General features: G+C 46.8%; 41 protein-coding genes (1 of these 41 only partly in view). 34 read left to right on the top strand and 7 right to left on the bottom strand.

The features are described 5' to 3' along the window. Positions 1-22: 22 nt before the first annotated feature. Positions 23-1,195, bottom strand: a complete 1,173-nt coding sequence (locus V8Q34_RS23700; protein ID WP_335836448.1) for a GGDEF domain-containing protein — start codon at positions 1,193-1,195, stop codon at positions 23-25. A 312-nt stretch (positions 1,196-1,507) separates the two neighbouring features. On the opposite strand from V8Q34_RS23700, the gene V8Q34_RS23695 reads away from it, so the two are divergent. From V8Q34_RS23695 to V8Q34_RS23610, 18 genes are all read left to right on the top strand, one after another. After that, positions 1,508-2,644, top strand: coding sequence for a tyrosine-type recombinase/integrase (locus V8Q34_RS23695; protein ID WP_148393037.1), 1,137 nt, complete (start codon positions 1,508-1,510; stop codon positions 2,642-2,644). Positions 2,645-2,789: 145 nt separating this feature from the next. Next, positions 2,790-4,424, top strand: coding sequence for an amidohydrolase (locus V8Q34_RS23690; RefSeq protein WP_335836447.1), 1,635 nt, complete (start codon positions 2,790-2,792; stop codon positions 4,422-4,424). 34 nt (positions 4,425-4,458) lie between these two features. Then, positions 4,459-5,835: a GntP family permease gene (locus tag V8Q34_RS23685; protein WP_033143618.1), complete on the top strand. Its 1,377-nt coding sequence runs from the start codon at positions 4,459-4,461 to the stop codon at positions 5,833-5,835. A gap of 136 nt (positions 5,836-5,971) precedes the next feature. Beyond that, on the top strand, positions 5,972-6,850 hold the full coding sequence (locus V8Q34_RS23680) for a DMT family transporter (protein WP_335836446.1): 879 nt from the start codon (positions 5,972-5,974) through the stop codon (positions 6,848-6,850). A 240-nt stretch (positions 6,851-7,090) separates the two neighbouring features. Next, entirely contained in the window at positions 7,091-7,882 is a 792-nt protein-coding gene (locus V8Q34_RS23675) for an aldolase/citrate lyase family protein (RefSeq protein ID WP_335836445.1), read from the top strand. A gap of 26 nt (positions 7,883-7,908) precedes the next feature. Next, positions 7,909-8,874, top strand: a complete 966-nt coding sequence (locus tag V8Q34_RS23670) for a D-2-hydroxyacid dehydrogenase (RefSeq protein ID WP_335836444.1) — start codon at positions 7,909-7,911, stop codon at positions 8,872-8,874. Positions 8,875-8,911: 37 nt separating this feature from the next. Beyond that, positions 8,912-9,613, top strand: coding sequence for a hypothetical protein (locus tag V8Q34_RS23665; RefSeq protein ID WP_335836443.1), 702 nt, complete (start codon positions 8,912-8,914; stop codon positions 9,611-9,613). A gap of 558 nt (positions 9,614-10,171) precedes the next feature. Continuing rightward, entirely contained in the window at positions 10,172-11,224 is a 1,053-nt protein-coding gene (locus V8Q34_RS23660; RefSeq protein ID WP_033143622.1) for a DctP family TRAP transporter solute-binding subunit, read from the top strand. 38 nt (positions 11,225-11,262) lie between these two features. Further along, positions 11,263-11,829: a TRAP transporter small permease gene (locus tag V8Q34_RS23655; protein ID WP_033143623.1), complete on the top strand. Its 567-nt coding sequence runs from the start codon at positions 11,263-11,265 to the stop codon at positions 11,827-11,829. Beyond that, positions 11,826-13,097, top strand: coding sequence for a TRAP transporter large permease (locus V8Q34_RS23650; protein ID WP_033143624.1), 1,272 nt, complete (start codon positions 11,826-11,828; stop codon positions 13,095-13,097). Before V8Q34_RS23655 ends, V8Q34_RS23650 begins: the two co-directional genes overlap by 4 nt. A 153-nt stretch (positions 13,098-13,250) precedes the next feature. Beyond that, positions 13,251-14,219: an NAD(P)-dependent oxidoreductase gene (locus V8Q34_RS23645; RefSeq protein WP_335836442.1), complete on the top strand. Its 969-nt coding sequence runs from the start codon at positions 13,251-13,253 to the stop codon at positions 14,217-14,219. A gap of 13 nt (positions 14,220-14,232) precedes the next feature. Then, on the top strand, positions 14,233-15,747 hold the full coding sequence (locus V8Q34_RS23640) for a xylulokinase (protein WP_335836441.1): 1,515 nt from the start codon (positions 14,233-14,235) through the stop codon (positions 15,745-15,747). Between the two features lie 30 nt (positions 15,748-15,777). After that, complete coding sequence (locus V8Q34_RS23635; protein WP_148393030.1) at positions 15,778-16,242, top strand: flavin reductase family protein; 465 nt, start codon at positions 15,778-15,780, stop codon at positions 16,240-16,242. 13 nt (positions 16,243-16,255) lie between these two features. Beyond that, on the top strand, positions 16,256-16,588 hold the full coding sequence (locus tag V8Q34_RS23630) for a cupin domain-containing protein (protein ID WP_033143628.1): 333 nt from the start codon (positions 16,256-16,258) through the stop codon (positions 16,586-16,588). Between the two features lie 12 nt (positions 16,589-16,600). Further along, positions 16,601-17,938 carry a hypothetical protein gene (locus V8Q34_RS23625; RefSeq protein ID WP_335836440.1) on the top strand — a complete coding sequence of 446 codons (1,338 nt, stop codon included), beginning with the start codon at positions 16,601-16,603 and terminating at the stop codon, positions 17,936-17,938. Positions 17,939-18,279: 341 nt separating this feature from the next. Then, entirely contained in the window at positions 18,280-19,236 is a 957-nt protein-coding gene (locus V8Q34_RS23620; RefSeq protein WP_335836439.1) for a hypothetical protein, read from the top strand. A 290-nt stretch (positions 19,237-19,526) separates the two neighbouring features. Next, positions 19,527-20,597: an Ldh family oxidoreductase gene (locus V8Q34_RS23615; protein WP_158587235.1), complete on the top strand. Its 1,071-nt coding sequence runs from the start codon at positions 19,527-19,529 to the stop codon at positions 20,595-20,597. A gap of 59 nt (positions 20,598-20,656) precedes the next feature. Beyond that, positions 20,657-21,490: an HAD-IIB family hydrolase gene (locus V8Q34_RS23610; protein ID WP_335836438.1), complete on the top strand. Its 834-nt coding sequence runs from the start codon at positions 20,657-20,659 to the stop codon at positions 21,488-21,490. A gap of 53 nt (positions 21,491-21,543) precedes the next feature. Here V8Q34_RS23610 and V8Q34_RS23605 read toward each other — a convergent pair whose 3' ends face one another. Beyond that, a complete protein-coding gene (locus V8Q34_RS23605; RefSeq protein WP_335836437.1) occupies positions 21,544-22,401 on the bottom strand; it encodes an AraC family transcriptional regulator in 858 nt (285 codons plus the stop codon). A gap of 153 nt (positions 22,402-22,554) precedes the next feature. On the opposite strand from V8Q34_RS23605, the gene V8Q34_RS23600 reads away from it, so the two are divergent. From V8Q34_RS23600 to idi, 9 genes are all read left to right on the top strand, one after another. After that, on the top strand, positions 22,555-22,788 hold the full coding sequence (locus V8Q34_RS23600; RefSeq protein ID WP_054350965.1) for an HPr family phosphocarrier protein: 234 nt from the start codon (positions 22,555-22,557) through the stop codon (positions 22,786-22,788). Further along, entirely contained in the window at positions 22,785-23,417 is a 633-nt protein-coding gene (locus V8Q34_RS23595) for a sugar O-acetyltransferase (protein ID WP_335836436.1), read from the top strand. The genes V8Q34_RS23600 and V8Q34_RS23595 overlap by 4 nt, the downstream gene beginning before the upstream one ends. A 371-nt stretch (positions 23,418-23,788) precedes the next feature. Next, the gene (locus tag V8Q34_RS23590; protein WP_335836435.1) at positions 23,789-24,487 is read left to right on the top strand and encodes an ABC transporter ATP-binding protein; all 699 of its coding nucleotides are present in this window, start codon (positions 23,789-23,791) and stop codon (positions 24,485-24,487) included. Next, entirely contained in the window at positions 24,484-26,271 is a 1,788-nt protein-coding gene (locus V8Q34_RS23585; protein WP_335836434.1) for a hypothetical protein, read from the top strand. Before V8Q34_RS23590 ends, V8Q34_RS23585 begins: the two co-directional genes overlap by 4 nt. After that, positions 26,271-27,656 carry an ABC transporter permease gene (locus V8Q34_RS23580; protein ID WP_335836433.1) on the top strand — a complete coding sequence of 462 codons (1,386 nt, stop codon included), beginning with the start codon at positions 26,271-26,273 and terminating at the stop codon, positions 27,654-27,656. Before V8Q34_RS23585 ends, V8Q34_RS23580 begins: the two co-directional genes overlap by 1 nt. A gap of 89 nt (positions 27,657-27,745) precedes the next feature. Beyond that, positions 27,746-28,444, top strand: a complete 699-nt coding sequence (locus V8Q34_RS23575; RefSeq protein WP_227246406.1) for a response regulator transcription factor — start codon at positions 27,746-27,748, stop codon at positions 28,442-28,444. Next, positions 28,437-29,786 (top strand): HAMP domain-containing sensor histidine kinase, encoded by a 1,350-nt coding sequence (locus V8Q34_RS23570; protein WP_156120907.1) that lies wholly within the window; start codon positions 28,437-28,439, stop codon positions 29,784-29,786. Before V8Q34_RS23575 ends, V8Q34_RS23570 begins: the two co-directional genes overlap by 8 nt. Positions 29,787-30,019: 233 nt before the next feature. After that, positions 30,020-30,565 (top strand): nitroreductase family protein, encoded by a 546-nt coding sequence (locus V8Q34_RS23565; protein ID WP_033143784.1) that lies wholly within the window; start codon positions 30,020-30,022, stop codon positions 30,563-30,565. A 277-nt stretch (positions 30,566-30,842) separates the two neighbouring features. Further along, positions 30,843-31,352, top strand: a complete 510-nt coding sequence (idi, locus tag V8Q34_RS23555; RefSeq protein ID WP_033143785.1) for an isopentenyl-diphosphate Delta-isomerase — start codon at positions 30,843-30,845, stop codon at positions 31,350-31,352. A 33-nt stretch (positions 31,353-31,385) separates the two neighbouring features. On the opposite strand, the gene V8Q34_RS23550 is transcribed toward idi, so the two are convergent. Continuing rightward, positions 31,386-32,297: a LysR family transcriptional regulator gene (locus tag V8Q34_RS23550; RefSeq protein WP_052099727.1), complete on the bottom strand. Its 912-nt coding sequence runs from the start codon at positions 32,295-32,297 to the stop codon at positions 31,386-31,388. 276 nt (positions 32,298-32,573) lie between these two features. Here V8Q34_RS23550 and V8Q34_RS23545 point away from each other — a divergent pair, with 276 nt between their 5' ends. The 5 genes from V8Q34_RS23545 (at position 32,574) to V8Q34_RS23525 (ending at position 36,709) form a co-directional block, all read left to right on the top strand. Further along, a complete protein-coding gene (locus V8Q34_RS23545) occupies positions 32,574-34,004 on the top strand; it encodes a non-oxidative hydroxyarylic acid decarboxylases subunit C (protein WP_081960556.1) in 1,431 nt (476 codons plus the stop codon). Between the two features lie 23 nt (positions 34,005-34,027). Continuing rightward, entirely contained in the window at positions 34,028-34,234 is a 207-nt protein-coding gene (locus V8Q34_RS23540; RefSeq protein ID WP_054350977.1) for a non-oxidative hydroxyarylic acid decarboxylases subunit D, read from the top strand. A 113-nt stretch (positions 34,235-34,347) separates the two neighbouring features. Further along, positions 34,348-35,724 (top strand): SLC13 family permease, encoded by a 1,377-nt coding sequence (locus tag V8Q34_RS23535; protein ID WP_033143787.1) that lies wholly within the window; start codon positions 34,348-34,350, stop codon positions 35,722-35,724. Positions 35,725-35,753: 29 nt separating this feature from the next. After that, entirely contained in the window at positions 35,754-36,320 is a 567-nt protein-coding gene (locus tag V8Q34_RS23530; RefSeq protein WP_033143788.1) for a UbiX family flavin prenyltransferase, read from the top strand. After that, positions 36,317-36,709 carry a prenylated flavin chaperone LpdD gene (locus V8Q34_RS23525; protein WP_054350978.1) on the top strand — a complete coding sequence of 131 codons (393 nt, stop codon included), beginning with the start codon at positions 36,317-36,319 and terminating at the stop codon, positions 36,707-36,709. The genes V8Q34_RS23530 and V8Q34_RS23525 overlap by 4 nt, the downstream gene beginning before the upstream one ends. Positions 36,710-36,871: 162 nt before the next feature. Here the strand turns inward: V8Q34_RS23525 and V8Q34_RS23520 are convergent, their stop codons facing one another. Continuing rightward, positions 36,872-37,729: a MurR/RpiR family transcriptional regulator gene (locus V8Q34_RS23520; RefSeq protein ID WP_033143790.1), complete on the bottom strand. Its 858-nt coding sequence runs from the start codon at positions 37,727-37,729 to the stop codon at positions 36,872-36,874. A 435-nt stretch (positions 37,730-38,164) separates the two neighbouring features. On the opposite strand from V8Q34_RS23520, the gene ald reads away from it, so the two are divergent. Beyond that, positions 38,165-39,277 (top strand): alanine dehydrogenase, encoded by a 1,113-nt coding sequence (ald, locus tag V8Q34_RS23515; protein ID WP_033143791.1) that lies wholly within the window; start codon positions 38,165-38,167, stop codon positions 39,275-39,277. 258 nt (positions 39,278-39,535) lie between these two features. Then, the gene (locus tag V8Q34_RS23510) at positions 39,536-40,930 is read left to right on the top strand and encodes an alanine/glycine:cation symporter family protein (RefSeq protein ID WP_054350979.1); all 1,395 of its coding nucleotides are present in this window, start codon (positions 39,536-39,538) and stop codon (positions 40,928-40,930) included. Positions 40,931-40,994: 64 nt separating this feature from the next. Here V8Q34_RS23510 and V8Q34_RS23505 read toward each other — a convergent pair whose 3' ends face one another. The 3 genes from V8Q34_RS23505 to V8Q34_RS23495 form a co-directional block, all read right to left on the bottom strand. After that, positions 40,995-41,648 carry an acetyltransferase gene (locus V8Q34_RS23505; RefSeq protein ID WP_033144064.1) on the bottom strand — a complete coding sequence of 218 codons (654 nt, stop codon included), beginning with the start codon at positions 41,646-41,648 and terminating at the stop codon, positions 40,995-40,997. A gap of 248 nt (positions 41,649-41,896) precedes the next feature. Further along, entirely contained in the window at positions 41,897-42,709 is an 813-nt protein-coding gene (locus V8Q34_RS23500; RefSeq protein ID WP_033144065.1) for an SDR family NAD(P)-dependent oxidoreductase, read from the bottom strand. A gap of 69 nt (positions 42,710-42,778) precedes the next feature. Next, positions 42,779-42,875, bottom strand: the 3' portion of a protein-coding gene (locus V8Q34_RS23495) for a TetR/AcrR family transcriptional regulator (protein ID WP_033144066.1). The gene runs 482 nt beyond the window's last position; the window shows 97 of its 579 coding nt (coding positions 483-579); its start codon lies beyond the right edge, outside the window — the gene reads right to left on this strand; it ends in the stop codon at positions 42,779-42,781.

Raw genomic sequence — 42,875 nt, 5'->3', positions numbered from 1 at the left:
TCCGCAGATGAGTCTTTTATGCTTATTTGCTGAACAGAACCGTCTGGTTACGGCCGTTTTGTTTTGCCTGATACAGCGCTCGGTCTGCCTCGGAGATGGCAGTTTCCAAAAGGCCCGGTTCCCATGATTCGTGAAAAGAGACGCCCACACTTACTGTAACGGAAGTTCCGGCTTTGATGGGACCGGGAATTTGAACAGAGGCGACCGATTTACGAATCTGTTCTGTTTTTTCCATTATAACGTCAGAGGAAAGCCCGGTTATCACAAGAACAAACTCTTCACCACCGTATCTGACAGCATGGAAATTATCATCTTCTGCGCAGGAGGATAAGACAGAGGCAACTGCCTGCAGGCACAAATCTCCCTGCTGATGGCCGTAACGGTCATTATACTGTTTAAAAAAGTCAATGTCCAGCAGTAAAACAGCCAGGGAGCCCATGTGGATACCATATTTCTCCAGGGGTGATCTCACGGATTCCTCCAGATAGCGCCGGTTGCCGAGGCCGGTCAGAGTGTCCGTCATGGACAGCAGGTCCAGTTTTTCATTGGCAGCTTCCAACTGCCGGTTTTTCTGGTCAATGATGATCTTGTCGTAAATACCGGTCAAACGTGCGTGGTACATACGATAAGCATAGACAATGGATAACACACAGATAAAAATGCTGTTTACCAATGTGCTGAATACATTTTCCTGCCCGTAAGGAGTCCCGAGCACCAGGCAGTTGGTCAGGATGCATGTGAAAATAAGCAGGATGCTTAAAATAAAAGGCGGCACTATAAGAAAAGCAGCCATCATAGGAAGAAAGGAGCAATATACAATAATGCTCACATCCCCCAGTGCATCCAGATAGGAAATGCATCCAATCCACAGAGAAAGCAGTACGCCGAAAGATATACAGAGTCTGGAATGCAGCCGCCAGTTATCTTTGGCGCATCTGTGGAGAGAAAGAAGCACAAGCAGTCCTGCACACAATACCGTATAGGCTATGACATAGCGAAGCCTGCGAAAGCTGTAAAAAATACTGCCGGGACGAAAAGTAAAGACTAGAATCATAAAGATCTGCGTAACCAGCATGACCCAGGCAATTACCCGCTCGGATTTATAATTTAGAGAAACCATTCCCAGTTCCAACTGGTCCCGGTATTTTTCTTCATAAGGAAAGTAAATGAGAGAATGTAACTTGTCTTTTAACATATTTAATCCTTTATGCAGACGTATGATGATGGATACTTCCATATTATATAATAAATTGTAATGAAAAGCAAAATAAAAAAATATCTGCAGCCGGCATATATGCCTGTCCTGCCATTATGAAAGTCATTGCCAACAGAGATTGAGGTGATGACTTTTTTTGGTGGATTTCAATTATATTATAATATGGAGGAGTTTCGCAGCCGTATACTTTTTATTTCACCGCAAAAGTGATTTGTTAACAATGAGTGGTAAAAAGTGGTCTGAATCCGTAAATCACAGCCACGGAAGACTCAGAAGGTCAAGGAGGTCAAAATGCCCAGAAAAGGTGAAAACATCAGGAAAAGAAAAGACGGTCGTTGGGAAGCGCGTTATATGAAAGGGCGTGATATGGACGGTAAAATCAGGTATGGATATCTGTATGGCAAGTCGTATAAAGAGGTTAAAGATAAGAAAATAAAAATCATATCAGAGTTCCCGCCCTTTTTTTCATACGGCGGCCAGCCATCCGCACTGCCGGAAGATGACAGAATCCGTACAGTCAGTATACATTGGAAGAACCATATCCGTTATACCGTAAAAGAAAGCACGTATTCCAATTACGGAGAAATACTGAATAATCATATACTGCCTGTATTAGGGGATATGCAGATTAGGAAATTTACAAACCGCACCCTGTTAAATTTTGTCCAGCAGGAACTGGAAAGAGGGATGTCCTATGGAAGTATACATGTGATTATGGGAGTGCTGAAGAATATACTGCGTTATGGGCAGGAACAGGGGTGCCTTCCTGCCGAACTCCTGAAATTTCCCCGGATTCCCGCCGGTGGTAAAGAAATACGGATCATGAGTAAAGAGGATTTCAGGAAACTGGATGCCTGCTTGAGTGAAGGTACGGATCCGTTTACTTTCGGTATCTTTTTATGTATGTATACAGGCATACGTGTGGGTGAGCTCTGTGGGCTGAAATGGGAGGACATAGACTTTGAAGACTGCAAAATATACATCCGCCGGACAGTTACACGTGTAAAGAATCTGGATATGACCATAGAAGAGGGAAAAAGGGAGTGTCCGCGGACACGGCTTAACATCGGCACGCCGAAAACTTCAACCTCCATACGGGAGATCCCTCTTCCCGACCGCCTGCAGTCTATGGGAAAAGCGTTGAAGAAGAACGGAAGTTTCTTTCTTCTGACAGGAACGGAGAACTGTGCGGAGCCGCGCACAGTGCAGCGAAGATATGCAGCTCTTTTGAAAAAATGTCAGATACCACACATAAAAATACATTCCCTTCGCCATCAGTTCTCCTGCCGCTGGATAGAACAGGGCTTTGATACGAAATCCCTGTCAGAGATTTTGGGACATACTTCCGTAAAGACAACGCTGGATCTTTATGTTCATATACAGGCTGATATAAAGAGGGAATATATGAACCGGCTCACAACACCCTGAGATAAAAGAATAATGGTTGATTGTCAGGAGCATTTTTCGACAAAATTCTGCAAGATAAAACATCTGCATGACAAAATAAAGGATTCTGACTTTACAGATTACATGCTAAAATACATAAAAATACAACAAGGGAAAGGAGAAAAGTATGTACAAACAACAAGATAAATCTGCAGATGTCATATATTATAATGGTAAAATCTACACCATGGATCAGAATATGACAATTGTTCAGTCATTTGCTGTAAAGGGACAATATCTCATAGATACCGGAACCTTTGATGAAATGAAGCAGTATGGAAATTCTGATACAAAATATGTGAATCTGGACAGAGCCTGTGTGATACCGGGACTGATAGAGGGGCATACCCATCTGCTGAAATTCGGTGAAGTATCTATGCAGATTGATTGTTTTTGGAAGCAAAAAGAAGAAATTTTTCAGCAGCTCCGCGAAAAAGCAGATACGCTGTGTCCGGGGGAATGGATTCAAAGTGATTTCGGTTGGAACAACGAGGTATGGGAGGAAAAAAGTTATCCCACAAAGGAAGAGCTTGACGCAGTGGTACCGGACAATCCGGTATCGCTGGGAAGATGTGACGGACATATGCTCTGGCTGAACTCAAAAGCTTTGGAACTGGCAGGAATCACAAAGGATACGCCAAATCCCCAGGGCGGGGAAATCCTGAAAAGAGAGGATGGGGAACTGTTGGGATGTGTCAGCGATAACGCCTGTAAATTGGTAGTTGATAAAATCCCGCCGCTCACAGAGAAGCAAATGGAGGAGGCACTGCTCTGTGCCCAGAATGAATCCTTTAAGCTGGGATTTACTTCGGTTATGGCCATGAATGTGATATCCAGCCATATCCGCTGTATGAAAAAGCTTTTTGAAGAGGACAGTCTGCAGCTGCGGATCAGCGGAGCTCTGGGGGCACTGCCGGGTGAAGCGGATGATCTGTCGTGGAAGAGTTATTACAAGACAGGCCCGGAGATTGGACTGTATGAGAAACATCTTTCAATCCGTGCGGTGAAATATTTTGCAGACGGTTCTTTTGGGTCACAGAGTGCTGCATTGTATGAAGATTATACGGACAGGCCCGGATACAGGGGAAAATTAAATCATTCAGATGAAGAGTTATATGCCCTGGTCAAGGAAGCATACAGCCATGGGTTCCAGGTCATCACTCATGCCATTGGGGACAGAGCAAACAGACAGGTCATAGATACTTATGAGAAAGTGCTGGGTGAAAATTCCGGTGCGGACCACAGATTCAGGATTGAACATTTCCAGTTGGTGACAGAGGAGGATGTGGACCGAATCAGAAAACTGGGTATTCTTCCGGGGATGCAGGCCATCCATGCCCCGAGAAGCGCTCCCATGGCAGAACGCCGTATCGGAAAAGAGAGGGCAGCACGTTCATATGCCAGCGGAATGCCATGGAAAAAAGGAGTGAAGGTCATAGGCGGATCTGACTCGCCGTCCTCCCCGGCCAATCCTTTCTGGGGAATTTATGCAGCGGTGACAAGGAAAGACCAGGATGGAAATCCGGAGGGCGGATGGTTTCCCGAAAACTGTATCTCCAGGGAGGCAGCCCTTAGGACTTATACTGACTGGGCCGCTTTTGGACAGTTCGAGGAGAATATAAAAGGCACCATTGAAAAAGGAAAGCTGGCTGACTTTGTAATATTGGACAGGGATATTATGGAGTGTCCTGTGGATGAAATAAAGGACATTTGTGTTTTAAAAACAGTTTTGGGTGGTAAATGTGTTTATGAACACATTTAAATAACAGTTTATATGGAAAACGGAGGAGGAAAAAATGGTAACAGGACCTTTATTAATTGTTATATTTATCGTCTCACTGGCATTTTTGCTGGTGACCATCATTAAGTTTAAATTGAATGCATTCGTATCATTGATCATCACATCATTTCTTACCGCTTTGCTTGTCAGAATGCCTTTTGGAGATATTACGTCCGCAGTGGCAGATGGATTTTCCGGAACCATAGGCGGTATAGGAATTGTAACCGGTATGGGTGTCATGCTGGGAATGCTGCTTTTTGAATCAGGGGGAATCAATGCCATTGCAGACAAAATGATTCATCTGTTCGGGGAAAAGAACTCTCCGGCGGGACTTGGAATCGCTGCATATTTTGCGGGGATACCTGTATTTGGGGATGTGGTCACGGTTTTGTTTTCCACTATGGTCAGAGCTTTGTCCAGGAAGACAAATATCAGCCGTCTGTCATTTGTCTCCTGCTATGCGGTTGCAGCTTCCATAACCGCGGCGTGTGTAATTCCCACAGCTGGGCCTCTTGCAGTCTGTGAAAATATGGAGTTGAATATCGGGGTCTTCTTTGTGTATTCCACTCTGGCTGGCCTTGTTGGATTTTTGACCGGTGGTATTTTATGGGGAAAATATCTGGACCGTAAGGAAAAGAAAAGCGGATATGTGAGGGTTCTGGATGAATTTGAACTGGAAGAACAAAAAACTATGGAAAAAGAAGAGAGCAGCGATAAGAAAATCTCTTTCGGAGCAGCGATGCTGATACTTCTGATACCAATTCTGATGATCGTGATTGGCAGCTTTGCATCGGTACTTCTCCCGGAAAACAATGGGGCAGTTCCGTATCTGGCCTTTATCGGAAATAAGAATCTGGCTATGGCAGTGGGCGTATTATGTGCCATGTTGATTGCAAAGCCTTATATCAAAGGAAGTATGAGTGAGATCATGGGGCGCGGTCTGGATCAGGTGGGTATGATTCTGCTGATTACAGGTGCAGGCGGAGCGTTCGGAAAGGTAATTCAGCTGACCGGTATCGGAGATTATATGGCTCAGGTATTTGGAAATCTCCACATTCCTGTGCTTATACTGGGATTTGCGCTGGCACAGATCATCCGCTTGGCTCAGGGGTCGACCACAGTGGCCATCACAACTACTTCGGCAATCCTTTATTCAACAGTTATTGCAGCAGGTACTTCGCCTATACTGGCAGCAGTTGCCATCTGTGCAGGGGGAGTGGGTCTGTCTCTTCCGAATGATTCCGGGTTCTGGTCAATCAGCAAATTCAACAGAATCAGTATACCGGAGACCTTCCGCTGCTGGACCGTGGGCGGATTTTTGGGCGGACTTGGTATACTGGGAGCGGTACTTATATTGTCTTTATTCCAGAATGTACTTCCCGGATTGCTTTAAAAAAGAAGCCAGATTCAGAGGAAACTGCTGTATCTGCAGAAACAGCAGAAAAAGAAATGAAAATCACAACATAGATAATCGCCTCCCCGGCCTTTTCCGTGTAGACTAAAGGCAAACGATACGGGGAGGTGATAAAATGGACAAAGCAGGAAAACAGCAGATATGGGGGAGCCTGGGGCTTTTGACCGCCACATTGCTGTGGGGATTTTCTTTTGTGGTGGTAAAGGATTCCACGGAATCCATTCCCGTTCTCTATCTGCTGGCGCTGCGCTATCTGATCGCCTCTGTGGGGATGGCAGTTTTTTTACTTTGCAGGAAATCTTTACCGGCGGGGATACCTTTACCTGTTATAAAACAGGGTATGGTATTGGGAGCCCTGTTGTTTGTCAGCCAGTTTTTTCAGACATTGGGATGCAAGTATACGACAGCAGGCAAAAATGCATTCATCACAACTATATACGTGATTCTTGTACCGTTTTTATATTGGTGGATAGAAAAAAGACGCCCGGACAGAAAATGTGTTGCCGCTGCTTTCATCGCAATTTTGGGCATTGGCCTTTTATCCATACGAGGGGATCTGACGGTTCAAACCGGAGACTTTCTGACTGTCATATGCGGCGCAGGTCTTGCTTTGCATATTATATTTGTAGATAAATATACAAGGAAAACCGACCCTGTGGTACTGACGGCCCTGCAGTTTTTCTTTGCAAACCTCATTTCCTGGCTCTGCATCCTGGCAGGGCAGATACCGTTTCCGATGCAGGTATTTGAACCGGGGATGGCCGGGAAAATGTTGTATCTTGGAATCTTCAGTACTATGGCAGGGTTTCTTTTGCAGATTGTATGCCAGAAACGGATAAATCCGAATGTGGCATCCGTCCTTCTGACGACAGAAGCAGTGTTCGGAATGCTGTTTTCCGTATTACTTCTGCATGAGAGGTTTACGGCGCGTATGTTTGCAGGGTGCGTATGTATGCTTGGGGCTGTGCTCATTTCGGAATTAAAAACACAATAATGGATTGAATATTTATTTTAAAGGTGTCTGCCGGAATTTCCGGCAGGCATCTTTTTACGTGATGGATAACCGAGCCGCAGTTCGATTCGTTCCTTTGGTATTTCCGCTCCTTCTTGCAGGCAAAACAACAATGACAGGATAAGAAATGTAGTGAACAAGAATAATAATCGTTTTACAGCGCATTTTCCGGTATTCTGATATCAAGAAAAAAACAACACAACCAAAAAAGGAGAATGCACTATGTTAAACAAATTAAGAGAAAAGCTTAACGAAGGAAAAGCAACCGTCAACACCAGAATCTGGAGCACATGGCCCACGATCGTGGAGGCTGCAGCTTCAACCGGAAACTTTGATTACTTTGAATTTCTGGCAGAGTATGCACCGTTCTCTTTCAATGATCTTGAGAATTTTGTCAGGACATGTGAGCTGTACAACACAGGCTCCATGATCAAAGTGGATTTCCAGAACCGGTTCTATGTGGCACAGAAAGCGGCGGCCTGTGGTTTCCAGGCAATCCTGTTCACAGACCACGAGACACCGGAGCAGGTGAAAGAGACCATTGAAAAATTACTGCCGAAGACACCGGAGGACAACGGCAAATTCGGTTATCCCAATGCAAGATGGATCAACTACCATCCGGAATTAAAACAGATGGACTATGCGGCCATGAACCGCAGCCTTGTAAAAGCTTTTATGATCGAAAAGAAAGAGGCAATGGACAGCATTGAAGAGATCTGCTCCATTCCCGGTGTGGATATGGTTCAGTTCGGACCTTCCGATTACTGCATGAGCAGAGGATGGAACTGTGCGGACCACAAAGAGGAGGTGCAGGCAGAGCACGAGAGAATGATCAGGACCGCATTAAAACACGGAGTGCAGCCAAGAGTGGAGATCGCCACCCTTGAAGACGCAGAATATTACAGAAATATGGGAGTAAAACATTTCTGTATCCTGGATCAGATGGACATCCTCATGGCAGCCTGGACCGGTACCTGTAAGGATGTAAAAGATATGGCAGACGCCATCAAATAAGCAGTCTTAGGAAGGGAGAGATACAGATGAAGATTGTAGTATTAGACGGCTACACATTGAATCCCGGAGATCTGGACTGGAAAGGGATGGAAGCTTTTGGGCAGGTCACAGTCTATGACAGGACATCCCTGACGGATGTACAGGAGATCATTGACAGAATCGGTGATGCAGAGGTGGTCTACACAAATAAAACCCCGCTTCCGAGAGAGGTATTCGATGCATGCAGCAGCATCAGATTCGTAGGTGTCCTGGCTACCGGGTACAACGTGGTGGATGTTGCCGCTGCAAAAGAAAAGGGAATCCCCGTTTCCAATATTCCAACATACGGCACTGCGGCTGTGGGACAGTTTGCCATTGCCATGCTGCTGGAAATCTGTCATCATGTGGCGCACCACAGTGACGCAGTCCACGAGGGGCGCTGGGAGAACAATGCGGACTGGTGTTTCTGGGATTATCCCCTGATCGAGCTTGCAGGCAAAACCATGGGAGTGATTGGTTTTGGCCGTATAGGGCAGGCCACAGGGCGCATTGCGAAAGCTCTTGGTATGCAGGTGATCGCCAATGATGAATATCCCAACAAATCCGGGGAAGAGATCGCAGAGTACGTCACAGTGGAAGAACTGTATGCACGTGCGGACGTGATCGCCCTGCACTGCCCGCTCTTTCCAAGTACAGAGGGAATGATCAACAGAGAAAGTATTGCAAAGATGAAAGACGGTGTAATTATCTTAAATAATTCCAGAGGACCGTTAATTGCGGAACAGGACCTGGCGGATGCTCTGAATACAGGAAAGGTTTATGCCGCAGGCCTGGATGTGGTGTCCACAGAACCCATAAAAGGCAATAACCCGCTGCTGAAGGCAAAGAACTGTATCATAACCCCGCACATTTCCTGGGCCCCGAAAGAGAGCAGAAGCAGGCTTATGAATATTGCCGTGGACAATTTGAAAGCCTTTACAGACGGCAGCCCTGTAAACGTAGTGAACCCATAATTTTAGAATCCATGAATGTGAAAAAGGAGAAATAAAAATGTCAATGTTAGATAAGATCATCATCATGCTTACCCATAATGATAAAACCGTGCCAAACGCAATTGAAATTTTTGAGGAAAACAAAGATCTTCCCATCCAGTATTGGGGATTCAAGGACGTTGGAATGGAACCTGAAAAAATGAAAGTGCTCTGCACAAAGATGAGAGAAGCCGGCAAGACTTCTTTTCTGGAAGTGGTGTCATACAGTGAAGAAGAATGTATGAGAGGTGCAAAACTGGCAGTGGAATGCGGCTTTGACTATCTCTTAGGCACTTTATACTATGACAGTGTAGCTGAGTATGTAAAAAAACAGGGATTAAAATACTGCCCGTTTGCAGGAAAGGTATCAAAGAGCCCCAGCATTTTGGAGGGAACTGTGGAGGAGATGCTTGCGCAGGAGGCAGCATTTGCGGAAAAGGGCGTATTCGGAACAGACCTGTTAGGATACCGCTATGTGGACGGAGATCCCACAGAACTCTCCGCAGAGTATATCCGCAAAGCAAAAACACCCGTCGTCCTGGCCGGAAGTATCGGCTCAGAGGAGAGGATGGAACTTGTAAAGGAGATGAATCCCTGGTGCTTTACCATGGGAAGCGCGCTGTTTACAAAGAATTTTGTAAAGGAAGGGACATTCAGGGATAATCTGGTGTATGTTGTTGGATTTTTAAAATATTTAGGAATAGAGGACGCTGTCGCTTAATGGCAAAGCAGGCGTAAGAACAAACGGTTCGCGGTAAATGACTGCGGACCGTTTAGTTTATAAAGAAATAAGCAGTTCCATAGTCTGTACTGCATTTTCTTTCCTCCATTACAGTGAAAAAAATTTCTGGCTCGTTCCGGTACGCGCCGGATTAACAGCAGGATTAGGATAAAGTGATGAAAACAGATGAAAAATCAAAAAGATAGTATACAGAATGACAAGAAAAGAAACCCCGTGTGCAAGATATATTATAGGATTTGACACATGTTTCCTGTATTCTATTATTACATTGAAGTGCTTGAAACAGTGACAGGGAAGGAGTGGATAAAATGCCCGGGGGATGAAAAAAACATGCAGATGAATCAGAAGATATATGGTAACTGTTTCTAACCGTCCAGACAGGTCTGCGCAATTCCTGCGCTGACCGTATGAGAAGACAGCGGTATCAGGCATCGGTCTATCGCAAAGCGGTTTTCGGCAGTTGGAAAGGTTCTGTAAGCCGGTATCCGGAAGAGGACGGGACCATTACAAATAAAAAAGAAAGAAGGAAATCAGATTATGAAGATGAGAAAAGTAATAGTATTTGCAGCAGTAACAGCATTGGCGGCAGGCATGATGTCCGGCTGCGGCGGCAGCGGCCAAAACAAGACAAGCGGAAGTGAAGTGAAAGCAGCGGGAGCGGAACAACAGAGCGGAAAAAAGATAACGCTTAAATTCGCGCACTCTATTCCCAGTGACAGCGTCATATCCAAGGACATCGAGACATTTGCAGAGAAAGTGAATGAGCGGTGTGACGGAAGACTGGAGATTCAGGTCTTTGCGGATTCTGTTATGGGTGATGACGACGCGGTCATTGAACAGATTGGAAGAGGAAGCTACATGATGAATTATGTGGACCCTGCCCTGCTGAAGGATTACTGTCCGGATTATGCCATCATGTTTGCCCCTTACCTGTATGATGACGTATCTGAAATTAAGGAACTGGCATTTTCGGAATTCGGTGAAGATCTGGCACAGAAGTGTGCAGATGCAGGCATCACAGTCCTTGACAACATGAGCGGTTACTACGGAACCCGACAGACCATTGCAACGCATTCGGTTGCTGACCTGAGTGAGATGAAGGGTGTGAAATTCCGTGTGCCGAGTACCCCGCTTCAGATCGAGATGGTAAAGGCCATGGGCGCAAGCCCTACAACCGTTGCTTTTTCAGAGGTTTACACAGCCCTGCAGCAGGGAGTCTGTGATGCCATGGAAAATCCGCTTTCCCTGATTTACGCTGCGAAATTCCAGGAGGTTGCCAAACACGTGACCATGACATCTCATATTATAGCACCGGATGGAATCATCATATCCACAGATGTGTACAAGAGCCTGGATGAGGACCTGCAGACGATTCTGAAGGAGGAAGCCGTCAGCTTTGCCGAGTACACCACAGAGCACGTGCTTGCGGACGAAGAGGCGATCAAAGAAAAAATGGAGGCAGAGGGCGTAGAATTCCACGAAGCTGACACAGAAGCCTTTAAGGAAGCCTGCCAGGTTGTATATACGAAATTCCCGGAATGGTCGGAAGGTTTGTATGACAGAGCGAAAAAAGCGTTAGGCCACGAATAGACAGACGGCCTGTCCTGAAAAGGGGGTTAGGAGAAAAAATGCTGAAAAAAATATGTGTAAATATAGAAGAGATTATTGCTGGTATCGCTCTCTGTATCATGTCTGTGGCAACAGTTTTTAATGTATTCTGCAGACTGGTCCTGAGCAAGAGCTATCCCTGGGCAGAGGAAATATCGTATTTCTGCTTTGCCTGGCTGATCTTTGTGGGAGCCAGTGCAGTGTACAAACGGTATCAGCACAGTTCCATTGATATCCTGGTAAGGGTTTTTCCTGAAAAATTAAAAGTGGTGGTAACTATGTTTTCCATGATAGTGCAGATTGTGTGTATCGGAGCAGCGGCATATTTAAGCCTGGTATATTCCGTAAATGCGTGGACAAGAAAGACACCGATCATGAATATCCCTTATACTTTTGAAGCTCTGGCCATGACGGTAGGCTTTGGCCTGATGTTCATCCATGCTATTTTCTTCTGCATCAATGTGGTGAGATACCAGGATTATTTCCACACAAGACCTATATATCAGGGAATCTTTACTGTGGAAACCGTGGAGGATATGGTTCTTGAGGAGAGGGAACAGACAGAAGAAAGGGGTGAAGAAAGATGAATCTATGGCCGATTTTACTGGTTTTTGTACTGTTTTTCCTGAATATACCGGTTGCATTTTCCATGATCATTTCAGCGCTTGTGTATTTTGTATTTATGTGTGAGGGAGTGCCCATGGATGTCATGACCCAGTCACTGCTGTCCACATCGGAATCCTTTACCATGCTGGCAGTACCGTTCTTCATCACAGCCGGATGTATCATGGGATACGGAGGAATCTCCAGCAGTCTGATGGATTTCTGTGAAGTGCTGACAGGGCATTTTACAGGCGGTCTGGGGCATACGAATGTGCTGCTCAGCACATTCATGGGCGGAATCTCAGGTTCCTCCTGCGCGGATTGTGCCTTTGAGAGCAAGATGCTGGTGCCGGAAATGGAGAAGAGAGGATATACAAAAGGTTATGCGGCGGCGATCACAGCGGCATCCTCCTGTATCACACCCATCATACCGCCGGGAATCTGCCTGATCATCTATGCGACGGCGGCAAGTGTATCTATCGGGGACATGTTCCTCGCAGGTTACATACCGGGAATATTGATCGCCATTTCCCTTATGATCACCAATTATATCGTATCGAAAAAAAGAGGGTTTATTGCATCCAGGAGCCACAGGCCAACCTGGAAGGAAATATGGCCTCAGCTTAAAAAATCCGTCTGGGCACTGATTCTGCCCTTTGGAATCATTATGGGTCTGAGGATGGGGATTTTCACACCCACGGAATGCGGTGCGGTGACCATTGTCTACTCCATCATCATCGGTAAATTCGTATATAAAGAGCTGAAGAGAGAACATATCAAACATATTATTGTTGACTCTGTGTCAAGCACAGCTAACGTTCTGCTGATCTTATCGGCAGCAGGCCTGTTCTCACAGTATATGGTCTGGGAGCAGATTCCGCAGAACATGGCTTCCGCGCTTCTGAACCTGACAAGCAACAAATATGTATTCATCATGCTGGTCCTTTTGTTCCTCTTTATCCTGGGCATGTTCCTGGATGCAGCGGCTGCCCTGATCATACTGCCGCCTCTTCTGGTCCCTGCCGCCATAGCGCTGGGAATCAGCCCTATCCATCTCGGTATCGTTATGTGCCTCATGGATACCATCGGCGGCATTACACCGCCTTTCGGGGTAATGCTCTTTACCTGCATGTCGGTTACGAAAGTGAAGCTGGTTGACTATATAAAAGAAGGATGGCCTTTGATCGTGACGGTATTTCTGATCTGTATTCTGGTTGCGCTGGTGCCGGGGATCAGTACATTCCTTCTTTGATGGAATCCTGTAATAGGTCCAATCATATGCAGGACGGGATGCAGCCAAAATGACAAGATAAGAAATGATAAATGCAAGATTGCTCATCGACCCTGCAGGCGATTGCAGGTATGATGAAAACAGTGATCAAACAGCAGAAAGGAAGTAAAATCTATGAAAAAAATACTGATTTCAGAATGGGTTCCGGAAGAATGCCTTGCCCCATATAAAGAAGACTATGATTTCACCTGTCCGTCCAGAGAAAAACACGCGTTTTCTTATGATGAGATATACGAAATGATCGAGGATTATGATGCTTATTTCATACTGGACAACGAGGGTGACAAAAAGGTGATCGACAGGGCAAAGAACCTGAAAGTCATCGCCAATTTCGGCGTGGGCTACAACAACATAGACTGGAAATATGCCACAGAGGTGGGGCTGCCTGTTGTAAATACTCCCACAACAGTGACGGAGGCCACAGCGGAACATGCAGTGGCTCTACTGATCGCCACCATGCGAGGTGTGGCAAGATATGACAGGGAGGTGCGCCGCGGTGTGTGGAACTCACCGAATTTCTCAGATATCGACTGTGAAGTCTACGGCAGAACGCTGGGAATCATGGGCTTCGGGCGTATCGGAAAGATGGTCTGCAAAAAAGCCCAGGGACTTGGGATGAAAGTCATCTACTTTGACAAATACAGAGCTTCACAGGAAGTGGAAAAAGAATATAACGTAACGTACATGAGCTTCGATGATGTGGTAAAGAACAGTGACTGCATTACCCTGCACATGCCGTATATTCCGGAGAACCATCATATCTTCAATGCGGAAGTATTCCGGGCCATGAAGGACAGCGCCTATCTTATCAACGCGGCGAGAGGCCCTATTGTTGATGAAAAAGCACTGGCAAAGGCATTGAAGGACGGCACGATCAAGGGCGCGGGCCTGGATGTGTTCGAGGATGAGCCGAATGTGGAACCGGAGCTTCTGGAGCTTGACAACGTGACACTGACCCCGCATATCGCCAGTTGTACCCTGAAGGCACGCATGGGCATGTGCCGGGAGGCACTGGGCGGAATCATCGGAGTGCTGGAGGGGAAGAAACCCTATAATGTGGTGAACCCGGAAGTTTTGAAATAGAGGAGGTGGGATAATGAAATTGCTGCTTGGTCTGGACATTGGAACCACTGCAATGAAGATCGCCCTGTTTGACAGGACAGGTGCACTGCTGGCTGTCTCCACCCAGGAATACGATTTACTGACTCCTGCCCCTAATTATGTGGAGGAAAAACCGGAAGTATATTGGGATGCCTTCTGCACAGGTCTGAAGGATATAAAAAGCCGTTACACCATAGCAAAGGACGCGCAGATTTCCCTTGCCATGTCCGCCCAGGGGGAGACCATCTTCTTTCTGGACAAGGACGGCAGGCCTCTAAGAAATGCCATTGTATGGATGGACAACCGCGCAGTCAGGGAGGCAGAGATGCTTAAGGAGGCCTTCGGAAATGCCGAGTGCTATCAGAGAACAGGCCAGGTCAGTTTTGAGGCCTGCTGGCCCGCATCGAAAATCCTCTGGGTACGTGAGCATGAGCCGGAAGTTTTTCAGAACACAGACAAGTTTCTCCTGATCGAGGATTACTTTATCTACAGGCTGACAGGAAAATATGCCACAGAGCCATCTCTTGTCTGCTCCTCCACCTACTGGGATATTATTGAAAGAAGTTACTGGCAGGAGATGCTGGATTTTCTGGGAATCAGGGAATCACAGCTTGCCCCTGTCAGGGAATCCGGGGAGATAGTGGGAAAAATCCTGCCCGAGGTAGCAGCAGAGCTGGGCCTCGGAACGGATCTTACGGTCTGCACCGGCGCGCTTGACCAGGCGGCAGGCGCCATCGGTGCAGGAAATATCAGGGAGGGCATGTTCTCCGAGACTGTGGGTGCGGCACTTGCCGTATGTGTTCCGGTCAACAAACCCGTATTTGATCCTGCATGTAAAATGCCCCTGTTCTGTTTCCCTGTAAACGGAATGTATATGATCCACACATTCACTAACGGAGGCATGACCCTGCGCTGGTTCCGGGATAAATTCTGTGAGGTGGAAATGCTGGCTGAGAAAAGAGGAGGTCAGGATGCATACGATATGATCAGTAAGCAGGTGGAAAAGATACCGGCCGGTTCTGACGGCCTGGTCATGCTTCCCCATCTGGCGGGTTCCCTGGCCCCGGATGTGAACTCCAAGGCGAAAGGTGTCTGGTTCGGGTTTACCCTCCAGCATACCATGCCGCATTTTATGAGATCTATTATGGAATCTTTGGGCTATATCTTGCGGCGGAATATAGAAGCACTGAACGACATGGGAATCCGGGTAAAAGAGATTCGTTCCCTGGGCGGCGGTTCCAAGAGCCGGGTATGGTGTCAGATTAAGGCAGATATCAATCAGGTGACACTGGAGACCGTCAAATCCGTGGAGGCCGCATCTCTGGGAGCCGCCATACTGGCAGGGACTGCCACGGGCATCTTTGAGAGTGTGGAAAGCGCAGTGGACAGTATGGTGGAAGTCAAAGAACGCATCACACCCTCTGCCCACAACCGGGAGGCCTATGAGAAAGGGTACGCCATATACCGCAAACTCTTCTCTGACCTGACCGAATGCTTTGAAAAAATGTAATACGAATATGTAAGATAAGGATGCAAACTTATGAGCGAAAAAAATATCCGGTCTGCCATGAACACCATGACGCACGGCGTATATGTCATTGGTACCCATGCAGACGGAAAATATAATCTGATGACAGCAGCCTGGCTGTCCCAGGTATCGGGAAGGCCGCCCATGCTGATGGCGGCAGTCTCAAAGAGCCACTACACCGCAGAGCTTCTGAAGGCCAGCAGTAGATTTTCCGTGAGCGTTCTGACAAAGGATCAGAGAGAGACTGCTCTGAAATGCGGCAGTGTCAGCGGAAGAAAAAAGGACAAGCTGGCGGAAGTGGATGTGGAATTTACAGAGGAGGGGCTGCCCTTTATCAAAGGTGCTGCCGCCTGCATCATATGTGAGGTGACGAGTGTGACGGAAAGCTCTGACCACTGTATTTTTATTGCGGAAGCGGTCAGTGGACAGGTATTTTCCGGAGAGGCACTTTTATACAGAGAAAAGGATTTCTTTTAGGAGGGGGAAAGATATGAAAGTTATGAGAGAGAAAGAGGCGCGGATTTCCCTGGACGGACCGGAAGTCTGCAGAGAATATCTGGAAACAGGTAAGATCACATTTGGTTCCTCCACCCTTCTGCCCGGACAGACCGGGGGCATCGATCCCGGCCATCCGTTGTCCCATGAAGTGTTTTTTGTGAGCCGTGGACATGTGATCATGAGAAATCCCCATACGGGAGGACACTATGAGCTTTTTGAGGGGGATATCATCCTGGTAGAGGAGGGGGAACCCCACGAACTGACAAATATAGGAATGGAGCCGGCAGTTATTACATGGAGCTGTGCTCCCAGCCATTTCAAATAGGAGGAATTAGAGATGAACCAGCCAAAAGTAGGAGTTGTAGGCGTCACCTGCAGATTTGAGAGCGGGGGACAAAGAGCAGAGGAATTGATAAACGGAGTGAAAAACGCACTGAGCAGCCAGGGGTTAGAAGTGGTATGCGCAGATAAGGTGGCATGGGATGCGGCGGATGCGGTGGACGTATGCAGACAGTTTAAAAAAGAGGATTTGGATGCGCTGGTTATTGTGGAAGTGACATGGATCATGGACTCCATGCAGTATATCTTCATGAACGAGCTGCAGATTCCCACAATTTTCTGGGCAGTGCCTTACACAGAGACATTTTCCATCGGATGTGTACAGCATTTCGGTTCCATCCTGAAAGGTCAGGGCATCGAATACGAGTACGTTTACGGACTGCCGGAAGATGAGGCATCTGCAGGCAGAGTAAAAGCAGCGGCCCAGGCATCCCAGATCATCAGGGCGGTAAAGGGAATGCGCCTTGCCCTTGTGGGCCCCCGTCAGACATGGCGTGTGGCAGGTCCCCAGGATATGTCCGCAGAGGAGTGGGGATTTTCAAAAAAATTTGGTGTGACCCTGATCCATATTGAAATGAGCGAGATTACGGAAGGGGCAGATAAGATCAGCGATGAGGAAGCTGAAAAGACACTTAACTGCCTGTCAAAGCGCACCGGAAAGGTGCTGGCGGATAAGGAGACCATGCTGTATATGGCAAAGGTATATCTCTCTACAAAAAAAGTCATTGAGCGGTATTCCCTGGACGCCATGGCAGCGGAGTGTTATCCCATGTACAGCGGACTGATGAACCTGACATCCTCCTGGCTGGCAGACGAGGGGATGATCGTGGATACAGAGGGAGATATCGGCCACACCATGGTGATGTATATGCTGAATCTGGCGGCAAAGGGCGGCGCCTGTGCCCTCGGCGAGGTGGGCAGCATGGATGATGTGAACAATATCCTGGCCCTGGCTCATGAGGGGAGCACAGCCCATTCCCTGGCAGAGAGCATCGACAAGGTACAGATTTCACCAAGCGGCAAGAAAGGCACATTCGTGGGCGTGCCGCTGAAGGGCATGGAAAGTGTGACCGTTTCCAGCATTGTGGGAAACAGGGGACAGTATAAGCTTCTGGTGGAAAAGGCCGATGTGGAGGCAGCCACCCATGAGGAATGGGTAGAGGGGGGAGAGAAACTCCTTGTTAAACTCCACGTGTCCGGAAAGGCCAGCCAGGTGGTAAATACACTGATGGAAAAGGGAATGGACCATCATCTTCTGGTGAAAGAAGGGGATTATACAGATGTGATGAGCCTGCTGTGTAAGTTTATGGGGATTGAGAAGGTTACGTTTTGCTAACTGATCAATCAGGTCTGCGCACTTATTTCTGGTCGGAACGGTTGGGTCAAAAAACTGCCGTTCCGGCTCTTTTAATTAAAAAAGATGGGGTAAACTTTCTATAAATTTTTAAAAAATATTATTGCAGTGGAGTGCTGTATCTGCTATACTGTTCCACATATTCTGATATGGATTTTTCTATTTTTCAATTTCATTAAATCGGCAATTTCTGCCGGAATTCACAATGTAGTAACAACTGAATAAGAAAAAGCGCGGGAGCGGCAAGTTGTGGAACGGGTATCTTTCTGTTATAATGTATACAGGTTCCTGAGGCTTTCGCTGCTTTGGAAAGACGAGGCAATATGAACAGAAACAGAAGGAGAAGCATAAGCAGGGCACTCAGAAAAAAACAAGTAAACAGAAATTACAAGGATAGCCTGTTCCGCATGATCTTCGGGAACAGAAAGGCTGCACTGAAGCTTTATAATGCCATCAATCATTCCAATTATCAAAATCCGGAGGATTTGGAGATCACTACGATCGAAGGGGCCATTTATATGGGCGTAAAGAATGACCTGTCCTTTTTGATCGACAGTGTGATGAATCTGTATGAAGCCCAATCTACCAGAAATCCCAATATGCCTCTGCGGGGATTGATCTATTTCGCAAGAGTATATCAGGGATATGTGGAAAAGAGAGAGCTTGATCTGTATTCCGGCAGCCGTATCAAAATCCCATTGCCGCGGTATATTGTATTTTATAATGGATCGGAGGAAGAACCGGACCGCCGGGAGTACCGTCTGAGTGACGCATTTGAGAAGAAGCAGGACAGTTATTGCCTGGAATGTGTGGCCACGGTTCTGAATATTAATGCAGGACATAACAGACAGTTGATGGAAGACTGTAGCTTGTTGTGGCAGTATGCTTCTTTTGTATCCAAGGTGCGGCAGTATCTGGAAATGTACCCCGAAGATTTGGAGGGTGCAGTGGACAGGGCGGTGGAAGAATGTATTGCGGAAGGCATTCTTGCGGATTTTCTGAAGAAAGAGCGTGGAGAGGTGAAAGACGTGATACTGACAGAGTATAATGCGGAACGCCATATTAAAAATGAGAAGAAGCTCAGTTATGAGGAAGGGGTCGAAAAAGGAATAGAAAAAGGAATGGAAAAAGGTCTGGAACGGGGGATAAGGGCATTTATAACTGAAAAGGAGGAGGAAGAAGCAGGGAAAACAATTATTATAGAAAAATTGCAGAAGCATTTTATGCTGGACAGAGAGAAAGCAGAATATTATTATGAGAAATTTTCTAAAAAGATGTAAAAGAGTGCTTTAAAGCAGACAGTGTAATTCGTTTTGTGTTTTAACAAAAAGAGAGCTCCTTTTTGGTGAGGATTAAGATATGACAATTCTTATCAAAAAGGAGTATTTTTTATGCCGGAAAAGGTCCGAATTCAGGGCCGTCACAATCAGAACGGATAGGTAAATCTTAAAAAGCAATATAAGACATATACCGGGCAAGATATTAAATTGAATAAGAACAAGGCCAATCGTATAATCGATTTATAATATAAAAGAAATAAAAAGCAAAAAAATAAATGGAGGAAAGTAATATGAAGAGTTATAAAGTATCAGCAGCAGAGCTTAAGAATTTTACAAAAACCGTGTTTGAAAAAACAGGTTTGCAGGAAAGTGACGCGCAGGCTATAGCGGAATTGCTGGTCCATGCAGATGTGCGCGGCGTGAGCAGCCATGGAGTTATCCGCATGAAGCCTTATATCGAAAAGATAAACGGCGGCGGAGCATCCCTAAAAAGTACATATCCTGTGGTGCAGGAGACAGCCAATACAGCAGTTATTGACGCGGAAGGCGGTCTCGGTGCAGTTGCAGGGGAAAAGGCGGTGAAGATTGCCAGGGAAAAGGCGAAGAACAGCCTGATCTCTATTGTGTCCGTAAAGAACAGCAACCATTTCGGCATGGCAGGCCACTGGGCTATGAAGCTGGCCGGGGAGGACTGTATCGGTTTTGCCTGCTCCAACACGGACCCCTCCATGGCACCTCCCGGAGTGACGATTCCGTTTATCGGCAATAATCCGTTCTCTTTTGCCTTTGCAGCAGGTGAAAAATACCCGGAAGTCTGTGTGGACATGGCGACCAGCGCGGCGGCATTTGGAAAAGCCAAGGCTTATGCCCTGGCAGGAAAACCGATTCCGGAGGGATGGCTTCTTGACAAGCAGGGCAACCCCACCACAGAATTGTCCGAATACGGAATGCTGGTTCCCATGGCAGAGCACAAGGGGTTCGGTGTGGCCTTTATTGTGGAATTGTTTGCCACACTGCTCTCAGGCGGTGTATTGTCACCTAATGTAAATGACCAGGATCTTCCGGCCACACCGGAGCTGTCCAGCCAGAGCTTTGGCTGTATCAATATTCGGGCTTTCAGGGAGCTTTCACAGTTCCATAAGGATGCTCAGGAGTACATTGAGGATATCAAGGCCCTTCCTGTAAAAGAGGGCGTGGGCAGCGCAAAATATCCCGGGGAGATTGAATACACCAACAAACAGAGGAGTCTGGAACATGGAATCATTCTCCCGGAGGCTTTGGCAGAGCAGCTTGCTGAGACAGGCAGGTCACTTGGAATCCAGATGGCTGAGATGGCATTTCTCACAGCGGAAGAAGCATAATTTTGGATTCGCAGAGGGAATATCTCTGCGAGGAATAAATAGGAAATGGAGAAAAGTTTATGAAAAGCCTGTATGTGTCCGATCTGGATGGGACGTTGTTCAATAAAAAGAAAAGGATCTCCGATAGATCAGCGGATATCATAAACCGCTGCATAGAAAAGGGAATGCTGTTTTCAGTGGCTACAGCGCGTATGCCTTACGGCTGTGATTACCGGTTGAAGGACCTGCATATGAATGTACCGGGAATTGTGACAAACGGGGTATTTTTATATGATTTTCAGTCCGAAGAAATCATTTCCGCGGAAGCTGTTCCTGTAAGTGCAGCGCAGAAAGTGATACGTGCGTTCAAAGACTGCGGGATGTCCTGCTTTTTGTACACGTATGACAGCCGGGGAATCAGCATTTATTATGATGAAAAGAGGATGGAGGAGCAGACCCAGTATTACAGTGACAGGGCGCTTCAGAAATGTGCAGAGGTCACCTTTACAAAGAAAGCAGAGGAAATGGTCCAGAAGGGAGATCCTGTATATCTGACCTGTACCGGGACGGAAGAAGAGCTGAAACCGGTGTGCAGGAAACTGGATGAGATAGAGGGGATCAAGTATTCCTTTTATCTGAATATCTATAACGGGATGTACTGTCTGGAGGTGTTCAGTGCACATGCAAGCAAGAAAAACGCTCTGAAGAAGCTGATGAAAATCACCGGGAGCGAGGAGCTGGTGGTATTCGGGGATAACTTCAATGATCTGTCCATGATAGAGATTGCGGACAGGAGCTATGCGCCCATGAATGCGCTGCCTGAAATAAAGAAAGCGGTGGACCGGGTGCTGCCTGACTGTGATCATGACGGTGTAGCGGCGTTTCTGGCTGAGGAGTGGGGACTTAACGTCTAGTTGTTTGGGTATCAGAAGAAAATAAATTGGAGAGGGACTGGCAGCAGTTCCTCTCAATTATTATTAGCCTGTGTATGTTGTTCTTTGTATTCCGCAGGATTCATCCCCATGTATCTTTTGAATGTCTTATAGAAATAACTGTAGTTATTGAACCCCACCTTCTCTGCGGCCTTGTTGATGGTCATATCTCCGGTGAGATAGTGGGCTGCCTGGGCTATGCGTTTTTCCACAATATAATTGGTGAGCGTATAATTCGTCACCTTCTTAAAAATCCTGCAGATGTAATATTCACTGTAACTCACTTCCTGGGCCAGTACACCCAGAGACAGATCCTCACTCAAATGGTTGTTGATATAGTCCACCAGTTTGGCTATCATGGACACATGCCGGGAATCCGTATTATCAAAATGGATGCCGTCATAGCAGTCGCTGAACAGGTAGGAGGCCAGCTGATGGATCAGCGCCTTTTCAAAGATATCCTTGCCATGGGCAGGCTTCTGGTCCCGGTATTGTTCCAGAATCCGCAGATACTTGTCAAAGCATTTTCCTTCCACATGGAAAATTGGATAATTCCTGCTGTCCTTGCTGAAGATATCCAGAAGGTTTGACTGGGCAGTATTGAAAGACAGGAGCAGATTGGGGTCAATGCTGATGCTGAAACGCTCGTAATAAGTATTCTTGTTATAGATCAGGGTGTGCGGATCAAACATGTTGATGAGGGCAATATCCCCCCGCCTGATCAGATATTCTTTGCCGTTGATTTTGAAAATACCTGCATTCCCCAGATAGACAACAATTTCATAAAAGTCATGATAATGCAGGTTGGAATGCATCTCATTTTTGGGTGTCCGAAACAGACAGTCATAGTCTCCCTTGTAAATGGAAGAGCGGGATAAGAATTTGGCTTCCATGGGTTTTCCTCCTTTATACTTTCAGTTTACTGCCGGATATTCCTAAAGTCAATGAAATGACAAGATAAGAAATGTTCTCGGCAAGATTATAAATAGAATATCAAACGGAACTGAACTACTATAGGGTTAAGCAAAAAAAGAAAGGACGGATCAATGATGAAATCGTTTTGTGTCAGCCTGAAAAGTATCAGGGATATCACAGAGCTTGTGAATATAGCTTCGGATTGTGAGGGGCATATTGAACTGATTCAAGGAGGGCACAGGATAAATGCAAAATCCATACTTGGCATTTTCAGCTTGAATCTGCAGGAACCAGTAGAGATCAATATGGAAAAGGAAAATGAAGAAATAGAGTGCAGGCTGAGAGAAAGGAGAATACAGTTATGACATTGGAAGAACAGAAGGAACGGATGATCACAGGAAAGCTGTATAATGATTTGACGGAGGAGCTGGTGAACGCAAGAAAAGAAACCGTCCGCCTTACAGACCGGTACAACCGCACTTATGGGGAAGAGCCGCAGGTGCGGGAGCAGGTTCTGAAACAGATATTGGGTTCTATGGGGGAGAATGTATTTTTTGAACCCTCCTTCCGCTGTGAATTTGGATTTAACATCCATATCGGAAATAATTTTTATGCGAATTTTGACTGTGTCATGCTGGATGGAGGCGGAATAGAGATTGGTGACCATGTACTGTTTGGGCCGCGGGTGGGTATCTATACGACAAGACATGCGTTTGATGCAAAAGAAAGAGCAGCAGGGGCGTGTTTTGCCAGACCTGTGAAGATTGGAAACAATGTCTGGATCGGGGCAGGGGTACATATCGACTGTGGTGTTGCGATCGGGGACAATTCCATCATCGGGGCAGGGAGTGTCATCACCAGGAATATTCCAGCGAATGTGGTGGCTGCGGGAGTCCCCTGCAGGGTGATACGGCAAATATCCGGGGAGGAAAAGACGGATTATTTTGATATATTGAGAACGGAATACCGCGATACCAAAAGTGATATAGATTGAGAAAAAGTTTTGCATATTATAGTATAACAGAATACGAAAAAATTAGAGATGCAGTTTAACTGTACTCTGGACCGGTCGTGTAGAAGATTTGGTGCAGGGGGCAGATAAACTGTATTTTTTTGTAAATTCTGCAATGGTTTGATCAGTGCTTCCGTGATCAATGCCATTCCTGACACAATATCCGATGATTTTTTTAACGGCGATGAAGATCATTGTTAGCCATACACTGTTTCACACTGCGCCTCCTTGCCATACTGTTAGAGAAATTAAGATTTTTTCAGAATCACATCAGAATCTGTTAAGATTTAGGATTTATAGTAAATACCGTAAAGAGAAACAAAAACATCAGGCAGGAAAATGAGGTAGAGAGAATGCAGGAAGCAATGATTAAAATATGCGGCGTCCGAAAGGTTTACAGAATAGGGACGGAAAAAGTCATTGCTCTGGACCGGATAGACGCAGATATCCAAAAGGGTGAGATATGCTGTATCTTCGGCACATCCGGTTCAGGCAAGAGTACACTTTTGAACCAGCTTGCAGGCATGGAAAAACCCACAGAGGGAAAAATTGTGATCGACAGCGTGGATATTACAAAACTGCGGGAGGAAAAGATGGCAGCCTTCAGGCAGAAACACATCGGATTTATTTTCCAGTCCTACAATCTGCTGCCATATATGACTGCTCTGGAAAATACAGCGCTGCCTCTCATGTTCCAGGGGTATGGGAAAAAGGAGAGAGAAGCTAGGGCCGCCCGGCTTTTAAAAATGGTGGGCCTTGGGGAGCGCCTCAGCCACTATCCCTCACAGATGTCCGGCGGACAGCAGCAGCGCGTGGGAATTGCAAGGGCTTTTGCGGCAAACCCGGATGTGATCTTTGCGGATGAGCCAACCGGGAACCTGGACACCAAGACAACGGCGCAGATTATGGAAATGGTCCTGGCATTTGCCAGGGAGAATCAGCAGACCATTGTACTCGTAACCCATGACCCTGAGATGGCATCCTATGCGGACCGGATACTGACTCTGATAGATGGAAATATAGTAAAGGATGAGAGAAAGGATAAAAAATGAAGGCAAAATTAATTAGAAAAAGGTTATTTGCAGGAATCATCTGCCTGGGCCTTACCGGCAATCTGTTTTTATACAATGTTTCGGCAGCAGAGGACGGACAGGACAGCAGCACGGCAAAAAGCGCATTGGAAAATCAGTCCGGCAGCAGTGGAAAGGAGGAGAACGGACAGGAGCAGATATCTGCAGCAGGTGTCCGGAATACAGCCTCTCAGGATGAAAACCGGGAACCGCCTGCTCCGGATGACTCCGGCCAGCCGGATAAGCCCAGTCAAGCAGACAAACCGGGCCAATCGGACAATTCCGGTCAGCCGGAGAACTCAGGTCAATCAGACAATCCCGGTCAGCCGGATAAAGACCAGCAGGGGCAGGAGCCGACAGCAGTATCCATTTCCAGAGAAGAGATGAGCAAAGGCTTGGAATCCGGGCAGGAGTTTCAGGTCAGCCTTATTCTGAAAAATACATCCCCCAACACAGATCTTAAGAATGTAAAACTGCAGATCGAGACACCCGAGGGCTTAGCAATGGCAGCGGAACAGAAGACCGGCACCATCAAGGTGGGCAGTCTGGCTGCAGATGAAACGAAAAAGGTTGCTGTAAAGTTATCCGCCGGAAAACTTTCTGGAGATGTCCCCACACTGGTAATGAAGGCGGAAGTCTCCTATGAGTACCAGGCAGAGGGCCAGACGCGGACTGGAAGTGACCGGGAAGATATACTTCTCCCTGTTGCAGCAGACAATGGGAAAAACTTCGTAGATAATTCCGGTGAGACTAACAGTGCCGAGGCGTCAAACAGCGGGGGAGACAGCCAGGATAACAGCGGCGGGGGAGACAGCGGTTACGAGGGCGGCGACGCAGGCACCGGTGACGGAGCAGGAGGCGGTGCGTCAGAGAGCGGAAAGAAGAAGCTGGACCCCATGACCCCCAATATTATTGTCAGCCAGTACGAATATGACAGAAACATCACCGCCGGCCAGGAATTTGAGCTGAAAATGGTCCTCTACAACACAAGCAAACAAAATACAATAGAAAACATAGTCATGTCCGCAGAAGCAGGAGAGGCACTTTCCATAGAAGATTCCTCCAATACCACATACATAGAGCGAATGAAACCACAGGAGTCCGTCACAAAGGTGGTCAGATTGAAAGCACTTCCCCAGGAACAGGCGGATAAAGCCAAGCTGGAGCTGAATTTCAAGTATGAGTACCTGAAACAGGAGGAGAGGACCCAGGTGACCTCCACGGAAAAACTGTCTGTCCGCTATGCCCAGCCGGACCGTTTCAGCCTCGGAGATATCCAGAAGGAAAAGGAGATCAGCGCAAATGAGGAGACTGCCATCTCCATCCCCTATGTAAACAAAGGGAAAACCACAGTCAGCAACGTGGAGGCCAGGCTGAAGACAGAGATGGCCAGCGAAGAAACTTATAAATTTCTGGGAAATGTGGAGGCCGGCACCAGCGGGACCATTGATTTTTTCGTGACACCGCCAAAAGAAGGAAAGCATAAGGCAAAAATTCTGGTGACCTATGAGGACGTATCCGGCAATGAGAAGACAGTGGAAAAGGAGGTGGAACTGACAGCCGCCCAGGGAAATCCGGATGAGTTCTCAGAAGGGTCCATGGACGGAGTGATGCCGGGCAGTGAGGAGATGGAAAGCGGCAGTGCGGGAACATCGGCTGTGAAAGCAGTGATACCGGCTGCGGGTGTACTTTCCCTTGCAGGTGTGTATATATGGCGCCGCAGACGCAGGAAAAGATCACTGTCAGAAGAAGAGGAGAATTTATAATGTCATTTTTTGATATCATGCAGATGTGTATCCGGAATCTGTACCGCAGAAAAGGCAGGACTGCCCTCACCGTCTCCGGCGTGATCATTGGCTGCTGTGCCATTGTGATCATGGTGTCCCTTGGAATCGGCATGAAACAGGCACAGGACCAGATGCTGGCGCAGATGGGAAATCTGACCAGGATCACGGTCACTCCGTCTCCTGCAAAGGATGCCCACAAAACCCTGCTGGATAAAAAGGCTGTAAAGCAGATGGGGCAGATTCCCGATGTGACCTCAGCCATCGTAAAAAATACGCTTGATCTGGGAGAACTGCAGCTCACTGCCGGCGAGAAGAACAGATTCCAGAACGCTTCCGCCACCATCATAGGAATCCCGGAAAAGGATCTGGAAAAGATGGGCTATACCCTGACAGACGGCAAATATCCGAAGAACAGGGCATTTGAAGTCCTGGCAGGACAGCACTTTGCCTATCAGTTTACAGACAGCAGACGCCCGGAAGGAAAAAATGTGGTGGATTACTGGGACAATGAGGACGCGAAGCCTTTTTTCAAGGCAATGGGAACCGAACTTTCTGTGGCGGAAAAAAAGCAGAAAAAAACCTCCGAGCCGGGAGAAAACCAGACAGTCTCTTCCGTCGCGGAGTGGAAGGAAATCCAGAAGCTTAAAATCGTAGGACAGCTGAAAGAAAATTACGATGCAGGGGAGGAGACAGGTTCCGGACTCATCATGCGCCTGAGCGATATGGAAAAACTTCAGAAACAGATCCAGAAGATAAGCGGTCAGAAAAAGGCAAAGGAGTACTCCCAGGTTGTAGTCAATGTTAAGGATATCAAAAGCGTGGAACAGGTGGAAAATATGGTCCGGCAGATGGGATTTCAGACGTATTCCATGGAATCCATCCGAAAACCCATGGAGAAGGACGCCAGACAGAAGCAGATGATGCTGGGAGGCCTGGGGGCCATATCCCTTCTTGTGGCGGCCATAGGAATCGCCAACACCATGATCATGTCCATTACGGAAAGAACCAGGGAAATCGGGATCATGAAGGCTGTGGGCTGTTTTCTTGGGGATATCAGGAAAGAGTTCCTGCTGGAGGCAGCAGCCATTGGTTTTTTGGGCGGAAGCATTGGTATCCTGCTCAGCTATCTGGTGTCCTGGCTGATGAACCATATATCCTCCCTGGCTCCGGGCGGAGGGGATATGGATATGATGGCAGCGGGCGGCATGGACATGATGGGCGGCGGAAGTACCGTCATGTCGGTGATACCGCTGTGGCTTGCGGGCTTTGCCCTTCTGTTCTCTGTTTTCATGGGCGTGGCAGCAGGCTATTACCCGGCGAACAAAGCTGTGAAAATTTCGGCACTGGAGGCCATGAAATCATAAAACCAGCGGGTATACTTATCATTTCGGCCGTACTGTGGTATAGTTTGAATTATAAAGAACTGTTGTTGATAAGATAGGACGGAGGTACCATGAATAAGGCAAATATATTGATCATTGAGGATGACGCGGATATCCGTGAGGGTATCAGAATCCTGCTGGAAAGTGAAAATTATACGGTACAGGAGGCGGAGAACGGACATGCGGGACTGAAGCTTTTGACTCCTGATACGGACCTGGTGATTCTGGATGTGATGATGCCCGGTATATCAGGACTTAAGACGTGTGAAGAGATCAGGAAAATTTCCTATGTGCCCATTATGTTTCTTACGGCAAAGGCCCAGGAATCTGACAAGCTCATAGGGCTTATGGCAGGCGGTGATGATTATCTTGGGAAGCCCTTTTCCTACTCCGAACTGCTTGGCAGGGTGAAAGCACTGCTGAGGCGTTACCGAATATACAGCGGAAAGGCAGGGACAGAGAAGGAGGAGGAGTACCTTACCGTCAGCGATATCCGGATCAGTAAAAAATTCAATGATGTGCAGGTGGGCGAAAGGCAGGTGGATCTGTCAGACCTGGAATACAAAATCCTGCTGCTGATGATGGAACATCCCGCAAAGGTATTTTCTGCCCAGAATCTGTATGAGAGCATATGGAAGGAGCCGTATTTCTATTCCTCCAACAGTACGGTCATGGTCCATATCAGGAAACTGAGAGTTAAGATAGAAGAAAATCCACAGGAACCGCAGCATATAAAAACCGTGTGGGGGAAGGGGTATACCTTTGTGTAAAAGACGATACAGTTTAAAAATGAAAGCCACCCTGGTGATGCTGGCAGCCATGGGGATTTCCGTTATCTTTTATTATGCTGTAAATTATTTCATAGGCAGTGCCCTGGATTCTTATTTTGCCTCCTCCTCCTATATTGAGCGGCAGACAGATAAGACCGCGGAGGAATTTCAGGATTATGTAACAAAGAACCAGATTTCTTCTTCGGACACAGAGGCGCTGAATGCGTGGGGGAGTGACAATCCGCTGATATATTATGTGATCTTAAAGGGCGGAAAGGTCATTTATCCATCGGAATATAAAGAGGATGAAATGATGATTCCGGATGATGCCGCTGAGGATAGCAGTCCCCCCGCAGCAGAGGAGGAGAGTTACTATGAGAGTGATTCCCAGTTATATGATATACAGTTTGCAGACGGGGCAGGAAGACTGTATGTGGTGGGCTTTTTCGATTATGAGATTTACGCGGCGGCCAATTATATAGAGCTCGGTGTGTCGGTGCTGCTGTTTCTCTTTATCTTCTTATTTTTCCTGCAGAGAAAGATCCGATATGTCCATCAGCTTGAGGAAGAGGTGAAAATTTTAGAGGGCGGCGGAATGGATAAGCAGATTACCGTAAAGGGTGGGGACGAGCTGTCAGAGCTGGCCTTCGGCCTGGAGCAGATGCGGCTCAGCCTGAATGAAAATATCAGGGAAAAAGAGGAGATCATGGAGGTGAACAACCGTCTGGTCACAGGTATGGCCCATGACCTGCGCACACCGCTCACCGCCCTCCTTTTGTACACAGAACTGCTGTCCCAGGGAAAATACAAAGATGAGAAGGAGATGGAGCAGTATCTGAAAAAGACAGCACACAAGGCAAATCAGATAAAACAGATGTCAGATGACCTGTTTGAACGGTTCTACATTACAAAAAATGAAGACATTATGCTGGAGGTACCGGAAAAGCTGTGCTATATTTTTGAGAACAGACTCTCTGACCTTGTTATGTTTCTGCACAGCCAGGGATTCCGGGTGGAGTGCGATACTGACTGGCCGGAAGTAAAACTTTCTGTCCTGCCTGAATACATGGACAGAATCCTGGATAATATTGCGTCCAATCTGCTCAAATACGCGGATAAGACAGAGCCTGTCACCATTGTGTTTTCCATGCAGGACCAGCCGGAAAAACAGATCACAATGATCATAAGAAATAAAATTGATCAAAACCCTGAGGATGTCAGCAGCACATGTGTGGGAGTTGCCAATATAGAGCAGATGATGCACAAAATGAAGGGAACCTGCAAGGTGGAAAATGACGGGCAGTTCTATGAAATAAGTCTGGTATTTCCCGCATATGAATAGTTGCGGGCAGCCTTTAGGATGGCAAAAGAAATCCGGAAAGACTGAATGTGGGTATACGACAGAAAAAGAAAAAATGCTGAGCGGAGAATTCTATGACACACGCGACCAACAACTGCGTGCCATGAGCAGCCGGGCAGGGGAAAAGCGGTTTGATTGCGCATGCTGCCGGGATATGTTATATTCTAGGGAGAGACAACCGTGGAAGAAATCATTATTTAGAAAAGGAGCTTACTATGGATTTTGAAACTTTACAGTTAAAGCGTGAAAGCTGCAGGGTTTACAGTGATAAACCCGTCTCCCGTGAAACCCTGACACATCTGGTGGATGTGGCCCGCCTGTCGCCCAGCGGGTGCAATGCCCAGCCGTGGCATTTTATTATTGTGGATGAGCCGGAGGCCCATGACAAACTGGCAGAGGCATTTGATGACAACGGCCTGACCGGGTGTCCCTGGGGAGACCGTGTGCCGGCTTATATCATGATCGTGGAGGAGGAAGCACACCTTATGCCGGGGGTGGGAGAACGCTACGGTTCCCAGCATTTTGCGCAGATGGATATCGGCATGGCGGCCATGGCGCTGTGTTATGAAGCTGCATCCATGGGACTGGGAACGTGTATGATCGGTACGATGAACCAGGAAAAACTGCATCAGTATTTTGGGATACCCGCCGAGCGGGTGATACGGCTGATCATAACTGTGGGCTATCCTGCAAAAGAAGGGGAACCGCGGCGGAAGAAACGCAAGAGCCTGGATGAGATTTTAAGTTATAATCACTGGTAATGGCAAAGTGCCTTCTGTCGGAAATGGAAAGTAACTGCTGTCAGACATAGACACGATTTTCCCGGCAGGGGTAAAGCACTGGCACGGCGCTGCGAAGGACTGCTGGTTTGCCCATCTGGCAGTGGAAGTACCGGGAGTGGAAATCACAAATGAATGATGCGAGCCGGTGGATGACGATGGGTATGGGAATCTGTAGGAGAATGTGCCCAGTCGAAAATGGAATTGTGATTTTTTCCGTTATCGGATATAATTGAAAAAAAGATTTCGGAGGAATCATATGGAACCTAAGGTAATATTGGTAGATTATCTGGATAATCCTTTGGGTGAGATGAAGAAAGGGGCAGCACATGCATCCCCGCATCTGCACCGCGCTTTTTCTGTGTTTTTGTACCATGACGGAAAAATACTTCTGCAGAAAAGAGCAGAGAATAAGTATCACTGCGGCGGTCTGTGGACAAACACCTGCTGTTCCCACCCGAGGCCCGGAGAAATAACACTGGATGCTGCCCGCAGAAGATTAGACGAAGAGATGAAGATCCATGTCAAAAGATTAGAAGAGATATATTCTTTTGTGTACTATTATAAGTTTGACAATGGTATCTGTGAGTTTGAATTTGACCATGTGATCATGGGGGAATATTACGGAAGCTATAAACTGGATCCGAAAGAAGCAGAAGCAGCAGTGTGGATGGAAAAAACAGAGTTACTGGAGGATATGCAGGCAAACCCACAGAAATATACACCGTGGTTTTTGACCTGTGCCGTGGAAGTTTTGAAGAGAATATGATTTGGAGAGTGCTGTCGCCGGCACTCTCTTTTTTTAATTCGGTTCTTTGGAGACGGGAGAGAGTCCATGCTCCATAAAATACTGGTACAGCATATCTGCCTGGTGGGGGATAGTTACGTTTTTCAGCCGTACGATCCCGATCGTCGTGCACATTGCTTCATAAAACGGAATACAGATAAGATTCGGAAAGATTCTCCGGTTCATCATGATCTTGGGCAGTATTGTAATGCCGATACCCTCGTCCACCATATTGAGCAGATGCAGATGTCTGGATGTCATATTTGTGATATTAGGAGAAAAGTCAGCTTTTGCAAACTGATCCATACACAACTGATAAATATCTGATTCACATCCAAGAATAACAAAAGGATAATCATGGAGTTTCCTCAGGGAAAGCGGCCCTTTTCCCAGGGTCTCAGCATGCTTTTTGGAACAGACAAGCGTGAATCGGTCCTCATGGATGGGGGCAAAGTCAAATTGGTCTGTGTTCAGGTAGTTGAGCCTCAGTATGGAGAGGTTTATTTTTTTTGCTAGAAGCAGGTGTAAGAGCTCCTGTTGGCTTGCTTCTGTAATATTGATTTGGATATTATGCATATTTTCCTGAAAAACGGCCAATTGCTTGGCAATGTGGTAGTCCTGCAGCAGAGGGAGGGTACCGAAGTAAATATTCTCGGTCACAATGTCCTTGGACAGACCGGACAAGTGCGCCACCATGTCTGAATAAGTATTCACAAAGATTCTGGCATAAGTCAAAAACATCTCACCTCCCGGGGTCAGAGAGACCTTATTGTTGGAGCGAAGAAATAAAGGCAGGCCAAGTTCTGTTTCCAGGGACTTGATTTGTTTAGAGAGAGAGGATTGGGAAATATACATTTCATCGGCAGCAGCGGAGAATCCTCCGAATTCGCATATAGCCAGAAAAAATTTAACCTGTAAAATTGTCATGATTACCCTCCCGTACTGGCAGACAGCTTTTCAATATTAGAATACCACACTTTTAACAATATATAAAACTAGTTGGTATTACCATAATTCACTAAGTATAACATAGCAAAATTCGGGAAAAATGCAATTCTGATTTGGAATGACCAGGTTCCTAAAGTGAATTGTGCACAAAAAAACAGAGTGATACAATAAGCGCGTAGTAAAGGATGTGTAAAACCAACGTCGACATTGGCATCATTTTAACAAGTGCATGAAACAGGTAAAGGAGGAACTGAAGTGGCTAAAGTGTATAAAGATTTAAGAAGCTTTTTGGCAACCCTGGAGAAGGAAGGACAGTTGGTCCGCATAAAAGATGAAGTTATGCCTGAACCGGATATTGCATCTGCAGGACGCGCAGCTGCAAATATCAAAAACGGACCGGCAGTATTGTTTGAGAAAGTCAAAGGATATAAAGGAAGGGTTGTCACGAATGTACATGGTTCGTGGGCTAATCACGCGTTAATGATGGGTCTGCCCAAGGATACGCCTACCAAGGAACAGTTTTTTGAGCTGGACCGCAGATGGGACAAATATCCGGTACAGCCAAATATACTTAAAAGGGAGGAAGCGCCCTGCAAGGAGAATGTGATTGATAAAAATATTAACCTTTTTGATGTCCTTCCTCTTTATAGGATCAATGACCAGGATGCGGGCTTTTTCATCTCTAAAGGGGCTGTGGTTACAGCAGACCCGGAAGAACCCGGCAATTTTGATAAGATGAATATGGGCATATACCGGATTCAGGTTAAAGACAAAGACCGTATCGGAATCCAGGCTCTGGCTTTCCACGATATCGCTGTTCAGTTGGAAAAGGCTGAGAGAAAGAATGAGAAGCTTCCGATTGCCATCACGATCGGCAACAGCCCACTCGTTTCGTTTATGGCCTCCACACCGATCGGATACAAACAGAATGAATATGAGTTTGTGGGCGCTCTCCAGGATGGAGTCCCGACAGATATCGTAAAATCAGATCTGTATGAGCACCTTTATGTGCCGGCAGGCTCAGAGGTAGTTCTGGAAGGGTATATTGAGCCGAGAGTACGTGAGCCGGAAGGCCCGTTTGGTGAATTCCCGGGTTCCTATTCAGGATGCAGGAACCAGTGCGTAGCCAAAATTGAAAGAATCACACACAGAACAAATCCTATTTTTGAAAATCTGTATCTGGGTATTCCGTGGACGGAGATTGATTACCTGATGGCACTGAACACATCAGTTCCGCTGTTTAAACAGGTGAAAGAGAGTATCCCGGAGCTGGTTGCCCTGAACGCCATGTACTCACATGGCATGGGTGTCATTATTTCCACTAAATGCCGTTATGGCGGATATGGCAAGGGCGTTGCATTCCGCCTGCTGTCCACACCTCATGGCATGCCGTATTCAAAAATCATAATCGTGGTGGATGAATTTGTGGATCCGTTTAATCTGGAACAGGTAATGTGGGCGCTGACCACCAGGGTAAAACCGGATAAGGATGTGGCAATCATACCGAACTGTCCTGGTATGCCGCTGGATCCGTCTTCTGTTCCGGCCGGTATGCATACAAAGATGATCATAGATGCCACCACGCCGGTTGCTCCGGAGCCGAATCCGAGAGAGGTAGAACTTCTTGATCCGCCGGTTAAGACAGAGGAATATTCCAAGATTATCCGCGAATTATTTAAAAATTAAGGTAGAAATAAGGAGGTAATAAGATGATTTGTCCGCGTTGTGATAGTAATAAAGTAAGAAAAATGGTTGATTCTCCGGTGGGAAAGGTATGGGAGGTTTATCTCTGTGAGGAATGCTTTTATTCCTGGCGTTCTACAGAAACGATCAATATCCACGAAAAATTTAAGCTGGATAAAGAAAAAATACCGACCATGCAGGTAATTCCGCCCGTTCCGCCTCTGGACAAATAGTCCGAAGGAAAATCGTCAGTCTTCATATGTGCCGGACATAACTGTTATAGTCCGGCACATTTTTTCTGGTCACAGGGCATTTTGTGGCCGTTTATAAAGAAGAGGGTAAAAGAATGAAAACAAAAAAAATTGGTTTTATCGCGGGTATACTGGTAGCTCTGATCATCCATTTCCTGCCGCTGCAGGGTATCGAGCCTGCAGGACAGACATGTCTGGCACTGACCCTTATGACGGTTGTCTGGTGGGCAACCCAGGTCGCACAGTCCGGTTATGTGGGCGGCATCTATCTGATACTTTTGATCGTACTCGGCGTGGCAGAGCCGGAGCTTGTTTTTAAATCCTGGACAGGTTCTACCATGTATCTGATCATCGGAGCATACCTGATCGCTTCCGCAGTCAAAGATTCCGGTTTGGGGGAGCGCATTGCGTATGCTTTTATCATTAAATTTGTACGTTCCTACAGAGGGATTCTCATATCTATTTTTGTGCTGACCTTTATTATGAGTATTCTGATTCCCCATCCATGGCCGAGGGCTTTTCTGATCATGTCTGTAATGGCAGTTGTGGTGAAGAGTGCCAAGATGCCAAAAGAGGATGCCGTTAAAGTGGGGTTTACCGTATTTGCGGCATCTGTGCCGGTTTCCCTTATTTTTCTCACCGGTGACAGTATTATCAATCCCCTGGCAGTTGCCAACTCAGGTGTGGACTTAGACTGGCTGGGCTGGTTTAAAGTTATGGGGCTGCCGGCGATCGTAGCTTCTGTTTTGACACTGCTTCTCATCCTTGTTCTGTTTAAGCCATCCAAAGAGTTGGAAATCAATCTGGACGAGGTGAAAGAAAAACAAAATTCTTTAGGTCCTTTATCCACCCTGGAAAAGAGAACTGCTGTCTGGCTGGTAATCGCCATTGTACTGTGGGCGACGGATTCCATTCACGGTATTAATATCGGCTGGGTAACCTTGGGTGTTGCCATGTTCATGAGTATGCCGGTCATTGGCGAAGTCCTGACCGCAAAATCCTGGGGTGAAGTACCTGTGCATGTGCTGATCTTCCTGACATCAGCCATGACGATCGGGACTGTGGGAGGCGCCACAGGGATGAACGAATGGCTGGCAAAGACCATTCTGCCATCCACAATACCAAATAATCCACTGGTGTTGGCAGCGTTTATCGCGCTGATTGCCATGATCATACATATGTTTATGGGTTCTGTTATCGCGGTTATGGGCGTAGCCATCCCGGCACTCATGGCGTTTACCTCTCCTATGGGAATTAACCCGCTGGTAACGACCCTGATCGTGTATACGGCGGTGGCGATACATTATATCCTTCCGTTCCATCATTTGAATATGCTGGTAGGACAGGGGGAAGAGAACGGTATGTATACCCAGAAAGAGACGATCCGTCTTGGCATTCCGCTGACGGTAGTGGTATTCATTGTGACTGTCCTGGTGGAGATCCCATGGTGGAAACTTCTCGGCATGTTATAATTCAATCATTCATAAAAGGTGGTAAAAACATGAGGATAATCGTAGGAGTGACCGGTGCTTCCGGAGTAGAGATGAGTTATTATCTGGTAAAGGCTCTGAAGAATATAGAAGGATGCCAGGTGCATCTTATTTTAACAGAAGGTGCAAAGAAGACCTGGAAACTGGAGAGTGATATCCCTCTGATCGACCTGGTTCTGCTTGCGGATGTTGTCCATGAGGATGAAAATCTGGCAGCAGTGATTTCCAGCGGATCTTATGTGACAGAGGGCATGATCGTCATGCCGTGCAGTATGAAGACGCTGGCCGGAATTACGGCGGGATACGCGGAGAATCTTCTGGTGAGAGCTGCGGATGTGTGTCTGAAAGAAGGCAGGAAAGTGGTATTGGTACCGCGCGAAATGCCGCTTGGAAAAGTACATCTGAGAAATATGAAAGAGGCAGCAGAATTGGGATGTGTGATCATTCCGCCGGTTCTTACCTTCTATAACGGGCCAAAGAATATTGAGGAACAGATAAACCATATTGTTGGCAAAATACTGATGCAGTTTGGGATTACGCATGAGAAGTTTGTGCCGTGGACAGGAGCAGAGGAATGAATTTGGAAGAATATCATATAACAAAGGCAAGCGGCAGCAAATACCAGATTGAGCTGCTGGCCGTTTTCTGTGGTCCTGATCTCAGTGTCACCATCTGCGGAGGAACAGGATACCATGTGGGTGCCATCGCCCTGGGATGTGCCAGACCGATAAAAGAGGGAAGAGAGAGGTCAGCTACGGTCAGTGTTATCTGTGCGTATGAGCATAAAGATGATGAGGCGGCCAGGCAGTCTGCAAAATATCTGGCAACAACCCTGAAATGCAGGGTGTCTGTGGCAGCCGGCATACACGTGGACAATGCATCAGAAGATGAACTGGATCTATTAATGAAAAACAGTGAAGACGCATGCCGCGAACTGGTCAGGGCCGTTATGGATATCAGCGTGTGATGATAACTGCAAAAATACCAAAGAATAAATAATACAGGATACACTCCTCCCCGGATGACAGATGATCCAGAAACTGCCATCCGGGGAGGGGTGTTTTATTGTATGCCATACAATTTTTCTGTATTCGCCATTGGGGAGTCCGGAAGGCCGGACCCCCACATCTCAATACACCTGAAGTTCGTTTATATATTTATCAATATTCTTCAGCTTCTCCTCATTGGAGTAACCGATCTTTTTGTTGATATCAGCACAAAGCGTTTCCATAAGAAATTCCACGCCCACGTATGAATTGAAGAAGGTACTGCTGTTTAAGCCGACGGTGAAGACAATATCTGCGTATTGGGCCAGCAGCGCGCTCCGCTTGTCTGTGATGACTACGATACCGGCGCCTGCGTCCTCGGCCATCTGTACTGCCATCTTATCCAGCTTGGAATATCTGGGAAAGCTGTAGACGATCACACAGTCTTCCTTTCCGATATCACTTAAATGGTCAATGACATTGGCATTGGAATCATTGGTAGGGTACACATCCGGCAGCATATGTTTTAACAGGAAATAAGTATAGGCGCCCACACCGGAGTTGGCCCTGGAAGCTATGACAAATTTTTTCCGGCTTTTGATGATCAGGTCAGCGGCCTTGTCAAAGGTTTCCCTGGAGTTATTTTTCAGAACAGAGGAAATATTAGCCTCTGTGTTCACCAGAAATTCTTCCATAAAGTTGGCTTCGCCCCGCTCCATACTCATTTTCAGACGTTCGTACGGAACGGTAATATTGCTGGACATGCTGTAGACATTGTCTTTATAGCTGTTCCGCAGATTCCGCTGAAAGTCCATGAAGCCGGTAAATCCCAGTGCTCTGGAGAAGCGGATCACAGAGGATTCGCTGACGCTTAACTTCATGGCGATATCCGTGGAGGTCATAAAACAAGCCTCCTCCACATTGTCTATGATAAATTCTGCAATGACCTTTCCGGTCTTGGTAAGTTTGGTACTTTTGAGTAATTCCTTTATTTCATTCATGCAATTCCCCCAATAATATCCCTTTATCCAGGGATTTTTCGCAAATGATCATATTTTTCCGAAATTTTAAAGCTTCCTATGTATATGTTAAAATTGTAACATATATCTTAAAATTTTGAATGGACAATTTAACCAAAAAACCAGTCTCTTTTTCTGTAAATCTGTCTTATTGCACAAATGCTTGATGTGTGATAAAGTAAAACCATCAAAGAAATGAAGAAAAAAAGTCTTTTAAAATATAAAATGAAAAATAATATTCATTACTATATCAGCAGGACGATGACTGGTTTCATATATTACATCATAGTATTTCATAAGTGTATCTCATTGGAATTTCATAACCGGAGGGTTTTGAAATAAATAAACCACCCACGTGGATCCGCGGCCTGGGTGCTTCCAAATTAAGCGGAACAAAAATATCAGGAGGATATAATTATGAGAGTAGGATGCGTGAAGGAAATCAAAAACAATGAATATCGTGTAGGTTTAACACCGGACAATGTTGTCTCTTATGTCAATGCCGGCCATGAAGTTTATATTGAAAAAGACGCAGGCATCGGCTCAGGATTTACCACAGACGAGTATGTAAAAGCAGGAGCTGTAATTCTTGATTCTGCGAAAGAAGTCTGGGACAAATCTGAGATGATGGTGAAGGTAAAAGAACCGCTGAAAGAAGAGTACCAGTATTTCCACGAGGGACTGATTCTTTACACATACCTGCATCTCGCTGCTGACCGTCCTCTTACAGATGCGCTGCTGGCATCAAAGGTAAAGGGCGTTGCTTATGAGACTCTGATCGAGAGAAACGGCAGTCTGCCGCTGCTGGCACCTATGAGCCAGATCGCAGGACGCCTCAGTATCCAGGAAGGAGCAAAATATCTGGAGAAACCGTTCGGAGGTTCCGGTGTTCTGCTCTCCGGTGTACCGGGTACACCAAAAGCCAATGTTGTCATTCTGGGAGGCGGCAATGTTGGTACCAATGCCTGCAAGATCGCTGTGGGAATGGGCGCGAACGTGACGATCACGGATATCAGTCTGAACCGTCTTGCATATCTGGATGATATCTTCGGTTCCAGAATCCAGACCCTGTACAGCACAGATGCTGCCATAGCCAATGCAGTGGCAAACGCGGATCTGGTCATCGGCTCAGTCTTGATTCCGGGTAAGGCAGCCCCCAAGATCATGAAGAGAGAGTATCTGAAAAATATGAGACCCGGAAGTGTGATCGTGGATGTGGCAGTGGACCAGGGCGGATGCTGTGAGACAACAAAAGTGACCTATCACGATGACCCGACCTTCGTTGTAGATGGTGTTGTGCACTATTGTGTGGGAAATATGCCGGGTGCGGTACCCAGAACATCCACCATCGCCCTTACAAACGCTACCCTGAAATATGGTCTTGAGATTGCCGGAAAAGGTCTTGAGACAGCATGCAAAGAAAATAATGTTGTGTATTCTGCTATTAATACGTATAATGGATTCAGTACATGTAAAAATGTATCGTTAAGTTTCAATATGGAAAATACAGATGTTACAACCTTGTTCTGATACTATCACTTATATGTAACTGTTCAGTACCTTCACAGTTACGAGCAAAATCCATGTAAAATCGCCTTTGGCGATGGGATTTTTGCCTGGCTGCTGAACTTTTTCTTACGGTCAGCGCTGTAAATGCGCAGACCTGCTGAATAGTTACACTTATACTACATAAAGTATTTTACAGCGCGGCAATAGGTTAAAGACAGATGTCGGTTTCGTACCTTTGCCGCGCTCTTTTTCTCATTGGATTCGATTGGAGGTAGATCTATGGATAGTATTTTGCATTTGCTAGAAAAAGTACAGGCAGTCGTTTGGGGACCGCCTACTATGGTTTTATTGATCGGGACAGGTTTATATTTTACGCTGAGACTGAAATGTCTGCAGGTTGTACATCTTCCGAGAGCACTGCGGTATATTTTTGAAAAAGAGGAGGGCGAAGGAGATGTCTCCGCGTTTGGATCCCTCTGCACGGCCCTGGCGGCCACCATTGGAACCGGCAGTATTGTGGGTGTTGCCACAGCACTGCGGGTGGGCGGTCCGGGCGCACTTTTCTGGATGTGGGTTTCTGCCTTTGTGGGTATGGCTACAAAATACGCGGAAGGCCTTCTGGCAGTAAAATACCGCACGGTGGACGAGAACGGTCAGATCGCCGGAGGTCCCATGTACTATATCCAGAACGGCATGGGAAAAAAGTGGATCTGGCTTGCAAAGCTCTTTGCCTTTTTCGGTATCATCACAGCACTGCTGGGCTGCGGGACTTTTCCGCAGGTAAACGCGATCACAGAGTCAGCAAGTGAGGCGTTCCATCTTCCTGTGGCCATCATTGGCATTGTGGTTACCATAGCGGTGGCAGCAGTTGTCCTGGGAGGACTGAAATCCATCTCCAAGGTGGCGGAACTGGTTGTCCCGGTCATGGCGGCAGCTTATGTGATCGGTTCCTTTGCAGTGCTTTTTGTCAATGCATCAGCCATTCCGAAAGCATTTGCCCTTATCTTTGAATCGGCATTTACGCCTCATGCCATGCTGGGCGGCGCCGGCGGAACCATTATGATCTCTGTGATGACTGCCATGCGCACGGGATTTGCCAGGGGTATTTACACAAATGAAGCAGGCCTTGGAAGTTCACCCATCGTTGTGGCTGCGGCAAAGACAAAATCCTGTGTGCGCCAGGGGCTTATTTCCATGACAAGCGTATTTTTCACCACGATCATCATCTGTACCATGACAGGTATTGTGGTGATCACCTCAGGCCTTCTGGAAACCACAGAGCTGGACGGCGGTCTGCTTTCAAATGCGGCCTTCAATGCCAGCCTTCCCGGGGATATCGGCATGTACATGGTGACCATCGGCCTTATTTTCTTCTCCTTTACCACCATTATCGGCTGGTGTTATTATGGGGAGCGCTGTCTGGTATATCTGTTCAACAGCGTAAAATACATACTGCCTTATAAGATGGTTTATATTGCCTGCATAGCAGTGGCTCCGTTTTTATCCCTGAAACCTATCTGGCTTCTGGCGGATATTACCAATGCCTGCATGGCATTTCCGAATCTCATCGGACTACTGGGACTGAGTTCTGTGGTGATCGCGGAGACGAAAGCTTTTTTCCAGAAAGAAAAAGAGAAAGATAAAGAGAAGGAACGTGGGATTGCCCCCACATAATCGGATTATACCGCACCTGCGTATTTGGGTGCGGTATAATTTTGCCGTTAAGCCGGCGGAACGGTTAATGTTTTCTTTTGGCAGGAACCCCTACAACGGTGGTTCCGTCCGGCACGTCGCGGATCACCACAGCACCGGCCCCCACAATGGATTCCCTGCCAACGGTTATGTGATCCAGAATGGTGCTTCCGATACCGATGAAGGAACGTCTGCCTATTCTCGCGTGGCCTCCCATGGAGACCTGAGGGCAGATATTGACATAGTCTTCAGCCAGACAGTCGTGTTCGATCACTGCGTGGGTGTTTACAATGCAGCCGATTCCCACATAGGCATTGATATTGACGACGGCACCTGCCAGTATGGTGCAGCCATTGGCCACATGGGCAAGGGGGCTGATGACAGCCGTGGGGTGTATCAGGGTTGCAAGGGGAACCCCTGCAGCCAGCACCTGTGCAATTTTCTTTTCCCGCAGGTAATTGCTGCCGCTTGCCACAATGACCTCGTCATAACCATGTATCAGTTCGCTGACCTTTTCCTTTGCCTCCTCATAAATTGTGTGACCGGGAATCTGGCGGTGTCCTTTCTCTTTGATATCGAGAAAGTCAATCCTGCTGTATCTCTTCATTGCCAGAGCACAGTCCAGGGCTACCGTCCCCTGATCTCCGGCTCCCCATATTAAAAGGCGCTTCGTATTTTTTGTAAATCCAGATGTTTCCATCTCCCTACCTCCTCATTCCCTCATTTCTATCTTATGCCTGTACCAGAAAACGTTTACAGTCTGTCTGCGGATGACTCGCGGGCAGTACGGTAAGCAGCCTGTTCTGTTCAAGAATAATTCTTATTTATATGATACACTTAAAACAACAGGGAAGCAAGTGGAAGAATAGTCAGACAATCATATGGAATTGTGATAAAAATATAACAAAGGGAGGCATCAGAAGCGCGGAAGAAAAGCAGAGTATGCCGCTACTTATGGCTGGCTGAGGTATTTGCTTTTTTCTTTATGACGCCGGCGGAGAAGGAGGCAGACATTTTATAGAATGCTTTCCGCGGCATGAATCTTCCCATAAACCTTATAAGCTTTGCCCCGGCATCCGGAACGGATACCACCTTTCCCTTTCTGAAATCCTTCATGGCATCCGCCACAATATCATCCGGCTGGCGGAAACCAAACAATCCCTTTTTGTTCTTATCCATATGCATCCCCGCGTTCTCGTGAAAATGAGAGTCAATAAAGCCGGGGCAGACAGCCTGCACATGAACCCCTGTTCCAACCAACTCTGTGTGCAGCCCTTCTGTGAAATTCAAAATGTACAGCTTTGTGGAGGAGTAGAGTACATTGTGAGGCATCACGGCAAAAGCGCCGTCGGAGGAAATATTGATGATAATACCGTCATGGCGCTGCAGCATACCTTTCAGGACGCAGTGTGTCAGTTGTGTGACACACCAAATCTGCAGGTACAGCATTTTTTCGATATCCTCCCGGGGTGTATCGGCAAAGAACGGTTTTAAACCGAAACCGGCATTGTTTACAAGAACATGGATATCCCTGTCTCTGATACAGGAGAGCAAATGGCTGATGCCGTTTGGGTCTGACAATTCCACGATCAGCACCTCAGCTTTTATGTGGTACCGCTTTTGCAGTATTTCCGCGTTTTTTTGTATGATTTCCCTGCGGCGGCCGGTGAGGATCAGATCATATCCGGCGGAGGCAAAGTATTTTGCATAGCTGAGTCCCAGTCCGCTTGTGGCACCTGTGATAAGCGCTGTATTTTTCATATTAACCATCCTTTCAGTGAACAAAGTTCACTCAAATCCTGTAATAAAATCCCTCTTAAGAGGGACTTATCACTTTGTCAGTTTGCTCATGTATTCTTTGATTCTTGCCGCTTTTTCTTCCGGGGTAAGGCTTTCGTCGTTTATGATCGGAATCTGTCCGTATAGG

This window comes from Blautia sp. JLR.GB0024, from assembly GCF_037000545.1.
Taxonomy (GTDB): Bacteria; Bacillota; Clostridia; order Lachnospirales; family Lachnospiraceae; genus Blautia; species Blautia celeris.
This window is presented reverse-complemented; position numbering and strand designations above follow the sequence as displayed.

Excerpts from the sequence above, each read along its gene's own strand:
- V8Q34_RS23700 (WP_335836448.1), bottom strand. The coding sequence starts at position 1,195 with ATGTTAAAAGACAAGTTACATTCTCTCATTTACTTTCCTTATGAAGAA.
- V8Q34_RS23695 (WP_148393037.1), top strand. The coding sequence starts at position 1,508 with ATGCCCAGAAAAGGTGAAAACATCAGGAAAAGAAAAGACGGTCGTTGG.
- V8Q34_RS23690 (WP_335836447.1), top strand. The coding sequence starts at position 2,790 with ATGTACAAACAACAAGATAAATCTGCAGATGTCATATATTATAATGGT.
- V8Q34_RS23685 (WP_033143618.1), top strand. The coding sequence starts at position 4,459 with ATGGTAACAGGACCTTTATTAATTGTTATATTTATCGTCTCACTGGCA.
- V8Q34_RS23680 (WP_335836446.1), top strand. The coding sequence starts at position 5,972 with ATGGACAAAGCAGGAAAACAGCAGATATGGGGGAGCCTGGGGCTTTTG.
- V8Q34_RS23675 (WP_335836445.1), top strand. The coding sequence starts at position 7,091 with ATGTTAAACAAATTAAGAGAAAAGCTTAACGAAGGAAAAGCAACCGTC.
- V8Q34_RS23670 (WP_335836444.1), top strand. The coding sequence starts at position 7,909 with ATGAAGATTGTAGTATTAGACGGCTACACATTGAATCCCGGAGATCTG.
- V8Q34_RS23665 (WP_335836443.1), top strand. The coding sequence starts at position 8,912 with ATGTCAATGTTAGATAAGATCATCATCATGCTTACCCATAATGATAAA.
- V8Q34_RS23660 (WP_033143622.1), top strand. The coding sequence starts at position 10,172 with ATGAAGATGAGAAAAGTAATAGTATTTGCAGCAGTAACAGCATTGGCG.
- V8Q34_RS23655 (WP_033143623.1), top strand. The coding sequence starts at position 11,263 with ATGCTGAAAAAAATATGTGTAAATATAGAAGAGATTATTGCTGGTATC.
- V8Q34_RS23650 (WP_033143624.1), top strand. The coding sequence starts at position 11,826 with ATGAATCTATGGCCGATTTTACTGGTTTTTGTACTGTTTTTCCTGAAT.
- V8Q34_RS23645 (WP_335836442.1), top strand. The coding sequence starts at position 13,251 with ATGAAAAAAATACTGATTTCAGAATGGGTTCCGGAAGAATGCCTTGCC.
- V8Q34_RS23640 (WP_335836441.1), top strand. The coding sequence starts at position 14,233 with ATGAAATTGCTGCTTGGTCTGGACATTGGAACCACTGCAATGAAGATC.
- V8Q34_RS23635 (WP_148393030.1), top strand. The coding sequence starts at position 15,778 with ATGAGCGAAAAAAATATCCGGTCTGCCATGAACACCATGACGCACGGC.
- V8Q34_RS23630 (WP_033143628.1), top strand. The coding sequence starts at position 16,256 with ATGAAAGTTATGAGAGAGAAAGAGGCGCGGATTTCCCTGGACGGACCG.
- V8Q34_RS23625 (WP_335836440.1), top strand. The coding sequence starts at position 16,601 with ATGAACCAGCCAAAAGTAGGAGTTGTAGGCGTCACCTGCAGATTTGAG.
- V8Q34_RS23620 (WP_335836439.1), top strand. The coding sequence starts at position 18,280 with ATGAACAGAAACAGAAGGAGAAGCATAAGCAGGGCACTCAGAAAAAAA.
- V8Q34_RS23615 (WP_158587235.1), top strand. The coding sequence starts at position 19,527 with ATGAAGAGTTATAAAGTATCAGCAGCAGAGCTTAAGAATTTTACAAAA.
- V8Q34_RS23610 (WP_335836438.1), top strand. The coding sequence starts at position 20,657 with ATGAAAAGCCTGTATGTGTCCGATCTGGATGGGACGTTGTTCAATAAA.
- V8Q34_RS23605 (WP_335836437.1), bottom strand. The coding sequence starts at position 22,401 with ATGGAAGCCAAATTCTTATCCCGCTCTTCCATTTACAAGGGAGACTAT.
- V8Q34_RS23600 (WP_054350965.1), top strand. The coding sequence starts at position 22,555 with ATGATGAAATCGTTTTGTGTCAGCCTGAAAAGTATCAGGGATATCACA.
- V8Q34_RS23595 (WP_335836436.1), top strand. The coding sequence starts at position 22,785 with ATGACATTGGAAGAACAGAAGGAACGGATGATCACAGGAAAGCTGTAT.
- V8Q34_RS23590 (WP_335836435.1), top strand. The coding sequence starts at position 23,789 with ATGCAGGAAGCAATGATTAAAATATGCGGCGTCCGAAAGGTTTACAGA.
- V8Q34_RS23585 (WP_335836434.1), top strand. The coding sequence starts at position 24,484 with ATGAAGGCAAAATTAATTAGAAAAAGGTTATTTGCAGGAATCATCTGC.
- V8Q34_RS23580 (WP_335836433.1), top strand. The coding sequence starts at position 26,271 with ATGTCATTTTTTGATATCATGCAGATGTGTATCCGGAATCTGTACCGC.
- V8Q34_RS23575 (WP_227246406.1), top strand. The coding sequence starts at position 27,746 with ATGAATAAGGCAAATATATTGATCATTGAGGATGACGCGGATATCCGT.
- V8Q34_RS23565 (WP_033143784.1), top strand. The coding sequence starts at position 30,020 with ATGGATTTTGAAACTTTACAGTTAAAGCGTGAAAGCTGCAGGGTTTAC.
- idi (WP_033143785.1), top strand. The coding sequence starts at position 30,843 with ATGGAACCTAAGGTAATATTGGTAGATTATCTGGATAATCCTTTGGGT.
- V8Q34_RS23550 (WP_052099727.1), bottom strand. The coding sequence starts at position 32,297 with ATGACAATTTTACAGGTTAAATTTTTTCTGGCTATATGCGAATTCGGA.
- V8Q34_RS23540 (WP_054350977.1), top strand. The coding sequence starts at position 34,028 with ATGATTTGTCCGCGTTGTGATAGTAATAAAGTAAGAAAAATGGTTGAT.
- V8Q34_RS23535 (WP_033143787.1), top strand. The coding sequence starts at position 34,348 with ATGAAAACAAAAAAAATTGGTTTTATCGCGGGTATACTGGTAGCTCTG.
- V8Q34_RS23530 (WP_033143788.1), top strand. The coding sequence starts at position 35,754 with ATGAGGATAATCGTAGGAGTGACCGGTGCTTCCGGAGTAGAGATGAGT.
- V8Q34_RS23525 (WP_054350978.1), top strand. The coding sequence starts at position 36,317 with ATGAATTTGGAAGAATATCATATAACAAAGGCAAGCGGCAGCAAATAC.
- V8Q34_RS23520 (WP_033143790.1), bottom strand. The coding sequence starts at position 37,729 with ATGAATGAAATAAAGGAATTACTCAAAAGTACCAAACTTACCAAGACC.
- ald (WP_033143791.1), top strand. The coding sequence starts at position 38,165 with ATGAGAGTAGGATGCGTGAAGGAAATCAAAAACAATGAATATCGTGTA.
- V8Q34_RS23510 (WP_054350979.1), top strand. The coding sequence starts at position 39,536 with ATGGATAGTATTTTGCATTTGCTAGAAAAAGTACAGGCAGTCGTTTGG.
- V8Q34_RS23505 (WP_033144064.1), bottom strand. The coding sequence starts at position 41,648 with ATGGAAACATCTGGATTTACAAAAAATACGAAGCGCCTTTTAATATGG.
- V8Q34_RS23500 (WP_033144065.1), bottom strand. The coding sequence starts at position 42,709 with ATGAAAAATACAGCGCTTATCACAGGTGCCACAAGCGGACTGGGACTC.